Annotated in this window: 51 protein-coding genes, 1 rRNA gene and 1 riboswitch (2 of these 53 cut by a window edge); of the genes, 18 read left to right on the forward strand and 34 right to left on the reverse strand. The window is 31.9% G+C overall.

Annotated elements, in window-relative coordinates; genetic code table 11:
* Positions 1 to 373 (reverse strand): 16S ribosomal RNA (locus Ollyesu_RS02280) (it extends 1147 nt beyond the left edge of the window).
* A 602-nt stretch (positions 374 to 975) separates the two neighbouring features.
* Entirely contained in the window at positions 976 to 2946 is a 1971-nt protein-coding gene (locus Ollyesu_RS02285; RefSeq protein ID WP_279302186.1) for a putative porin, read from the reverse strand.
* Positions 2947 to 3091: 145 nt separating this feature from the next.
* On the opposite strand from Ollyesu_RS02285, the gene Ollyesu_RS02290 reads away from it, so the two are divergent.
* The 4 genes from Ollyesu_RS02290 to Ollyesu_RS02305 all read left to right on the forward strand — a co-directional run bounded on the left by Ollyesu_RS02290 (position 3092) and on the right by Ollyesu_RS02305 (position 9750).
* Positions 3092 to 3691, forward strand: a complete 600-nt coding sequence (locus Ollyesu_RS02290) for a ribonuclease HII (RefSeq protein ID WP_279302187.1) — start codon at positions 3092 to 3094, stop codon at positions 3689 to 3691.
* A 31-nt stretch (positions 3692 to 3722) separates the two neighbouring features.
* The gene (locus tag Ollyesu_RS02295; RefSeq protein ID WP_279302188.1) at positions 3723 to 6149 is read left to right on the forward strand and encodes a DUF3352 domain-containing protein; all 2427 of its coding nucleotides are present in this window, start codon (positions 3723 to 3725) and stop codon (positions 6147 to 6149) included.
* Between the two features lie 156 nt (positions 6150 to 6305).
* Positions 6306 to 6920 carry a hypothetical protein gene (locus tag Ollyesu_RS02300; RefSeq protein ID WP_279302189.1) on the forward strand — a complete coding sequence of 205 codons (615 nt, stop codon included), beginning with the start codon at positions 6306 to 6308 and terminating at the stop codon, positions 6918 to 6920.
* Positions 6921 to 7212: 292 nt separating this feature from the next.
* Positions 7213 to 9750, forward strand: a complete 2538-nt coding sequence (locus Ollyesu_RS02305; RefSeq protein WP_279302190.1) for a CHAT domain-containing protein — start codon at positions 7213 to 7215, stop codon at positions 9748 to 9750.
* Here the strand turns inward: Ollyesu_RS02305 and Ollyesu_RS02310 are convergent.
* A complete protein-coding gene (locus Ollyesu_RS02310) occupies positions 9747 to 10466 on the reverse strand; it encodes a hypothetical protein (RefSeq protein ID WP_279302191.1) in 720 nt (239 codons plus the stop codon). The genes Ollyesu_RS02305 and Ollyesu_RS02310 overlap by 4 nt on opposite strands.
* 1 nt (position 10467) lies before the next feature.
* Entirely contained in the window at positions 10468 to 11037 is a 570-nt protein-coding gene (locus Ollyesu_RS02315; RefSeq protein WP_279302192.1) for a sigma-70 family RNA polymerase sigma factor, read from the reverse strand.
* A gap of 90 nt (positions 11038 to 11127) precedes the next feature.
* On the opposite strand from Ollyesu_RS02315, the gene Ollyesu_RS02320 reads away from it, so the two are divergent.
* The 4 genes from Ollyesu_RS02320 (at position 11128) to Ollyesu_RS02335 (ending at position 14757) form a co-directional block, all read left to right on the forward strand.
* A complete protein-coding gene (locus tag Ollyesu_RS02320; RefSeq protein ID WP_279302193.1) occupies positions 11128 to 11982 on the forward strand; it encodes a DUF4412 domain-containing protein in 855 nt (284 codons plus the stop codon).
* Between the two features lie 186 nt (positions 11983 to 12168).
* Positions 12169 to 12828 carry a hypothetical protein gene (locus Ollyesu_RS02325; protein WP_279302194.1) on the forward strand — a complete coding sequence of 220 codons (660 nt, stop codon included), beginning with the start codon at positions 12169 to 12171 and terminating at the stop codon, positions 12826 to 12828.
* A 110-nt stretch (positions 12829 to 12938) separates the two neighbouring features.
* Complete coding sequence (locus Ollyesu_RS02330) at positions 12939 to 13988, forward strand: nucleoid-associated protein (RefSeq protein WP_279302195.1); 1050 nt, start codon at positions 12939 to 12941, stop codon at positions 13986 to 13988.
* Between the two features lie 133 nt (positions 13989 to 14121).
* Positions 14122 to 14757, forward strand: a complete 636-nt coding sequence (locus tag Ollyesu_RS02335; protein ID WP_279302196.1) for an SMI1/KNR4 family protein — start codon at positions 14122 to 14124, stop codon at positions 14755 to 14757.
* Positions 14758 to 14972: 215 nt separating this feature from the next.
* Here the strand turns inward: Ollyesu_RS02335 and Ollyesu_RS02340 are convergent, their stop codons facing one another.
* The 11 genes from Ollyesu_RS02340 to Ollyesu_RS02390 all read right to left on the reverse strand — a co-directional run bounded on the left by Ollyesu_RS02340 (position 14973) and on the right by Ollyesu_RS02390 (position 24429).
* Positions 14973 to 15314, reverse strand: coding sequence for a hypothetical protein (locus Ollyesu_RS02340; protein ID WP_279302197.1), 342 nt, complete (start codon positions 15312 to 15314; stop codon positions 14973 to 14975).
* Positions 15315 to 15476: 162 nt separating this feature from the next.
* The gene (locus Ollyesu_RS02345) at positions 15477 to 15797 is read right to left on the reverse strand and encodes a hypothetical protein (protein WP_279302198.1); all 321 of its coding nucleotides are present in this window, start codon (positions 15795 to 15797) and stop codon (positions 15477 to 15479) included.
* A gap of 10 nt (positions 15798 to 15807) precedes the next feature.
* Positions 15808 to 17343 carry a bifunctional GNAT family N-acetyltransferase/carbon-nitrogen hydrolase family protein gene (locus tag Ollyesu_RS02350; protein ID WP_279302199.1) on the reverse strand — a complete coding sequence of 512 codons (1536 nt, stop codon included), beginning with the start codon at positions 17341 to 17343 and terminating at the stop codon, positions 15808 to 15810.
* Positions 17343 to 18317 (reverse strand): deoxyhypusine synthase family protein, encoded by a 975-nt coding sequence (locus Ollyesu_RS02355; RefSeq protein WP_279302200.1) that lies wholly within the window; start codon positions 18315 to 18317, stop codon positions 17343 to 17345. Before Ollyesu_RS02355 ends, Ollyesu_RS02350 begins: the two co-directional genes overlap by 1 nt.
* The gene (gene speB / locus Ollyesu_RS02360; protein ID WP_279302201.1) at positions 18307 to 19245 is read right to left on the reverse strand and encodes an agmatinase; all 939 of its coding nucleotides are present in this window, start codon (positions 19243 to 19245) and stop codon (positions 18307 to 18309) included. Before speB ends, Ollyesu_RS02355 begins: the two co-directional genes overlap by 11 nt.
* Positions 19235 to 20632, reverse strand: coding sequence for an arginine decarboxylase (locus Ollyesu_RS02365; protein ID WP_279302202.1), 1398 nt, complete (start codon positions 20630 to 20632; stop codon positions 19235 to 19237). The genes speB and Ollyesu_RS02365 overlap by 11 nt, the downstream gene beginning before the upstream one ends.
* Before the next feature lie 430 nt (positions 20633 to 21062).
* The gene (locus tag Ollyesu_RS02370; RefSeq protein WP_279302203.1) at positions 21063 to 22109 is read right to left on the reverse strand and encodes a hypothetical protein; all 1047 of its coding nucleotides are present in this window, start codon (positions 22107 to 22109) and stop codon (positions 21063 to 21065) included.
* Positions 22110 to 22132: 23 nt separating this feature from the next.
* Entirely contained in the window at positions 22133 to 22663 is a 531-nt protein-coding gene (locus tag Ollyesu_RS02375) for a hypothetical protein (RefSeq protein WP_279302204.1), read from the reverse strand.
* The gene (locus Ollyesu_RS02380) at positions 22599 to 22826 is read right to left on the reverse strand and encodes a hypothetical protein (RefSeq protein WP_279302205.1); all 228 of its coding nucleotides are present in this window, start codon (positions 22824 to 22826) and stop codon (positions 22599 to 22601) included. The genes Ollyesu_RS02375 and Ollyesu_RS02380 overlap by 65 nt, the downstream gene beginning before the upstream one ends.
* On the reverse strand, positions 22813 to 23373 hold the full coding sequence (locus Ollyesu_RS02385; RefSeq protein WP_279302206.1) for an RNA polymerase sigma factor: 561 nt from the start codon (positions 23371 to 23373) through the stop codon (positions 22813 to 22815). Before Ollyesu_RS02385 ends, Ollyesu_RS02380 begins: the two co-directional genes overlap by 14 nt.
* Before the next feature lie 78 nt (positions 23374 to 23451).
* Positions 23452 to 24429, reverse strand: coding sequence for a polyprenyl synthetase family protein (locus Ollyesu_RS02390; protein ID WP_279302207.1), 978 nt, complete (start codon positions 24427 to 24429; stop codon positions 23452 to 23454).
* Positions 24430 to 24518: 89 nt separating this feature from the next.
* Between Ollyesu_RS02390 and Ollyesu_RS02395 the strand changes: the two genes are divergently transcribed.
* Together Ollyesu_RS02395 and Ollyesu_RS02400 are read left to right on the forward strand one after the other, a co-directional pair.
* Positions 24519 to 25796, forward strand: a complete 1278-nt coding sequence (locus Ollyesu_RS02395) for an aryl-sulfate sulfotransferase (protein ID WP_279302208.1) — start codon at positions 24519 to 24521, stop codon at positions 25794 to 25796.
* Between the two features lie 54 nt (positions 25797 to 25850).
* The gene (locus Ollyesu_RS02400) at positions 25851 to 27194 is read left to right on the forward strand and encodes a T9SS type A sorting domain-containing protein (RefSeq protein WP_279302209.1); all 1344 of its coding nucleotides are present in this window, start codon (positions 25851 to 25853) and stop codon (positions 27192 to 27194) included.
* A gap of 75 nt (positions 27195 to 27269) precedes the next feature.
* Here the strand turns inward: Ollyesu_RS02400 and rlmN are convergent, their stop codons facing one another.
* The 13 genes from rlmN to Ollyesu_RS02465 form a co-directional block, all read right to left on the reverse strand.
* Positions 27270 to 28310 (reverse strand): 23S rRNA (adenine(2503)-C(2))-methyltransferase RlmN, encoded by a 1041-nt coding sequence (gene rlmN / locus Ollyesu_RS02405; protein ID WP_279302210.1) that lies wholly within the window; start codon positions 28308 to 28310, stop codon positions 27270 to 27272.
* Positions 28311 to 28639: 329 nt separating this feature from the next.
* Positions 28640 to 29689, reverse strand: coding sequence for a tRNA preQ1(34) S-adenosylmethionine ribosyltransferase-isomerase QueA (queA, locus tag Ollyesu_RS02410; RefSeq protein WP_279302211.1), 1050 nt, complete (start codon positions 29687 to 29689; stop codon positions 28640 to 28642).
* Positions 29690 to 29774: 85 nt separating this feature from the next.
* Positions 29775 to 31010, reverse strand: a complete 1236-nt coding sequence (locus tag Ollyesu_RS02415) for a 3-phosphoshikimate 1-carboxyvinyltransferase (RefSeq protein ID WP_279302212.1) — start codon at positions 31008 to 31010, stop codon at positions 29775 to 29777.
* A 40-nt stretch (positions 31011 to 31050) separates the two neighbouring features.
* The gene (locus Ollyesu_RS02420) at positions 31051 to 31377 is read right to left on the reverse strand and encodes a nucleotide pyrophosphohydrolase (RefSeq protein ID WP_279302213.1); all 327 of its coding nucleotides are present in this window, start codon (positions 31375 to 31377) and stop codon (positions 31051 to 31053) included.
* A 3-nt stretch (positions 31378 to 31380) separates the two neighbouring features.
* Entirely contained in the window at positions 31381 to 33429 is a 2049-nt protein-coding gene (locus Ollyesu_RS02425) for a DUF3857 domain-containing protein (RefSeq protein WP_279302214.1), read from the reverse strand.
* Positions 33430 to 33433: 4 nt separating this feature from the next.
* Positions 33434 to 35338 carry a DUF3857 domain-containing protein gene (locus Ollyesu_RS02430; RefSeq protein ID WP_279302215.1) on the reverse strand — a complete coding sequence of 635 codons (1905 nt, stop codon included), beginning with the start codon at positions 35336 to 35338 and terminating at the stop codon, positions 33434 to 33436.
* A gap of 70 nt (positions 35339 to 35408) precedes the next feature.
* Entirely contained in the window at positions 35409 to 35861 is a 453-nt protein-coding gene (gene dtd / locus Ollyesu_RS02435; protein ID WP_279302216.1) for a D-aminoacyl-tRNA deacylase, read from the reverse strand.
* The gene (gene rsgA / locus Ollyesu_RS02440; protein ID WP_279302217.1) at positions 35862 to 36812 is read right to left on the reverse strand and encodes a ribosome small subunit-dependent GTPase A; all 951 of its coding nucleotides are present in this window, start codon (positions 36810 to 36812) and stop codon (positions 35862 to 35864) included.
* 45 nt (positions 36813 to 36857) lie between these two features.
* Positions 36858 to 37487, reverse strand: a complete 630-nt coding sequence (locus Ollyesu_RS02445) for a carboxypeptidase-like regulatory domain-containing protein (RefSeq protein WP_279302218.1) — start codon at positions 37485 to 37487, stop codon at positions 36858 to 36860.
* A gap of 133 nt (positions 37488 to 37620) precedes the next feature.
* On the reverse strand, positions 37621 to 38703 hold the full coding sequence (locus Ollyesu_RS02450; protein ID WP_279302219.1) for a bifunctional 3-deoxy-7-phosphoheptulonate synthase/chorismate mutase type II: 1083 nt from the start codon (positions 38701 to 38703) through the stop codon (positions 37621 to 37623).
* Positions 38704 to 38825: 122 nt separating this feature from the next.
* Positions 38826 to 39680: a prephenate dehydrogenase gene (locus tag Ollyesu_RS02455; protein WP_279302220.1), complete on the reverse strand. Its 855-nt coding sequence runs from the start codon at positions 39678 to 39680 to the stop codon at positions 38826 to 38828.
* Positions 39677 to 40819, reverse strand: coding sequence for an aminotransferase class I/II-fold pyridoxal phosphate-dependent enzyme (locus Ollyesu_RS02460; RefSeq protein ID WP_279303052.1), 1143 nt, complete (start codon positions 40817 to 40819; stop codon positions 39677 to 39679). Before Ollyesu_RS02460 ends, Ollyesu_RS02455 begins: the two co-directional genes overlap by 4 nt.
* A complete protein-coding gene (locus tag Ollyesu_RS02465; protein WP_279302221.1) occupies positions 40816 to 41643 on the reverse strand; it encodes a prephenate dehydratase in 828 nt (275 codons plus the stop codon). Before Ollyesu_RS02465 ends, Ollyesu_RS02460 begins: the two co-directional genes overlap by 4 nt.
* A 302-nt stretch (positions 41644 to 41945) precedes the next feature.
* Here Ollyesu_RS02465 and gldA point away from each other — a divergent pair, with 302 nt between their 5' ends.
* The 4 genes from gldA to Ollyesu_RS02485 all read left to right on the forward strand — a co-directional run bounded on the left by gldA (position 41946) and on the right by Ollyesu_RS02485 (position 44862).
* Positions 41946 to 42839 carry a gliding motility-associated ABC transporter ATP-binding subunit GldA gene (gene gldA, locus Ollyesu_RS02470; RefSeq protein ID WP_279302222.1) on the forward strand — a complete coding sequence of 298 codons (894 nt, stop codon included), beginning with the start codon at positions 41946 to 41948 and terminating at the stop codon, positions 42837 to 42839.
* 145 nt (positions 42840 to 42984) lie between these two features.
* Positions 42985 to 43521, forward strand: a complete 537-nt coding sequence (locus Ollyesu_RS02475) for an HD domain-containing protein (RefSeq protein ID WP_279302223.1) — start codon at positions 42985 to 42987, stop codon at positions 43519 to 43521.
* 153 nt (positions 43522 to 43674) lie between these two features.
* Positions 43675 to 44235 carry a hypothetical protein gene (locus Ollyesu_RS02480; protein ID WP_279302224.1) on the forward strand — a complete coding sequence of 187 codons (561 nt, stop codon included), beginning with the start codon at positions 43675 to 43677 and terminating at the stop codon, positions 44233 to 44235.
* 150 nt (positions 44236 to 44385) lie between these two features.
* Positions 44386 to 44862: a hypothetical protein gene (locus Ollyesu_RS02485; protein WP_279302225.1), complete on the forward strand. Its 477-nt coding sequence runs from the start codon at positions 44386 to 44388 to the stop codon at positions 44860 to 44862.
* A gap of 61 nt (positions 44863 to 44923) precedes the next feature.
* On the opposite strand, the gene Ollyesu_RS02490 is transcribed toward Ollyesu_RS02485, so the two are convergent.
* The 5 genes from Ollyesu_RS02490 to Ollyesu_RS02510 form a co-directional block, all read right to left on the reverse strand.
* The gene (locus Ollyesu_RS02490; protein WP_279302226.1) at positions 44924 to 45667 is read right to left on the reverse strand and encodes a DUF2807 domain-containing protein; all 744 of its coding nucleotides are present in this window, start codon (positions 45665 to 45667) and stop codon (positions 44924 to 44926) included.
* 52 nt (positions 45668 to 45719) lie between these two features.
* Positions 45720 to 46811, reverse strand: coding sequence for an acyloxyacyl hydrolase (locus tag Ollyesu_RS02495; protein ID WP_279302227.1), 1092 nt, complete (start codon positions 46809 to 46811; stop codon positions 45720 to 45722).
* Between the two features lie 34 nt (positions 46812 to 46845).
* Complete coding sequence (locus Ollyesu_RS02500; RefSeq protein ID WP_279302228.1) at positions 46846 to 47865, reverse strand: alpha/beta fold hydrolase; 1020 nt, start codon at positions 47863 to 47865, stop codon at positions 46846 to 46848.
* A gap of 80 nt (positions 47866 to 47945) precedes the next feature.
* Positions 47946 to 49238: an O-acetylhomoserine aminocarboxypropyltransferase/cysteine synthase gene (locus Ollyesu_RS02505; RefSeq protein ID WP_279302229.1), complete on the reverse strand. Its 1293-nt coding sequence runs from the start codon at positions 49236 to 49238 to the stop codon at positions 47946 to 47948.
* Between the two features lie 118 nt (positions 49239 to 49356).
* Positions 49357 to 49481: riboswitch (SAM riboswitch) on the reverse strand.
* Between the two features lie 189 nt (positions 49482 to 49670).
* Positions 49671 to 52250 carry a phosphoenolpyruvate carboxylase gene (locus Ollyesu_RS02510; RefSeq protein ID WP_279302230.1) on the reverse strand — a complete coding sequence of 860 codons (2580 nt, stop codon included), beginning with the start codon at positions 52248 to 52250 and terminating at the stop codon, positions 49671 to 49673.
* Between the two features lie 372 nt (positions 52251 to 52622).
* Between Ollyesu_RS02510 and metK the strand changes: the two genes are divergently transcribed.
* Entirely contained in the window at positions 52623 to 53876 is a 1254-nt protein-coding gene (metK, locus tag Ollyesu_RS02515) for a methionine adenosyltransferase (RefSeq protein ID WP_279302231.1), read from the forward strand.
* 56 nt (positions 53877 to 53932) lie between these two features.
* Here the strand turns inward: metK and rsmG are convergent, their stop codons facing one another.
* On the reverse strand, positions 53933 to 54562 hold the full coding sequence (gene rsmG, locus Ollyesu_RS02520; protein WP_279302232.1) for a 16S rRNA (guanine(527)-N(7))-methyltransferase RsmG: 630 nt from the start codon (positions 54560 to 54562) through the stop codon (positions 53933 to 53935).
* Positions 54563 to 54697: 135 nt separating this feature from the next.
* On the opposite strand from rsmG, the gene Ollyesu_RS02525 reads away from it, so the two are divergent.
* From Ollyesu_RS02525 to Ollyesu_RS02535, 3 genes are all read left to right on the forward strand, one after another.
* Positions 54698 to 55801 (forward strand): acyl-CoA desaturase, encoded by a 1104-nt coding sequence (locus Ollyesu_RS02525; RefSeq protein WP_279302233.1) that lies wholly within the window; start codon positions 54698 to 54700, stop codon positions 55799 to 55801.
* 4 nt (positions 55802 to 55805) lie between these two features.
* Positions 55806 to 56996, forward strand: a complete 1191-nt coding sequence (locus Ollyesu_RS02530; RefSeq protein ID WP_279302234.1) for a pyridoxal phosphate-dependent aminotransferase — start codon at positions 55806 to 55808, stop codon at positions 56994 to 56996.
* A 530-nt stretch (positions 56997 to 57526) separates the two neighbouring features.
* A protein-coding gene (locus Ollyesu_RS02535; protein ID WP_279302235.1) for a T9SS type B sorting domain-containing protein crosses the window boundary here: on the forward strand, positions 57527 to 57671 show its beginning. The gene runs 2507 nt beyond the window's last position; the window shows 145 of its 2652 coding nt (coding positions 1–145); the start codon lies at positions 57527 to 57529; its stop codon lies beyond the right edge, outside the window.

Raw genomic sequence — 57671 nt, forward strand, 5'->3', positions numbered from 1 at the left:
CATTGTCCAATATTCCTCACTGCTGCCTCCCGTAGGAGTCTGGTCCGTGTCTCAGTACCAGTGTGGGGGATCCCCCTCTCAGGGCCCCTACCTATCGTCGCCATGGTGTGCCGTTACCACACCATCTAGCTAATAGGACGCATAGTCATCTCTTACCGTTACCTTTAATGTTATCTTGATGCCAAGTTAACATACCATAAGGTATTAATCCAAATTTCTCTGGGCTATCCCTTAGTAAGAGGCAGATTCTATACGCGTTACGCACCCGTTCGCCGGTCGTCAGCAAGTGCAAGCACCTCTGTTACCCCTCGACTTGCATGTGTTAAGCCTGCCGCTAGCGTTCATCCTGAGCCAGGATCAAACTCTTCATCGTTAAATTTTTAGTCTTGCGACTGTATCTTAACAATTAAAAATCTAAAATACTCAAAATGGTTTATTCTTTTGTTTGAAAATAATCGTTTCCAATTATTCTCTTACGCTGTCAATTCAATATGTTTATGAACTTTTTTATCGTGTACTTAAGTCGTTTATCTCTTAAGCGGGTGCAAATATAATTCGCTTTTTTTTATCCCACAACTCTTTTTGAAAAAATATTTATATTTTTTTTTCGCTGTTGCTTTTCAATAAAATCCCTGTACATTTTTACCTATAACTCCATAACTTACATTACGTCGTTTTCGGGGTGCAAATATAAAACCCTTTTTTATTCCTACAACCCTTTTTTGAATCTTTTTTTACTTTATTTTTTTTTAACCCTTCAACACCATTATTATCAATACTTTATAACCACCATTTTTTTGCCTCTCATCTTATCTTAAGACTGCATTTAACCTCAAATAGTCCATATACAAACTAATCATCTGCATTAGGATTAAAACCGCGTTAGGGATTGGAATGACATCCTTTTTTTTGCTGACATATATGGCAAAAAAAAAGATATAATGGAAAGCCCGACCCCTTGGGGAAACGCTATTGTTATAAAAAGAAATTCCAGACTAATCCAAAGCGGACTGTAAAATCACGAAAGGGATGGTTTGGTGCTGAATAATAATTACGCCCAGTGAAGGCTGCGTTAAAATGCTCTGCCTTAAGAAATATTCTTGTTTGTCTGATTTTGGCATTAACAAAGAAATCTAGTCTTGGAAAACCACCTAATTCTTGTTGATTTTGTGTGTAAAATTCTGACAGAAGTGGATCGTAATCATCCATGTTATAGGTTGTAAAATAATTAAATATAATACCAGTTTGCAAAAACATAGCTTTTTTAAACACATGGTTGGAATAATATAACGTATTTCGAGTAACTAATTGAGGTACATTAAGTGTATTAGAATTATCTTGAACAGTTTGGTATAATATTGTATTATCCAATCTAAAGTTATTATATCGGATTTCTTTTTGAAGTTTTATTTTTAAGTAGGTAATAACATCATTATTTTGAAATGCTTTTACTGCTTCATTTTGATCTTTCGCAAAATACACATAGTCATTTACGGTACTTAAGTCCAATGTTAGGTTTGCATATTTATTAGATTGTAGTTTAAATATTAATTGTTGTGTCTTTATATTATTGAACTGATTACGCCAATTATAGTTTTTATAATCACTTTGGTATAGTAAGGTGTTAAAGTCTGGCGCTGTAGAACTATGATTAATATTAGCTAAAACTGCTAGGTCTTTATTTAATTGATAGGATGCTGATCCGGAAATATAATTGCCTTCAAATTCTCCAGAAACGTTTAATCCTACTTCTCCGTTTAGATTAAACCCTTTATAGTTTTTGTTGTATTTTCCTCCTACAGATAATATATCTCCTTTTAATCTGTTTGGGATTACGGTTTGATTTATTAAGACTATCCTATTATAACCATAATTATAATTATTATGAGTTGCATTAAATTGAAGATTACCAATTGTGGCATTACTATAATTTAATTGTAATTGGTTAGTAAATTGTTCTAACTCTGTTCTATCATTTATGTTTGAAGATTGAAAGGCTTCTCCAAAAAACTCTTTATTTGCAGATGTTTGATCATAGGTGTAAATTTTATCCTCTAACATCATTACATGTGCTAATTGTATTTTATTCGAGCTTATTGAGTCTTTAGGCCTAACTACATCATAACTTTGGTTTAAGTAAAACCGTTTTCCTAGCAATAGGTTTTCTGCATCTTCGAAATTAACCTCAAGCACACCTCTTTCTTTAAAATCATCATCTCCAGATTCAAAAAAGGGTATATTACTATCGACTAGTCCACCATTTTCTTGATTAAATATATCCTGAGAGGTAAAATGTGTATTTACTATATACCTCCTATCTTTTGTCTTGTAACTTGCTCTAATCCTTAAATTTCCCGTACTAGTCAATGAGTTTTGATAAAACCCTAAAGATCTCATTCCTTTGTAACCAATTGATGCATTTAACTGTTTAGACGTGTTAGTTGTAAAAAATGCATCTAATTGTTGACCTTGAGTAAATGCGGTCTTAAAGTACAACTCTGTTAGAGGTGTTGGAACATGAAAAGAATTAATATCATCTGCATCCATATAATTAAAATGCTTAGCTTTTGCACCAAATCCAGGAATTAGATTAGAGTTTTCAAAATTATAAGTCAGGCTATTATAACTTTGACCAACATTAGCAAATGGCATTAAACCAAAATTATCACGCCTTAAATAATTAAACTTATACTCTTTATTAATAGTTAAGGTTGTATCTAAATACGTCGTATCTCTTTGTTTTGTAATAATTAAATAGTCTGTGATTTTTGCGTCTAAATTTTTAACCCCTTTACTTTTCAGAGTTCTTCCTTGACTTAAACTATCTTGCAAAACTTGGTCAGATTTATTTAAACTTGAAGTGGATTTTGATAATTTTCTGGGTGTTTGTGCAAAAGCTACACCTGCAAAAGTTATTAAAAGAAGAGTGAAAATTATTTTTTTCATTAAATGGTAACTATTTTTAGACCTTTAATTTTAAGCTGAATCATTTATTTTGCCAAAAATAGCAAATATCTTTATGGTTTTAAGTTTTCTGTTAAGAAAGGCATAATTTTGAAATACAATAACGTAAAAGCTTCTAATATATTTAATGCTTAAACTAAAACATTCTAATTATAATTTTGAATGCGGTACAGACGAAGCTGGTCGTGGTTGTCTTGCTGGACCTGTGACTGCTGCTGCAGTAATATTAAAACCGAATTTTAAAAACGAATTTTTAAACGACTCAAAACTAATTAGCAAAAAAAAGCGTGATTTATTAAGACCAATTATTGAAGACGAAGCCTTATGCTTTGGGTTTGCACATGTGTTTCAAGAGGATATTGATAAGATTAACATTTTAAATGCCTCTATTTTAGCCATGCATAAATCTATTGAAACGCTAAGCAAAATTCCGGAGTTTATTATTGTTGATGGCAATAAGTTTAAACCCTATAGTAACATTCCTTATGAAACCATTATTAAAGGTGATGGCAAATACTTAAGTATAGCTGCTGCTTCTGTTTTAGCAAAAACTTACAGAGATGCGTATATGAATAAAATACATGAGGAATTCCCGATGTATAATTGGAAACAAAATAAAGGCTATCCTACTAAAGAACATCGTGAAGCCATAAAAAAATACGGAATTACAAAATACCACAGAAAAAGCTTTAGACTATTACCTGAACAATTGACATTAGAACTCTAACTTATTATATTTGCATAAACCCTCAGCCTTTATGAAACACTTTTGGTATAGTTTCCTTTTTGTTTTATTTCTATTGTCTTGTAATTCTTCCTCTAAAAAAAATAACATAGACGATTTTATTTTTAGTGATTCGGATTTTGTTTTAAGCATTAACAATCTTGAAAACTTTAAAAGCAACACCACCAACAATCACTTTATAACACAATTGGCAAAAACTAATACTTTTAAAAATATCACCAAAAAACTACAGTTTTTAAATCACTTAAAAAGTAATGAACGTATCTACATCAACCTTTTTAAAGATGAAAAGGATAGTATTCAATTTAGTTTTGTAACACAAATTAAAGATTCAATATTTACTTTAGACAGTTTAAAACTGGATAGAGAAACCGTAAAATTAAAAGGGTTTACTACTGAGAAGATTACCGATAATAATCAACCCTTGTTTATCACAAAAATAGGACGCATTATTGTTGGCGCCAGTAATAGCAAACATTTAGAACAATTAATTAATTCTAAAAACAAAAGTACATTAGCAAAAACATTAATTGCAACGCAACAACAAGAGGCTTCCTTTTCTGTTTTAATCAACTCTAAAAGTCCTTTTAAACAGTTATTTGATAATGAAGCATTAAATTATAAATCATTTACAGAATCTTTAACATTTGATGTTGAATTAACCCAAAACCAACTCATTTTAAATGGAATAACCAAAGCAGCCGATAGTTTTAACAGCTTAATTAATGTGTTTAAAAATACGCGTCCGCAAGACAATCAATTAGCACAAATTGCACCTTCTAATAGTAACGGTTTTTTAAGTATAACGTTTAATAATTTTAGCATTTTTAAAACTAATTTAGATCAGTTTAGTAAAATAGATAGTACAGTAACACTAAACCCTCTGTTTGATAATATTAAAGAATTTGGAGAAATCTACTTTAATAATAGCAACGCCATTATTTTAAATAGTTTAGATATTTATGCAACCAAAGAGTCTTTAATTAGCGAGCAGGAAAATGCTGAAACCTTTAGAGAGGTTTCTATCTATAATTTTTCAAATCCGACACTATTTGAAACATATTTATCACCTTTCATTCATTTGGATGAGGCTTCAAAATATTGCATTTTAGACAATTTTTTAGTGTTTTCTAATAGCACAGAAACTTTAGAAAACATTATTGTTAACTTTCAAAACCAAACCACTTTTGCGCATCGCGACTATTATCAAAACTTACAAACTAATTTAAGCGACCAAGCGTCTATATTACAAGTTTTAAATCCTGAAAAACTTCAAGATTTAGTAAAAACCAACTTAGACAGTAGCGCTAATTTTCAATTTAAAGATTACAAAACCAATGCGTTGCAGTTTGTTTACGATTCTAATTTTGCACATTTTAATGCAGTAATTCAGCAAAGCAAACAATCTAATAATGACAATTCAATTACAGAATTGTTTAATATTAAGCTTGATTATGATTTGTTAAACAATCCTCAGTTTGTGAAAAATCATCGGACTAAACAACAAGATATTGCGGTACAGGATATAAGAAATACGTTATATATGATTTCTAATACAGGGAAAATATTATGGAAAAAACAACTTCATGGTCCTATTTTGGGTAATATAGAGCAAATTGACATGTATAAAAATGGACGTCTGCAATTGGCTTTTGCTACTCCAAAACGCGTGTATGTCTTAGACCGAAACGGAAACGATGTCAAACCCTTCCCAATGTCGTTTAATGATGAGATTACTCAACCACTTTCGGTTTTTGATTACGATAAAAAACGAAATTACCGTTTATTTGTAACACAAGGTAAAAACGTCTTATTATATGATGCTAAAGGAAAAACAGTTAAAGGGTTTAATTTTAAAGCTGCAAACGACGCACTAAACACACCACCAAAACATATTAGAATTGGAAGAAAAGATTATTTAGTTTTTAAAACCGATAATAAAATTTACATATTGGACAGACGTGGTAAACCTAGAGTAAGACCAAAAACAAACGTTGATTTTTCTAAACAACCTGTGTTTGAATACAATAATGGTTTTGCAACTACGACTAAAGATGGTGATTTAGTCCAAATAGATCAAAATGGTAATGCATCAATAACTAACATCAATCTTACAGACAACCACACTATTGTATCTACAACCAAAACTATGGTTACGCAAAGTGATAATGTTTTTGATATAAAAGACAATACATTAGAATTAGATTTTGGAAACTACACACCTGTACAATTGTTTTTATTAAATAATAAAATTTACGTTGCTACAACCGACTTACAAACGCAGAAAGTTATGTTATTTGATAGTAATGCCAAACCAATTGACAAATTTCCAGTGTATGGCACATCAACTATTGATTTAGGCAATATTGACAAAGACCTAAACTTAGAGTTTGTAACTAAAGGTGAGAATAATTCCATTTTAGTTTATAAAATAAATTAACCTAAAAGTTAACCTTTATTATTTTTTGACATTAATAATAAAATACAGTTTAACCAACCAACTGTACATTATTATTAACTAGTTATACAAATTATGTTTTCCATGTCTTAAAAAACTATTAGATTACATAGTTAAATAGCTATAAATCAAAAAATTATGAAATTAAAACCAACTTTTATCATTGCATTTTGCTTACTTCTAACTGCATGTGCATGCGATAATGACGAAGACAACATTAAAACGGTTGCATTAACTGAAACTAACTATGTGTATGAAGGTGATTTATACATTTATGCGTTAGAAACAGAAAGACAAAATTTATTTGATTATCTAGAAAACCCTAATGACCCAAACTATAACGAAGAACAAGCAGCAATAGCAGAGCAGCGTATTGGTGAAATAAATGAAATTATTGAAAGCTCTACAACTGGAGCTATGATAGGTTTTCCAATAATTCCTCCTCCTCCATTACCTCCTGTACCATGTATATGTTTTAGTGTATGGAATCAACTAGAGTTTTTAGTTTTAGATGATAGTATACTTGCAATTGAAGCTACAATTACAGACCAAAATCAAGAGGTACTTTTTTATGCAAACTCTCAAAGTGAGATGCTTAACGTATTAGAATTTCAAGACGGTTTTAAAGCTTTTAGATTTGAAGCACAGCAAGAAGGATATTTTGGTCCAGCAACTTTAACCATAAACAAGGTAGATCAATCAGAAACGCCAATTAGTTATTCGGTACCATTATTAATTGGTGACGCACAATAAAAAATTTAAATTTTATTTTTAACTTTAAGCCTAGATAAACAATTATTTAGGCTTAATTTTTTGTTTTATGGTTTTACTTTCTAAAAGATATTTGCCTTTTATTTTTTTATTTACAACTTGTATCCATTCGCATTTATTATCCCAAAACAAATCCTCTGTTCTAGATTCCTATTTTAACAATCTTTACACTCATATGTATAGAAATGAGGATTCTACCCAATTTTACAAAAATAAGATTATTAAGGAGGCTACAGAGAAACAAGAATACGAATATCTTTTTTACGCTTATCTAATGAGCAATAAATCTGCTGCTGTTTTTAATAATTTAAAAGAGTTAGAAAATAATTTTAAAACACTGGATAGTCTATTTGACAGTAATACTGACGCATTTAAAAATATCGCATCAATTACTCAAATAAAAAACTCTTATTTATACGACAAAGCAACCTATTTGTATAAGCTTAATAATTATGAAGAGGCTAAAAAAAAATTAAACCTGTTAATTGACAACACAGAACATATAGCAGATTCTTTATTAATAAAAAATGATATTGATCTTGTGTATGGTGCGTATAGCTTTTTAGCTAAAATACTTAGTAATACTGGTGAATTGGATGTAGCAAATCAATATTATGATAAAAACATCCGATTTATAAACAAAATTAATGATGCAAAAAAAGATGAAAGATTAAGTTCTGTATACAGACTAAAAGGTGAAGTTTATAAAAAACTTAAAAAATATAAAGCTTCTAATTTATATCTAAAAAAAGCATTTAATTACAGTGTTAGTAGCAATCTAAGTCAAAATGATATTATTAATGAAGCAAATACCATCGCAGAAAATTTTATTGCTTTAAAACAATATGATAGTGCGTTTTATTACCTAGAGCAGATTAAGTCTTACGCAGACACTAATGCACCTTATGGTTTTTTGTATTACAATACCAAAGCGAAACTAGACGAAGCGATGGGCAACACCAATACCGTTAAAGCCAATTATATAAACGCGCTTGACTTATTAAACAAAAAATGGAAAGGATTAAAGCACGTCGAAATAGCAAACACTTTACAATCCTACTCTAACTATCTGACTAACACTGGAAAATTTCAAGACGCATTAAAGCAAAACACTTTAGCTATACAGCAAGTGCAAGGTAGAGATGTTGTAAACTCTTCTATTAACCAAATAACTTTATTTAAATTATTAGAACAAAAAGGAAAAATTCAATTACGATTAAACTTGGTTGACTCTGTAATTAGCACCACCAAGCAAGCTGCAAAATTGTTAGATACTTTAAAACCTACATTTAAAAATAAATCTGACAAACTATTACTTATAGAAAATGCATATACACTATTTGAAAATGGATTGGACGCTACCTACAGCAAATACAAATTAGATAAAAAACAGGCGATAGAGGATGCCTTTTTCTTTTTAGAAAAAAGTAAAAGCACCTTACTTCTAGAATCTTTATTAGGTGTTAAAGCTGAACATTTTAGTAATATCCCAAAAGATATTCTTGCTAGAGAACAAATCTATAAAATCAAAATAACCAATCTAGAAAAGCAAATAAACAGACAACAAAATGATGCCATAAAAGATCAATTATTTGCTACAAAAACCAATTACAGACAATTTTTGGACACGCTTGAGACTAGTTATAAGGATTATTATAATTTAAAGTATGATACTTCTATACAAACATTAAGCGCCTTGCAAAATCAATTGCATAAAACAGAAGCGGTAGTCTCTTATTTTTATGGCAACCAAACTATATATACTTTAACAATTACTAACAATACTGTTCATTTTAATAAAATAGATGTGACCAAATCTTTGGATCAACTCATTAAAACTTTTCAAAGACAATTAAGTAATCCAAAGTCAGACCTCAAGCAACTACAGCTAAATGCTAATCAACTATATTCAATTCTTTTAGAACCAGGATTAAAAAACACACTATTAGACAGACTAACTATTTTACCAGATGGTCTTCTAAACTATATTCCGTTTGAAGCTTTAATAAAAGATACTAATTATCTGGTAGAGGATTACAGTATTTCTTACATCAATTCTGCTACTTTATTAAAAGAAATACAAACAAAAAAAGGACATAAAAATAATTTATTAGCATTTGCACCAGAGTTTGAAGGTAATGAGTTAAATTCTGACCTTAGAGCCAGTTTACAACCCTTACCACATAGTAAAACTGAAATACAAAACATCAATCAATACTATAACGGAACGCTTTACACAAATCAACAAGCTTCCCTTGATAACTTTAAAACCAATGCTTCTAATTATGGAATAATCCACTTAGCAACACATGCTATTTTCGACGATACCAATCCTGAGTTTTCTTATCTAGCATTTGGAAATCAAGAATCCGATTTACTTTACGTAGCCGACTTGTACAATCTTAACCTCAACGCTAATTTGGTAACACTCTCTGCATGCGAAAGTGGTATTGGCAATCTCAAACGTGGTGAAGGTTTACTGAGTTTAGCTAGAGGGTTTTATTTTAGTGGTGCACAAAGTATATCAAGCACGCTTTGGAAAATTAATGATGCGTCCTCTGCATCGTTAATGTCCAATTTTTATGAAAACCTATCTAAAGGACATACTAAATCTAAAGCTTTGCAAGAAGCAAAAGTCAATTTTGTAAAATCTAATAAAGACAATGCTTTATCACATCCTTACTACTGGTCTGGTTTTATTATTTCTGGACATACTGAAGCCTTAACAACAACTAATTATTGGCTTTGGATAGGTATAAGCTTGATTGGTGTATTGCTACTTTGGTTACTGTTTAGAAAGAAAACCTCTTAATTTAAATGGTTAAGTAAGGCTTTAGCGTCTTCTTTTTTGAAGTTATATTTTGTAATTAAAGTTTTTAGATGTTTAATTGCTTCTGTTTCGTTTTCTTGCTTTAAGTTAATTAATGCAAGATACCAATGTGCTTCAGCTATGAAGGTTTTTTCATTATCAATTTCAGCTTTAAACAAGATTTTGGCTTCATCTAGTTGATCCAACCCTAAATGCGCTTGTGCTTTGTAAAAGTTAAAGTAAGGTTGCTCCTCTTCAATCGTATTAAATGTCTCTAAAGCTGTTTTATAATCTTGCGTTTCATAAGCCACAAAAGCATCACGCTCTTGACTGGTTGTATCTTCACCACGTGTTATGGTGTAGACTGTATTTGGATAATTAGTGAAGTTTTCATCATATAAAGCATTATAATTCACTCCAAAAAGCGCATCATAACCAAACCATCCAGCACCTAAAAACAACACAACAGACGCAGCAATACGCCAATTAAACCAACTAGAGCTGGTCTGTTCAGAATCTGCTATATTAACTTCAAAATCTTGTAATTTGGCTTTAAGAGCTTCAGATTTCTCTGCTTTTATGACTTGCTTTAAGTTATTCTCAAATTCAAATTGTGCTTTAAATTCAGCATCACTTTTTAATAATTCATTAAATAACTCTTCCTGACTTGGTGTCAAGCTATTAGAAAAATATAGGTATAATAATTCGTCTTTATTCATGCTATAAGGGATTGCTATTAATACGTTGTTTTAGGGTTTTTAAACATCTAGACTTGGTGCTTTTTATAACATTTTCGCTGTTATAATTACCATATTCTAAAATATCTTTAATGGTAAATCCTCTGTAATAAAATAAAGATAGTAACTCTTGACATTGCTTACCTAAGCCTGCAAAATGTTGTCTTAACAACTGCTGCTCATGCGTTAGGCTTGGCTCATCAACCTCTAAAGTTTCGACTAAATTATCATTATCCTTTACTAAGGACAAATCAAATTGACCACTTACTTTTTTATTGTTTTTCTTCATCTTATCAAAGATTAAGTACTTACCAATACTAAACAAATAAGTAGAAATACTGCTTGTAAACTGCTCTATCTTTCCGCTCATAACATTATTGTAAAACGCAATGTAAGCGTCTTGATAGACATCAATAACATCCTCTTGATCTAGATTGTAACGTCTAGCAAAATTTATAAACTTCTCTCTGTTGTCTTCATATACTTGTTGAAGCGCTTTGTCAGAGCCTTGTTTTAAATCTTGAAGCGATAGTTCTACTTGGTTGTTTGACATTTAATAGCTTTTGGATTAAAAGGTTAACATGCATTAGCTAATTTAACTTTTTTTTAAACAAAAGAGAACCAAAGTGTTAACCTTTTTAAAATGAAACTATTAATAGTAAACCATTTAAAATTATTTACAATGAAATCTATTAAAACACTTCTAATCCTTTTAAGTTTATGCTTTGCAACACAAGCAGATGCACAAATCTGGAAAAAACTAGGTAAAAAGGTTGAAAGAGCAGCCGAAAAAACCTTAGAGAAAAAAGTTGAAGAAAAAACCGAACGCGAAACCGAAAAAGCATTCGACTCTACCTTTAATAATTCTAAGAAAAACAAAAAAGCTAATCCGTTTAATGTATCTGGTTCAAAAGCAGAACCAGCTAGTAGTTATACATTCTCTCATAAATATGTTATGAAAATTGAAAGCGGTAAAAGAGCAGTCAATATCAATTACTACTTATCTGATTCTCAAGATTATTTTGGCACCAGTATGCCAGAACAAGATCAAATGATTTCTGTCATGGATTTTAAAAGAAAATCACTATTCATGTTTATGAATACAAATGGCAGCAAAATGCTAATGTCAACAAAATTGGATTTTGAAGATTTGACTGACGATGCTATAGAAGAAACAGACGTTAGCGTTACAGCAACCGGAAAGACTAAAACTATTTTAGGTTATACATGCGAAGAGTTTAAAGTAGTCGGTAAAGATATGACTGGAACGGTTTGGATAGCACCAAACGCAGGTGTCAGTTTTGCCAAATCCTTTTATAATGTTAAAGCCAAAAAAGGAGCTAGCCAATCTTGGATGAAAATGCTTAACGGTTTGACTATGGAAATGGATATGGTGGACACCTCAAAACGTAAACCACAACGCATCAAAATGACCTGTATTGCACTGGATAAAACCACAACCACTATCCAAACCAACGACTATAAAAAAATGTTGTAAATATCATACTTTCGTTATTATCATCTATTATCTCCCTATACATTAGTTAATGCATTTCATTTTTTAGGTTAGTTAGAAGAAGTCGAAACATAAGTTTTCGACTTTTTTTGTTTAGATGTTAACCTTTTCATTTTAAAACTATTAAAAATAAAAACAAATACTATTAATCATTTAAAAACAAAAACAATGAAATCTTTAATTTTAAAATCAAAATTCTATTTAGTTATCCTAACGTTATTAGCTTTTATGTCATGTAGTGATGATGATATGTCAGAGCCACAAGTACAAGCTCCATCGGTGTCGTATTCTGCAACTACATTGGATGCGATGTTCTTTACAGCTGGTAACTCTCCTGCTCCAACCTTAAACTGGAATGGTAATCAAGGTAGTTTTTATTTAGCCAATACAATTAACGGATTAAATATTAATAGCACTACAGGTGTTTTAAATTGGACTCATGGATTACCAGCAGGTACACATGACGTTCAAGTTATTGCTGTTAATAGTGCAGGACAAACAACAATAAACATGACCATTAATAATCCGCTTCAAGGTACATTTACTGGTACTTATGATAATACTTATTTCTTCGAAATAGAATTTATGGAAAACGGAACACTGTTATTAAGTGCAGACGATGTCGTAAACCCATATACAGCAACAGGAACTTGGGCTATTAATGGATCTAACATTCAAGTAGATTATACATATGATCTTGGTGGCGATTATTCATTATCTGGACCTTTAACTCTTGGTACAAATGCAGTTTACTCTGGTGATTGGTTTTATGACCATGGAACAATATCCGGAAATGAAGGTGGTATTTTTGAAATAACTTTAAATTAAACTTACCTAAATTAGTCTTTAAAAAACCGAAGCAAAGTCTTCGGTTTTTTTGTGCTTTTTTTCTTCTTTATTTACTAACATTGTAAGTGTAAATAAATTTTATTTTTAAGATGATTAATCGTAATAAAGCCTCTATTTTAAAATGTATTATCCACAAGGTTGGTAATAAACATAACGACACTAAAAATGCATTTTCTGAAAAAGAAATCCATTTTGACGAAGCCAGTTACGAGCTGATGCTACCCTTTTTACTAAGACCATTTACAAGTTTAGTACAAAGTCACCGATTTAGCCATCATGCCAATATTGAGCTAAACGAAATTAATGCCTATACCAACCAAATTTTTGGAGATGATGATACTTTTGTTGATGTCTCAAAAAATATTGTCAAACACTTATACGAGCAATCTACCTCTGCACAAATAAAAACAGGAGATGTGATTGTTGCCTATTTTGATGGTGTAGAGTATAATGAAATGGTGATTGATGCTATTGGTATTTTTAAAATTGAAAATAAGCTTAACTTTTTTCAAACCTATTTAGAAAATAACAGCTACGATGTGTTAGTCCAAAAAGGGATTAGTGCCAAAAAAGTAGATAAAGGCTGTTTAATTTTAAACACTGGAGATGCAGAAGGTAAAGTGGTACTAACGGTAGACAATAATAGTTACGATGCTGCCTATTGGACCGATAAGTTTTTAAATATTAAGTATGCAGACGACCACAATAGCCATACCCAAAACTACTTAGAGTTGTGTAAAGAGTTTTCTACAGAAGTCATTAAAACCACTTATGGTGCACAACAACGTGCCGATTTTTTAGCCAAAACCATAGATTTTTTTAAAGAGAACGAGGTAGTTAATATCGAGCGTTTTAAAGACGACATCTTTGAAGAAGACAAACATATAGACTTATTTGAAGCCTATAAAAAAGAGTTTGAAGCCGAACAAAACGTTTTAATTAGAAACCAGTTTGATGTATCTGACAGGGTGTTAAACAAAGAGAAAAAGAAAATTAAAACCGATATTAAACTAGACACCAACATCCAAATTAAATTAGATATTGATGCACCAGAAGCTGCCAGCGAGCATCTAGAACGTGGTTACGATGACGAGAAAAAAATGCACTACTATAAGGTGTTTTTTAATGTAGAAGGTTAGAACTATTTAAAGCGTTTTTGCAATTTGACTTTGTCGAAAAAATCTACTAACTTCGAATCTAGTAGAACTGCTGATATAAAACATTAAAACGATTTGATATCAACTTAACGTTGGCTAAAATTTTAACAACCGAATGAATATCAAAGAAAAAATTGAGTTTTTTAAAATTAATCTAAAAGATAAATATGATGTCTTACCAACTGCAAAAAAAGAAGACTTACATAACTTTGAAAAGCATTACCAACTTAAATTACCTGAATACTATAAGTTTTTTGTTACAAACGTTGCCAATGGAATTATTTGCAATAAAAAATATAATGGATATTGCGAAAATATAATCTCCGATTATGATTTCAAAGATCTTGATCAAATTGATGACACTTTTGAAAATCCATTTATAAAATTTCCACTTACCAATCCTACATACGAATTACATGAAACTCAATATGACTATTTTGATGTAACCAACGGAACAATTTTTTTGAAAGGTACTGGATGTGGAAATGGTATCAGGTTAATAATTAAAGGAAAATCTTTTGGGCAAGTTTGGATAGATGAAGTTATGTCGAACGATGAAATATTTCCTGCCTTTTTAAATTCCAATATTGAAAACAATTTTGAGAATTGGATTAACAATAGCTTGGATTACGACATAAACCAGAAATTGCGAGAAGCCAAAGAAAGGAAAGAGAGAATTGCAAATTATACTAAAATAGCTGTGTGTTTAATTGCAATAATAGTAGTAATTACACTAATTATTGTAAGATAAAAAAGTAGCCAACAACCTGTATAGATAATTGCTTGTTCTTTGTGTACTCGAAAAATCCTACGGATTTTCCTCTGGTTCGTTTCCTTTTGCTAACTTAGTTCTCACCAACGCAACAAACCATACACGAAGACGTTCTACTAGGTTCGAAACTGTAAAAAATTAAAAAAAAAAGCGATTTGAAGGTTCAAATCGCTTTTTTAATATCATCATAGAAACTAGTCTGTTATCAGCTTTAGTTTAGTAATGGTTAAGTACTCAACTTCTTCTTCATCACCTTCTTCGTTTTCGCCTATTTCTAAAGAGGCTTCATAAGTGATTGTAAAAGTTTTACCAATGTTTTCCTCAGCGTCTAAATCGAAGTTTTCAAATACGTCTTCACCTAAGTAATTAAATGCCATTTTTTCTTTACCGTCTTTAGTATTTACGGTAAAAATATAATTGGTATCTACAACACCTTCATACACACCTGTTACAGTAGTTTGTGTTGGATTAGTTGTAAATGAGCTTAACGTTACACTTACTAGTGCTATTGCTAGTATTATTAGTTTTGATTTCATAATCGTAAAGGTTTTAAAATAAATAGATTTTTGTGGTGTTTCCGGAAGTTTACCACCTCAAGTCCGAAACTGCTTTTAGTGTTGTAACGGTTACAACAACGCGTGGTCAAATCTGTTTAATATACGTTTACTTTATGGGTTTAGGTGTCGTCATCTTAGGTGTTAAAAATCGTCGTCTTGCTCTTCAGACGGTTCTATTGGGTCTTGTACTGCTTCTGGATCGTCATCGTCAAAATCTTCATAATCGTCTTCGTCATAGTTTTCCATAGTTTTTACCAATTTAGTACTAACTTTTACTAAATACTTGGTGTCTTCTGTAGTCACTTCTACTGCTTCGATTAATTCGTTTTTAGCATTTCTAAACTCGATGATGTGGTCTTCATCATAACCATCAGGATATTTATCGACTAATAGTTTTAAAATTTCTGGTGTTAATTTTTTAAAATCAACAATGACGCGTTTTAAGTTGTCAGGTTTTTTCATTTTCAATAGTTTATTTTTTATTTACTCTAATAACATCGTAAAAATCTTTTCTTCGGTCTTTTAAGTTTTTAACTGCTCCAAATGTATGTAACTCGCGTAATAAACTTAAATCTACGTCTGCTACTAAAATCATTTCGGTATTTGTGGTCGCTTCTGCTTTTATTCCATTACTTGGAAACGAAAAATCGCAAGGTGTAAACACAGCAGATTGTGCGTATTGGATGTCCATATTATTTACGTTTGGTAAGTTACCAACGCTTCCTGCAATAGCCACATAACATTCGTTTTCTATAGCTCTAGCTTGTGCACATAAACGCACACGAGAGTAGCCATTTTGTGTGTCTGTTAAAAATGGAACAAACAGGATGTCCATCCCTTCGTCTGATAATAAACGAGAGAGTTCTGGAAACTCGGAATCATAACAGATTAAAATCCCTATTTTACCTGCATCTGTTTGGAAGGTTTGTAGTTTATTACCTTTTTGCATACCCCAAACTTTAGCTTCGTCTGGAGTAACATGGATTTTTTCATAACGCTCTAAACTACCATCTCTGCGACATAAATAGCCAACATTATACAACTTATTATCAATGACTTCTGGCATACTTCCAGTAATAATATTAATGTTGTATGATATGGATAATTGTTGCATTTTTTCGACAATCTCCTTGGTATAATTTGCTAATTCCCTAATCGCATCTGGCTCATGCAAATGGTTAAACTTAGCCATTAGAGGCGCATTAAAAAACTCTGGAAACAACGCAAAGTCTGAACGATAGGCAGCAACACTATCTACAAAATACTCGACCTGTTGCATTAACTCTTCTAAGCTATGATACGTTCGCATTTGCCACTGTATAAGACCTAAGCGCACTACTGTTTTTACAGTGCTTGCTTTTTTACTTTGCTTAGTATAATAAATATTATCCCATTCCATTAACACAGCATACTCGTTAGACGCTGTATCACCTTCCAAATAGCCTTTTATAACTCTTAAAGGGTGAAAGTCGTTAGAGATTTGAAAATTTAATACAGGATCATGGATTTCTTTGCGCTTAACTTTTTCTATGTATTCTTTAGGCGATAATTGGTCTTGATATTTATGAAAATTTGGCATTCTACCACCAAAAACAATACCTTTTAAGTTTAATTCTTCGCAAACTTCTTTTCTGTAATCATAAAGACGTCTACCCAATCTTAATCCTCTGTATTCTGGTTTGATAAACACATCTATACCATATAACACATCACCATTAGGATCGTGATTTTTAAAATCGTCACCTTCTATAATATCTGCATAAGTATGATTATCTTCTATCTTGTCGTAATTGACGATTAAAGACAAGGCGCATCCTGCGATATTACCATCAATTTTAATCACCACTTGACCTTTTGGGAAAATAGAGGTTAAACGCTCTATGTGATGCTTTTTCCAATACGTATTAAGCACACCACCATAAGACTCTAAAGTTGCCGATTTTAGCTCTTCATAATCACTTACGGTTAAGTATTTTAATTCGATATTTTCAATTTTCTGGTCTTCCATTACAAACCTAAGATATAAGCAAAAATTAATGGTGCCACAATAGTTGCGTCACTTTCTACAATAAACTTTGGTGTATCAATATCTAGTTTTCCCCAAGTAATTTTTTCGTTTGGAACTGCTCCAGAATACGACCCATAACTAGTAGTTGAATCACTAATTTGACAGAAATAACTCCAAAATGGTGTGTCTGTACGTTCCATATCTTGGTATAGCATTGGCACAACACAAATTGGGAAGTCTCCTGCAATACCACCTCCAATTTGAAAGAATCCAATACCTTTTGCTGAATTTTCGGTATACCAATCTGCTAAAAAGGTCATGTATTCTATACCAGATTTCATGGTACTTGCTTTAAGTTCGCCTTTTAAAACATAACTCGCAAAAATATTTCCCATCGTGCTATCTTCCCAACCAGGACACACTATTGGTAGGTTTTTTTCTGCAGCAGCATACATCCATGAGTCTTTTAAGTCTATTTCGTAATATTGCTCTAATACGCCTGACAACAACATTTTGTACATATACTCATGTGGTAAATAGCGTTCGCCTTTAGCTTCTGCATCTTTCCAGATTTTCTCGATATGTTGTTGTAAACGTCTAAACGCTTCCTCTTCTGGAATACACGTATCTGTCACACGATTTAGTCCTTTTTCTAATAAGTCCCATTCTTCTTGAGGTGTTAAATCACGATAGTTTGGTACACGCTTGTAGTGCGAATGCGCCACTAAATTCATGATATCTTCCTCTAAGTTTGCTCCAGTACACGAAATAATATGTACTTTATCTTGTCGAATCATTTCTGCAAAACTTTTACCAAGTTCCGCAGTACTCATAGCACCTGCAAGTGACACTAACATTTTAGCACCTTTATCTAATTGCGCTTCATACCCTTTAGCTGCATCTACTAAAGCTGCTGCATTAAAGTGTAAATAATGATGTTGTATAAATTGAGAAATTGGGCCTTTAGTACTCATCGTCTTCGTTAAATTTAGAACTGTTATTTTTTTGTTTTGTGCTATCGTAAGTATTGTCGTAATCGTCTTCTGCTACTTCATTTAAAAACTTATAACTTAGCATTTTATAGTATAATTTAGCAGCTAAAAAGTCTGAAGATTTATCAATTTTATTTGGACATAGCTCTACAATATCAAAACCAACGACGTTTTTTTCCTCAAAAACTTGTTTTAAAAACTCTAAGGTTTCGTACCATAATAATCCACCAGGTTCTGGTGTTCCTGTACTTGGCATGATAGATGGATCAAAAGCATCTAAATCTATAGTTATAAATACATTATCTGTCATTTGGTCTACTGCGCTATCCATCCAAGTATCATCCATTGCCATCTCATGAGCGAAGTATGTTTTTTCTTCGTCCATAACTGTTTTTTCTATAGCATCCATAGAGCGGATTCCCACTTGGATCAAATTGGTAGTCTGACTCGCTTCATATAACGCACACGCGTGATTGCAAATAGAACCTTCATACGTTTTACGCAAATCGGCATGTGCATCTAACTGTAAAACCGTTAGACTAGGAAACATCTCGTTAAATGCACGAATAGTACCTATAGATACAGAATGTTCACCTCCAAAAATAGTGACAAACTTATTTTTTTTGATATACTTTTTTGTGGCTTGGTGCACAGCATCAACCATTGCTTCTGGTGAAGTGTTTTCTGAAACAGCATCTGCTAAAAACACACCTTGTTTGTACACTTCGGTATCTGTTTCGATATCATACAACTCCATATTTGCAGACGCATCTAAAAAGGCTTCAGGACCTTTATCTGCACCTTTTTGCCATGTACTTGTACCATCATATGGCACTGGAATTAAAACTACTTTTGCTTGTTCTAATTTTGCTAATTCTTCTGGAATCCCAGCATATGTTTTAGTTTGCATAACCTAAAATTTTAAGTAAGTCTTCACTTTTTTGTTGTTCTTTAAATACTGTTTTTGTGATGTTGCCATCTTGGTCTTTATCTATTAATATATGTTTTGGACTAGGTATTAAACAGTGTTGCAACCCTCCAAATCCACCTATAGTTTCTTGATAAGCTCCTGTGTTAAAAAAGCCTATATACAATGGTTTATCTTTGTTATATTTTGGTAAATAAATCGCGTTCATGTGTTGCTCGCTATTATAATAATCGTCGCTATCACAAGTTAAACCACCTAATAAAACACGCTCATAACTATCGTTCCATCTGTTAATTGCTAACATGATAAAACGCTTGTTGATTGCCCAAGTATCTGGAAGTGTTGTTATAAAAGATGAGTTTATCATGTTCCATTTTTCACGATCGTTTTGTTGTTTTTGGTATAAGACCTCGTAAATTGCTCCTCCACTTTCGCCTACCGTAAAACTTCCAAATTCAGTAAAAATGTTTGGGACGTCCACGTCCTCTTCGTCACAAGTTTGTTTGATTTGGTTGATGATTTCGTCTATCATATACTCGTAATCAAACTCAAAAGCTAACGAGTTTTTTATAGGAAATCCACCACCGATATTTAAACTGTCTAAACTTGGACAAATCTTTTTTAAGCTAGTGTACACTTTCAAACATTTTAACAACTCATTCCAATAGTAAGCATTATCTCTAATTCCTGTATTGATAAAAAAGTGAAGCATTTTAAGCTCTACTTTTGGGTTGTCTTTAATTTGATTTTTATAAAAAGGGACAATATTTTTATACCCAATGCCTAATCTTGAGGTATAAAACTCAAATTTTGGTTCTTCTTCTGAAGCTATTCTGATACCTACTTTAAATTTACCATCAATCTGATTTGAAAGTAAATCTATTTCTTCATAGTTATCTATTATAGGAATACAGTTTTTTTGTCCATTATTAATAAGCCTAGCAATGTTGGTTATGTACTGCTCACGTTTAAACCCATTACTAATAACAAAAGTCTCATTAGTTATTTTGCCTTCTTTTTTTAGGTTTTCTACTATATCTATATCAAAAGCAGAAGACGTTTCTATATGGATATCGTTTTTTAAAGCTTCATTTAAAACATGTTTAAAATGTGAGCTTTTTGTGCAATAACAATAATTGTATTTTCCATTGTAATCATGCTTTTTTATAGCGTCATTAAACCATGTTTTTGCACGTTGAATGTTATTTGATATTTGTGGTAAGTAGGTAAATTTTAAAGGCGCTCCATACGCTTCCACCAACTCCATTAAATCTATGTCATGAAACTGTAGTGTTTTATCCTCAAGCTTGAATTCTGGTTGAGGAAAATCAAAGGTTTGACTGATTAAGTCTATGTATTTTGTGTTCATTATTATTTTTAAAAATGTTGAAATTTAAATAAGAAACAGCATGAAATAAGCTGCTAAAAACAAATAATAATGTATTAATCAAATCTGGATTTTAAGGTCACAAGTAGGCACAAAGCCATACTGATGCTGACTAGCATATATTGAAGTAAAAGCGGAAGTTAGCTTTAAAATTCGGTCGCTTAATCTGTAAGCTGCTTTTGAATATGACTTCCTAATTTTCAAAAGCCCGAACGTAGAAACAGAGTTCAAAGTGTTCAGCTAAATACATTACAAATGAACTACTTTTTTTTGAATTCCAAACTTTTTTTTAAAAAAATTTAATGTTTTTGAAAAAAAATTTCAATCGCCTAATTGTCAAGTGTTTAAAATGAAAAAAAGCGTCTCTATTTACAAATAAATACAAACGCTTTAAAGACAACTAAATGATTGACTAATCCATATCAAGTCTAATTCCCAATGATATATTGTTTTGTTCTACAGCTTGGTTTTTAAATATTGGTGATAAATCATATTTAGCGTATAGACTTAAATCTCCTACTCCAATATAGGCACTTAAACCATAAACAAAAGTGTTGGTGTTGTATCCACTCTTTATTTTTTGCTTAACACGCTCTCCATCGTCTTCATACACTAACTTTTGTTGAGATCTTAATGCAACTCCAGCGTAACCGCCTATTCCTATTTTGAATTTATCATGATTAAAGTAACGTACTCGTCCATCTTTATATTCTTTTTTGTTCCATGGACCAAATTCAAAATGAATAGGCACGACCAAATTTGTAGTTCTAAATTTAGCTTTTTTTAAGTCGGTTGGAAACGTTTCTAATGTGGTGCTATTATTATTTTGCTGAAAAAACTGATTATCTTTAATATCTAATTTATTCCATTGAAATGAAAATCCGTATTTAAAACGTAGTGCATTAGAATTTTCAAACACTCTAGTATTCCATAACCAACCTAGCTCTACAAAACCAGATCCACCTAATTTATAAGGTGAGTCGTCCAAGCTAACACCATCAATAATAGCGTTATTAAAACCCATTGCAAAAACTAATTGATTTCCTGTTCTTACATCTTGTTTTGGAGGATTACCACTAGTTTTCACACCTAAAATCTCTCTATCTCCTTCGCCAATTTTAATGGACACCACATTTTTTGAGTCTTCACCAAACTCATCCTTGTTTCGCTTCATAAACTCCATTCTATTAGCTGCAATTGCAATCCGGTTTTCGATATTTAATGCTCGTTTTTCTGCAGCGTTTTGTTTTAATTGTTCGGCTTCGTCAAATGTAATTTTATCATCTTCTAATCTATCGTTAATCGCTTCAATTTCTAACTTTAAAGCATCACGTTCATCTGTTTTAATTTGTTCTTTAATGACTTCTAACTCTGTATTAGTGTTGTTTTCTTGTGCACTGACTTGAGATACTACAATTAAAAAAATTAAATACGCTAAATGTTTTGTAATGGTTTGCATAACTGTTTGTTTTTTAATGATTATTAATAATTACGCTCGGCTACTGTAGATTTTAAAGTTTCATAGCCTGATTTTACAGCATGAAACAATCTGTTTTTTAGAGATTTTTCGGATTTTATCTCGACTTCTTCCAGCAACGCATTGGCGTCTATTTTTTCTACTTGATATTGATTATTATTAGCTTTAACCTCTGAGTAAGCTTCCTCTAACAGTAAAGTAGCTTCTTTAGTAGTTATGTTTTGGTCTGCAACTGTAGTGTTAGTTACTTCTTCTTTTAGAGGAATCACAACCTTTTTATTTTGAATACTTGAAGTTTCTTTTATAGAAGGGTTTATATTCTGATTTGATTGCTCTACCACTTTTGTAGTTGCTAATAAAGGTGTCTTTTTTACAATTGTTTTTGCCTCTTCTATTTGCTCTTCATTTTTTATTTCAACAATCGGCTTATTTTCAATTGTATTTGAATTATTAGGTATTAAAGTATCCTGTTTAACCTCGTTTACTATGGATTGGATTACTATTATTTTTAGATATGTAAATAGCCAAACACACACCTAAAAAAGTAGCAGCAATCCCTAACCACCAGAAAGTGTATTTTGATTTAGTTTGTTGTGTTTGCAATGCTGTATCTAATTGGCTCCAAGCCTTTTGGCTGGGTGCAATTGTACGACCCTCTAAGGTATCTTTTAATTGCTTTTCAAATTTATTTGGTGCCATATTCTTTAGTATTAATTTTTTTAATATTGTCTTGCAAAAGCTTTCTAGCTTTAAATAACTGCGATTTTGATGTCCCTTCACTAATGTTTAAAAGTGTAGCAATTTCTGCATGCTTATAACCTTCTATCGCATACATAACAAACACCATTTTATAACCTTCAGGTAAATTATCTATTAACTCTTGTAATTGAGCAACATCATACTGTTGAGAGGTCTCGTCTTGGATATCTACATGTTCATACTCTTCATAAACAAATTGAACACTTTTTTTCTGTCTTAAAAAAGAAATAGCTTCTCTAACCATAATACGTCTTATCCATCCTTCAAAACTACCTTCCTGTCTGTAACTTTTTAAATTAGTAAACACCTTTAAAAAACCGTTTAACATAGCTTCTTCTGCGTGATGTATATCTTTTATATAATAACGACAAACACTTAGCATCTTAGGTGCGTGCAATTCAAATAATACGTGTTGAGCCTCACGATTATTTTGAGTTGCTTTTTTTATAAGCTTAGTTTCGTTATTAAATAAAGTAACAACTTTCACAATGTTGGTGTTTAGTTTGGTGTTCTATTTATAAAGACGTAAAAGTTTTACAAAAGGTTGCCTTAAGATGAAAAAAAGTTATTTTTTTCTTTCAATGACGTAATTAACCATTAACTCTAAAGACGTTTTATAATCAGATTCTGGGTAGTGTTTAAGTAGTTGAAGTGCTTCTTTTTGGAAACTTTTCATTTTTGAAACTGCGTAATCCAAGCCTCCATTTTGCTTTACAAAATCAATGACTTGATTAACTCTTTTTTTGTCTTTGTTATGATTTTTAATAGAGTTGATTATCCAGTTTTTATCTTTTTTGGAGCTGTTATTAAGGACGTAAATTAGAGGTAGTGTCATTTTTTGCTCTTTAATATCAATACCAGTTGGTTTACCAATACGTTGGGTACCGTAATCAAATAAATCGTCTTTAATTTGAAACGCCATTCCTATTAATTCTCCAAACTTACGCATACTTTCTACCTCAACCGAGTTGGGTTTGACAGATGCAGCACCTAAGCTACAACACGCAGCAATTAGTGTTGCTGTTTTTTGGCGGATGATATCATAATACACGTCTTCTGTAATATCTAATTTACGTGCTTTTTCTATTTGAAGCAACTCGCCTTCGCTCATTTCTCTTACAGCTATCGAGATTATTTTAAGTAAGTCAAAATCGTTATTATCTATAGATAACAGCAAACCTTTAGAGAGTAAAAAATCACCAATTAAAACCGCTATTTTATTTTTCCATAAAGCGTTTATTGAGAAAAAACCACGACGTTTATTACTATCGTCAACCACATCATCATGGACTAAGGTAGCAGTATGAATTAGCTCTATGACAGATGCACCTCTGTAAGTACGCTCACTGACCTCGCCATTAGATACCATTTTAGCCACCAAAAACACAAACATAGGTCGCATTTGTTTTCCTTTACGGTTAACAATATAGTAGGTAATTCTATTTAAAAGAGCAACTTTAGAAGACATAGAAAGTCTAAACTTTTGTTCAAAAAGTTCCATTTCAAAAGCTATTGGCTGTTTTATTTGTTCGGTTATTTTCAAAAAAGTGCTTTTAACAAACCTAATAAAAAATAAGAAACTTTATTGTCAAGATTACAATAATTACTAATTTTATTACAAAAGCTATAAAAATGAAAAACTACATCTACTTACTCTTAATTTGCTCTTTATTTAATTGTAGCAAAGAGGAAGAACCACAAAACTTTATACTCCCTCAACCTTCAGTTTCTTTAACTTCTAACATTGAAGTGTATAATGAAAATCTGTTGGAAAATAGTTTGGTTTTAGCAGTAGAAAATGGAGGAAACACTTCTTATTTACTTAATAAAGAAGGAGAACGTGTTTTTGAATGGAATTTTGACACAAGGCTTGGTAATGATTTAGAAATTATTGAAGGTGGTAAACTTTTAGGTATGTTTAAAGTAAATGCACCAGAAATTAGTTTTGGAGGTGCTGGTGGTACAATTAAAATTTTAAACCCTAATTCCTCTGTAGATTGGCAATATACTTACGCTTCAGAAAACTACATAGCACATCATGATGTAGAGCTACTACCTAACGGAAATCTATTATTTATGGCTTGGGAAAAAGTTGAACCATTAACAGCACAATCAAATGGCGTAAATGTAACTGAAGCTATATATCCAGAAACCTTAATTGAAATTAATCCCGATAGCAATCAAATTGTTTGGAAATGGAATAGTTTTGATCATATCGTACAAGATTTAGACTCAACAAAACTTAATTATGGAGTAATCAATGATAACCCAAATCTTATAGATATAAATTATAATAGTGTAGCCCAAGGAGGAGACATCATGCATGCAAATGGTATAGATTATGACGAAACCGAAGATATTATCTACCTAAGCGTAAATGATTATAGTGAAATTTGGGTGATAGATCACAGTACTACAACACTTGAAGCAGCTTCCAATACTGGAGGCAACTATAATAAAGGAGGCGATTTAATATACAGATTTGGTAACCCAGAAGCCTATAATAATGTTGGTGATAGATTATTTTATAATAATCATTTTCCTAATTTAATAGAAAAAGAAGTCCCTGGTAAAGATAACATGTTAGTCTTTGTTAATAGAGACAATAATCAAACACAATCTGCAGTGTATGAATTAGAGCTACCAGCCACCTTTAATTTGATTCCAAATACGAATAACGAACCTAACATAGTCTGGCAATTTACAGATACAGAAATGTATTCTAAAATCATTTCTGGAGCAGTAAGATTGCCAAATGGAAATACTCTTATCTGTGAAGGTGATTATGGTTTTTGGGAAATTACAGCAGGTGGAGAGATTGCTTGGAAATATAACGGTATGGGAGTTTCGCTTTGGAGGTGTTATAATTACAACACTGAAGATGAGTTGCTTGACGACTTAATGCTGTGATTTTAAAAAAAAAATTGTATATTAATTCGCTATTAATTTTAATCCACCCTCAATATGAAAAAAATTACTTTTTTAATTATCTTTTGTTTGACCGCAACCACATGGATGTATAGTCAATGTACTACTATTACTGGTGGTAACTACGGTAATCTCGTTGTTGCTAACGATGGAAGTGCAGAACAAATTGCTATTGATAACTGGCCAAATGCAGAATATTCAGCAATTGAAGGTTTAATACCAGGAAATACGTATACAGTTACAGGTACTAACACAACTAGTATATATATTACAATCGCAGAAATTGACTGGGCAAATCCAATGCTTGGTGGTACAGTATTAGTACATGGCCCATCGTCTGTATCGTTTACTGCAACTACTACCGATGTAATAATACATTGGCATTTAGATGCTCTTTGTTCTACTCAAGCTAGTGACAACACTTTAACAACAATACAATGTACTAGTGCTACTTGTAGCTGTACAGCAACTTCATCTCCTGGTGCTCCAACCGGACCAACTCCAGGAAATATGGCTATTGATATTCCAATAGATGCCACAGATCCAGCAAACTTACTTATTACTCCTTTTTCATGGGTAGATGGAGCTGGTGATCCTGCAACTAGCTATACTTTAAGTTTAGGTGTAACTCCAACAGGAGACGATATAGGATCAATTAGTGGTGCAACTAATGGTAATGGAATTAATTATACTTGGGATTACAATACTACTTATTATTGGAAAGTTAATGCTATAAATTGCTTTGGTTCTGATGAGAGTGCTGTATGGAGTTTTACAACAACTTCATGTACTGCTACTGCTGCACCAGATGCGGTAACAACACCTACTCCTTCTGATGGAGCAATTGATGTTCCAATTGACGCAACGGATCCAGCTAATTTATTAATAACACCTTTTTCTTGGGTGGATGCAGCAACAGGTGATCCAGCAACTTCTTACACCTTAAGTCTTGGAACAACTCCAACAGGAGACGATATTGGCACAATCGATCCAGCAACTAATGGTAACGGTATTGTATATACTTGGGCTTACAGTACAACCTACTATTGGTACGTTACTGGTGTGAATTGTGTAGGTAGTGCTCCAGGTGCTATTTATAGTTTTACAACTGAAGCTGATCCCGCTCTATCTATAGATGAGTTTGATGCTAACACATTTAGTATTTATCCTAATCCTGCCAAAAATGAAATTAGTATAAAAACTGATATAAGTTTTGATTCGGTTGCGATATACAATCAATTGGGACAACGTGTATTACAATTAAATAGTGATAAATTAATAGATAATACTATTAATATTAGCGACTTAAATAGTGGTATCTTTTTCATGAAGATTAAGTCTAATGATAAAGAACAAACCATTAAATTTATTAAAGAGTAACCAACATTATTAAAACCAAAAAGCGACTTCTAAAATTTTTTAAAAGTCGCTTTTTTTATTAAATTATTTAAATATTTATCCTTTATTCGCTAACTGTCCACAAGCTGCATCTATATCTTTTCCTCGACTACGTCTAACGGTTACAGTAATGTTATTAGCTTCTAACACTTGTTGATACATATCAATTGCTTCAGATTTAGCTTGTTGAAACTGTCCATCGTCAATAGGATTATATTCAATAAGATTGACCTTACTAGGTGCAAATTTGCAAAACTGCACTAAAGCATCAACATCTTTACGTTTGTCATTAATACCTTCCCAAACAACATACTCGTAAGTTATTCTATTTTTAGTTTTTTCGTACCAATAGACTAATGCTTCTCGCAATGATGCTAAAGGAAATGTTGCATTAAATGGCATGATGGACGTTCTAACCTCATCTATTGCAGAATGCAACGATACTGCTAGTTTAAACTTTACGTTATCATCTGCCATTTTTTTAATCATCTTTGGTACGCCTGAAGTAGAGACTACAATACGTCTTGGTGACATGCCTAACCCTTCTGGTGAGGTAATTTTGTCTATAGCTTTAAGTACGTTATTGTAATTCATAAGTGGTTCTCCCATACCCATAAACACAATATTACTTAGCGGTCTGTCAAAATATAGTCTGCTTTCTCTATCTATTGCAACAACTTGGTCGTAAATCTCATCTGGATTTAAATTACGCATGCGTTTTAATCGTGCTGTTGCACAAAATTTACAGTCTAAACTACAACCCACTTGACTAGACACACAAGCTGTTGTTCTGGTTTTGGTTGGAATTAAAACGGACTCGACAATTAAATCGTCATGTAATCGTACCGCATTTTTTACAGTACCATCACTACTACGTTGCATGACATCTACTTTAATGTGGTTTATCACAAAATTGTCCTCTAGCATTTGACGTGTCTCTTTAGAGATATTGGTCATATCATCAAAAGTATGCGCACCTTTATTCCACAACCATTCATAAACTTGATTGCCTCTAAAAGCTTTGTCACCTTCTTTTTCAAAAAAGTCTCTAAGTTGCTCTTTGGTTAATGCTCGTATGTCTTTTTTCTTAATGTCCATTAGGTGCAAAAATAGTGAAAAATCCTCCCTTAATCCCTCCAAAGGAGGGAAACTATTACTAATAAAATGGTTAAACTAAAACTATAATTTTAGCCAGAACCTTCGGTTAGTGCACTTTGAAAATCTAAGTATAACACATTAGCGATTGAGGTATTTGTCGAAGCTCTTTTAGTGTTGTTGCGTATATGCAACACAAAAAAGCGACTACCAAAATACTTGTATTCACGAATTCTTTAATTTAAAATATGCTCCATGAGTAAAGCGCGACCCTTGGGTAATGCCATAAAAAAAGCCTCTATAAAGAGGCTTAGTACTATATATTAATGTTATTAGATAATTAACATCGCGTCACCATAGCTGTAAAATTTGTACTTTTCTTTTACTGCTTCATCGTATGCTTTTTTAATAAAATCGTGACCTGCAAATGCTGAAACCATCATTAACAACGTAGATTTTGGTGTATGGAAGTTAGTAATCATAGCATTGGCAATACTAAAGTCATAAGGTGGGAAAATAAATTTATTAGTCCATCCTTCTACTTCGTTTAACGTTCCGCTAGAGGACACAGAACTTTCTATTGCACGCATTGCTGTAGTCCCGACAGCACATATACGACGCTTTTCTTTTTGAGCTTTGTTAATGGTTTCTACAGCTTTTGCTTCTATTTTAAGCTCTTCGCTATCCATTTTATGTTTTGATAAATCTTCTACTTCTACAGGGTTAAAAGTTCCTAATCCTACGTGAAGTGTCACTTCAGCAAAATCTACACCTTTAATTTCTAAACGCTTTAATAGGTGTTTAGAGAAGTGTAATCCTGCAGTTGGTGCTGCAACTGCACCTTCGTTTTTAGCATAGATAGTTTGGTAACGCTCTTCATCTTCTGGTTCTACCTCTCTTTTAATATATTTTGGTAAAGGTGTTTCTCCTAACTCTTGTAATTTAATTCTAAATTCTTGGTAAGAGCCATCATATAGAAAACGTAATGTACGTCCTCTAGAAGTTGTGTTATCAATAACTTCTGCAACTAAAGTTTCGTCTTCTCCAAAATATAATTTATTACCAATACGTATTTTACGCGCTGGATCTACTAACACATCCCAAAGACGTTGTTCTTGATTAAGCTCTCTTAATAAAAACACTTCTATTCTTGCTCCTGTTTTTTCTTTATTACCAAATAAACGTGCAGGAAATACTTTAGTATTATTTAGTATCATCACATCTTTTTCATCAAAATAATCGATGATGTCCTTAAACATTTTGTGTTCTATCGTTTGCTCTTTGCGGTTTAATACCATTAAACGAGACTCGTCTCTGTTTTCTGCTGGATATTCTGCTAAAAGCTCTTCTGGTAATTCAAAATTGAAGTGTGATAATTTCATTTATATAAAAACGTGTTTAATTAACAAAGTTGCAAATATACAATCTGGAGATAGGCGTTGTCAAGTAAATGGGCAATTATTATTTTTAAATACAAAATTTAAACCCTAATTGGTCCAAATCGTCCCAAAATGTTGGGTAGGATTTTGACACCACTTTATAATCTTGAATGATAATGGGCACTTTTAATGCTAATGGTGCAAACGCCATAGCCATTCTGTGGTCATTGTAAGTTTCTATAATCACATTTTGGTTTATATTATCTGAGGCTTCAAGAGTTAGACTATTATCTGTTATTGTTACTGTTCCTCCTAATTTTTCAATTTCGGTTTTAAGCGCGACTAAACGGTCTGTTTCTTTAATCTTTAAAGTATGTAAGCCTGTTAAATGACACTTTAAACCTAAAGCAAATGCAGTAACTGCAATAGTTTGTGCAATATCTGGTGCATTTGCTAAATCAAAATTGATTACAGTATTTGGAGATGTATTATTGTTTTTTTGAAGTAAAATCGTATCCATTTCAAAAGTTGTTGATACATCAAATGACTTATATAAATCAGCTAAAACAGAATCACCTTGTAGGCTATTGTTTTTGTAAGAGGACAACTTAATTTGTGTTCCAACTTCTGACAATGCAATTATACTATAAAAGTATGATGCAGAGGACCAGTCAGACTCTACTGTTAATTGCTGGCTGCTTGCTTTTAATGGTTTGTTGTTAGGTAAAACGGTTATAAGATTATTTTCAAATGTTGTTTTGACACCAATGTCTTCTAATAAGCTAAGCGTCATTTTTATGTAAGGCACAGATGTTATTTTACCTTCTAGTGTCAATTCTAAACCATTTTTAAGTTTTGAGGCTATTAATAGTAATGCCGAAATATATTGGCTACTCACATTAGCTTTTAGGGTAACTTTATGTTTAGTAAGTGTTTTTCCATTAATTAGTAATGGTGGAAACCCTTTGTGTTCTTTATAGGTAATATCTGCACCTAATTGATTTAAAGCATCAACTAGAATAGCTATTGGACGCTCTTTCATGCGTTGCGATCCTGTTAACTCAATAGATCTTCCTTCTTGTGTTGAAAAAAACGCAGTTAAAAACCGCATTGCGGTTCCTGCATGGTGAATGTCAATAACATCACTTGTAGATGTCAATGCTTTGGCCATTAACACAGAATCATCACTATTGGATAGGTTTTTAATGCTTATTTCTGGAAATAAAGCTTGCAGTAATAACAATCTGTTGGACTCGCTTTTAGATCCCGTTATTTGGATTGCAGATTGTTTATATATGGTTGATTTTTGGAGGTGTAGTTTCATTTAAAAGACGTTTCGACTGCGCTCAACGTGACATAAAGGGTTATTTAAGTTTTTGATTGTTTTGGTGTCTGTCGTGATCGCGTTTGGTTTTTATATCTAACTTTTTATCAAACGCGTCTTGTAGATCTATTCCTGTTTGATTAGCTAAACATAGCACAACAAACATAACATCTGCTAACTCTTCGCCTAAATCTTTGTTTTTGTCCGATTCTTTCTCGCTTTGCTCACCATAACGTCTTGCAATAATACGTGCTACTTCACCTACTTCTTCTGTAAGTTGTGCCATATTTGTTAGCTCGTTAAAATAACGTACACCATGGTTTTTTATCCAGTTATCAACGTCTAGTTGTGCGTTTTTAATGTCCATAATTTAAACTTTTTTAAGCACTATTTTTTCTGAATTTTTCTCTACCATCATTTGATAAAACTTTTTAAAGTTTTGATAATCTGCTGGCATAATTATAGTGTTATTAATGTTTAAATTTACTATTAATTGAATATTATTTCCTGTTTGTTTAATTAAATATGAAAAGCTGGCAGATCCGCTATTAAAATCCAAAGCAGTATTTTCTGGAATAGTTTCTACTTGATAACCTTCAGGAATTGCAATAACAATGGTATGCTTATCTGATATTGGACAAATAAAATCTATTGGATAGTTTCTGGATTCTTGCGTAAATGGATTTTCTTCTTGACCCAAAAAGATTAATGGAGAAATATAGATGTTATCACCTATTTTTTCGGCTGCAGTCTCAAAAATATAATCATAAGATTGTGACACTGGCTTAGTTGCTAGTTTAGCATTTTTTACTTCTAAGTTACTTACGGTAAGTCCAGGATTGTCATTCTCTAAATTAAGAACTAAATTATCATTGGATTTATTGGCATTACTATTTCTGTATCTGTATGCTTGATAATTAGTTAATACCCTTCTGGCTTTGCCTTCTGCAGATAGGTCTTCATTTAATTTTACATTAGCAAATACAATCTCTTTTGACACAATATTAGGATTAAGGTTGACCCAAGTAGAGCTACCATCTTCACGTATTAAACGTCCTTGCCAATTGATTGCAGTAATAGGTAATACATCAGGTTTTGAAAACTGCTGTGTAGCATCCAATAACATTAATTTACCCTCTTGTTCTACTGCACAGATTACGTAATTAAATCCTGATCGTGTTGGAAAAAACGGAACACCATTATCTCTTGTGCTAATTAAAACTGGATTAGCATTAATATTAGCATGTCTTAACATTGCTGTTAGCATTAAATTTATATCACCAACATTACCTACGCCTTCATTGTATGCCTTTTTAACACCATTTTCTGAAGTAAAACCTACATAATCATTCCATTTAACTTTATTTTTAACATGATCAAAAATGAGCTGTATTTTTTCTGAATGACTTTTAGCATTGGATACCAATGCATCAACATCTTCTTCGAAATAACTCTTATTATCTAGTTGTCCACCAAAATCATCACTTTTATATATAGTCTCAGTCACCTTATCCCAAGTTGTTGAAAAATCTTTAACATTATTATCTGGACCTTTATAAAAAGCATACTCAAAAGCTACTGTTGCTCTGTAGTTATCTATATTACCTGTAAAGGGTTCGTCTAATAAAGCAGGTACATTATTTTCTAATATTGTTACTATATTTTCAGAAAAAGAAAATTTAGAAGTATTAATATATTTAGTATTCTTAGTTCCACCTCCTGTTAAGCTTCCTGAATTTTGTGTGCTATTTGAACCTCTATTCCTTGAGGATATCTCTTCTGTTCTGTTTTTTTTAGACTCGCTAATATTAGGTATAAATGAAGATCTTGGATTGACCACTTTATTGTAATTAAAATACTCTGGTGTTACAATCTCAACTTCTAAAATATTGATAGGTATATCATATTGTAACACTACATCATCTATTGATAAAAAAGGCGATTTTATAGTATATTCAAACTCTACAATGCATCCTTCTGCTAATGATGGCATAGTAAACGTAGCTCTTTTCCAGTATTTATTAGTATCCTCATCATACACCTTGTCTTTATCAAGTTTAAATTTTTGAATCTTACCGTTAACTAAAGTATAAGTGTAACCTTTTAGGTTTGTTATCTTTTCTCGTTTAGAGTTATTTTCGTTGTACAATTTTATTCTTTTAGTTGCCCAATCATAACCTTCTTTATTGTAAATTTTTATACGTTCGTGTACATTAATTTCTTGCGTAAAGCCTTCTTTTTGATAAAAAGGAAACGTTGTGCGTTGTTTTTTGAATAAAACAACTGCGTTAACCTCTGGGCTTTCTGGATGTACTTTTTCTTCTAATTCTTTCTTACTAACCTTTCCAAACTTAAAATCTTGAGCATTGGAAACAATAGTAATAAGTAATAGTGATAGTAGTAATAGTGATTTTTTCATAAAATTAATTGGTTATTTGTAATACGATTTTTGACTTGTCATGTTTAACTACATCTAGTCTAAATTTTCTAAAATCTATATAGTCTTCTTTTAAAAACTGTCCTTTATTGATTATTATTTTTCGGTAAAACTCTAAAGTGTTGTCGTCTATTTTTTTTATCAAAAAGTGGTATTCTCCAAATTTGTTTTTAATAACTACATCGTCTTGTAGTGCTTCTACCTTAACGTTGTCTGGAAGTATGATTTTGTATTGGTCTATATCAATAAATCCTCTATCAATTTCAAATGGTAATTTTCTATTAGGATATCTTGGTGGTGCTTTAGTGAATTTATTAAACACATTTGGCTGAAATAACAGTCTCTTACCTGCTTTAGTCGCATATCTGTCTGACTGCAATTTTAATTGTTCTTCAAAAACAATTTCCTCTTTGTCATTAACAAAGCTCATATTATTGATTTTAAGACTATTTATATCAGAAAAATAGTCTTTGTAGTATAGCTTGTTTTCTTTTTCTGTTTGAGTTTCAAATCTACTGTACTTGCCATATTGCGTGCCTTTCGATTTGATATTTAATTGAGCGGTAAAGCCTCCTGAAGCGTTTAAATGTATTGTGGCTTCACTGTTTTGGGTATTTTCTTCTTTGGTGTATATTTTGGTGTGAACAATTTCTCCACCAGTTGGTGTTACAATTAGCACGTCTCTATCATCCGTGAAATTAGCATTATAACCAAAAGGTGTGGTTTGATTAGTACATTCTAGTGTGATATAGTTTTCATTATCTGGAATAGTCAAAATAGCATGATTACCTTGTAATGAAGAGAAAGTTGCATCAATATTCTTTATATCAGAACCTCCATATACAATAGTATAGTAAGACTTTACACCAACCTCATCTAATAACGCTTTGGTATAATTAGACAACCCTTTACAGTCTCCATATCCTAATCTATCTACATCACTTGCTAACATTGGCTTCCAACCACCAATTCCGACTTGTACGCTTATATAACGTGTTTTGTTTTGCATAAAATTATAGATAATTTTTGCCTTTTCTAAGTCTGTTTTAGCGTCACTAGTTAATGCTTTAATCTCTGTTTTTACAGTTTCTGGAAGTGCTTGGGTACCATCAATTAGTTTATCACTCATCCATTTACCAAAAGTATTCCAGTCGGCATTCTCTCCTTCTACACCTAACATATTAAATTGCTTAAGTGCAAATTTTACAGATGGTGCAAAATTTGGGAAAGACGGACTGTAAGCTTCTCTTTTTATAGCTTTTAAATTATGAGCTTTAAATTGAAAATCTGTAGGGTCTTTAATATTGTATTCTTCTAAATTATTAGCCTTATAAACTAATTCTATGTCTGTTAGATTTTGAATATGGTATGAAGCATCTTCTACACTTACATAATAATTATCTATAGGGTACCATTGTGGAATAAAAGCTGTATTTGTAGATATGGTTTCTAAATTAAAAACAACAGTATAAGGATAAGAATTTGGTGTATGGTCTAGATACTTAGCTCTGTTATCATTAAAAATAGAGAAGCCATCAGCTACACTAACGTCTAAAAAATCTCTTTTTTTGTAGGTTTTTATTTCTTTTCCAAAAGCATTGTAAACAATTGCTTCAAGTGTTTTTATGGATTTTGAATCATCATAATATACTACTGCTCCTATGTGTCTTTGACCAGACTCATTAAAAACAGTAACCACTCGTTTTTCTTTAAAAATTAATTGGTCTTTAGCTTCTATTATGACATCTATTTTGCTCGATCTTATAACAGCATTAGCATTGTCTTTTAAATCTGAATCAATTAAGATGGATTGAAAATTGTCCTGAGCAAGTAGGTTTGGCGATAGAAAAAGTATAAGAATGATACTTTTTAAAAGTATTTTTATTGACATTAAATTTAATTAAAATCTAATATATAAAAATTGTAGGAAAAGTAAAAAGTGTTTCTTTAATTATTGTTATTTACTCTTTATTTTTAGAATCTATTATAATGGTTACAGGTCCATCATTTAACAACTCCACTTTCATATCTGCACCAAATTTTCCTGTTTGTATTGGTTTATCTAAAGTGGTTTCAAACTGCGATACAAATTGATTGTACAATGGGATAGCCACATTGGGTTTGGCAGCTTTTATGTAACTAGGTCTGTTTCCTTTTTTTGTACTTGCATGTAACGTAAATTGACTTACTACAATAACGTCTCCGTTAATATCTAATAACGACTTATTCATCACTTCATTGTCATCATTAAAAATGCGACAATTAGTTATTTTATTGACTAGCCAATTAATATCTTCTGTGGTGTCCTCTTCAACAATCCCTAATAAAACTAATAACCCGTTTTTGATATTAGCGACTACTTTTTGATCAATAGTTACACTAGCTTTTGATACTCTTTGGATAACTGCTTTCATTTACTCTTGATTCCAGTTATCTGTTCTGTAATGCTCTTCGTCTCCTTCAATAATTTGCACATAGCTTCTGTATCTTGAAGCAGCTACCTCATCATTTTCTAGTGCTTCTTTAACTGCACATTTAGGCTCTTCTATATGTAAGCAATTGTTAAATTTACAATCTTGTTTTAGCTTAAAAAACTCTGGAAAATAATCGCTTATTTCTTCTTTTTCCATATCTACTACACCAAATCCTTTTATTCCTGGTGTATCTATAATCTTTGCATCAAAACTTAAGTCAAACATCTCAGCAAATGTTGTAGTATGTTGTCCTTGCATATGCTGCATAGAAATTTCTTTAGTTTTTAAATCTAAACTTGGCTCTATCGCATTAACTAAAGTTGATTTTCCAACACCAGAATGTCCAGTAAACATGCTTACTTTACCTTCCATTACCGATTTTACTTTATCAATATTTTTTCCTGTTATTGCAGAAATACCAATACACTCATAACCTATTTGACGATAAATGTGTGCTAAATACCTAACTTCATCCAGCATCTCTTGACTATAAGTATCAATTTTATTGAATAATAAAATCGCTTTTATGTCATAGGCTTCTGCAGTTACTAAAAACCGATCTATAAAACTGGTAAACGTTGGCGGATTATCTATAGTAACTAACAGAAATACTTGGTCTATATTAGACGCAATGATATGAGTTTGTTTAGACAGATTTACAGACTTGCGGACAATGTAATTTTGTCTGTCATGAATTTTATTAATCACACCAGTTTCTTGATCTGATTTGGTGTCTAGTTCAAACTCGACAAAATCGCCAACAGCAATAGGATTGGTGCTTTTAATATCTTTTAGTCTAAATTTTCCTTTTATTCTGCACTCGTAAGTTTGACCTAATTCGGTCTTTACGGTGTACCAGCTTCCTGTAGATTTATAAACGCGTCCTGTCATTAATTTAAATAAGCTACAAAATAACAATATTTAAATTAAAATAACTTAACCTCTAATTGCTTTTTTAGCTGGTAATACTTGATTATCTGCAATAATATTGATAATATAAATTCCTGAATTGAATGTTGATAAATCCAAACTCAATTTTTTATTTACATTTTGAAAGGAATTCGACATCAGTATTTGACCAGCTAAATTAGTTACCTGAATTTGTACAGTTTTATAATCTTTAAGTAGTTTAATATTGAAAACCCCTGAAGATGACGGGTTTGGGTAAACAGTAGAATATTTAATCTTTGATTCATAGATTATAGTAGATACTGCAACGCTATACGCACCACAACAAATTTTTCTACATAATCCATACCCAATTATTTCTACCTCATCTAAATGGTTATCAAATTCAAGCAAGACATCAATAGTCTTTTGATTTTCTACTTTTATTTCTTTAGTACCAAATCCTAAATAAGAAATTGCAAGGGTATCATTTGGTTTTACTTCTATTTCAAAATCCCCATTTAAGTCACTTACGGTTCCTTTTTTTGTGCCTTTAATGATAATATTTGCTTCACTTAGCACACCTAATTCATCTGAGACGTTTCCTGTGATTTTAGATTGTGCTTTTACTTGAATTGACAACAGTAATATCAATACAATAAGTAGTTGATGTTTCATTATTTTTAGTTTTTATGGTTATAACCCAAAACTAAACAACTAAAACAGAGCATAAAACCAATACTGAGTGAATGCTACTTTTGACTGAGTGAAAGCATAAAAAAAGCCACTTTTTTAAAGTGGCTTTTTTATATTAACTTTTTATAATTTTCTCTTGGTGGTTAATCGACTCTTGGTGAATAGCTTTAAACAGTTTTAAAATAAACTCTTCACTCAACCCTTTTTGCTCACCTTCTAAAACCATTTTGCCTAAAATCTCGTTCCAACGTTTGCTTTGTAAAACTGCTACGTTTTTTTGCTTTTTTAGTGCGCCAATTCCGTCTGCAACCTTCATACGTTTTCCTAATAACTCGATAACTTGATTATCTACCACATCTATTTGCGCTCTTAGATTAGCCAACTCGTTATTGTATTCTGCTTCAGGATCTGTTTCTTTTCTAATCTTTAAATCCTTCATCATTTGGATTAAAGTTGTAGGTGTCACTTGTTGCGCAGCATCACTCCATGCATTGTCTGGATCTGTATGTGTCTCAATCATTAATCCATCAAAGTTTAAGTCTAATGCAGTTTGTGATACATCAAATACCATATCGCGTTTACCTGTAATGTGAGATGGATCATTTATTAAAGGTAAGTCTGGAAATCTGTTTTGAAACTCGATTGCTAATTGCCACTCTGGTATGTTTCTGTATTTAGATTTTTCGTAAGTAGAAAATCCTCTGTGGATAGCTCCTAGGTTTTTAATTCCAGCAGTATATAAACGCTCTATACCACCTAACCATAATGCTAAATCTGGATTAACTGGGTTTTTAACTAGAACAATTTTATCTGTTCCTGCTAATGCATCTGCCAACTCTTGCATAATAAACGGACTAACCGTTGAGCGTGCTCCTATCCAAAGTAAATCCACATCGTTTTCTAATGCTAACTTAACATGTGCAGTATTTGCTACTTCCGTACAGGTTTTCATACCTGTTTCTTCTTTTACTTTTTTAAGCCATTTTAAACCTAAAGCACCAACACCTTCAAAATTTCCTGGTCTGGTACGTGGTTTCCATATTCCAGCTCTGTAATAACTAACGTCTGTATCTTTAAGCTCGTGAGCAATTTTTAATACTTGTTCTTCAGTCTCTGCACTACATGGTCCTGCAATTACCAATGGATGGTCCAACTTCATATCATCCAACCAGTTTCTCATTTCTTTTTTGTTTTCCATAATTTTTAATTTTTAGAAAAAAGAACCAAGAGTATAGAATCAAGACTTGTTAAAGTTTCAATTCTTATTTGATGTTACCCCTCATCATATTCTTTGCTTTGTATTCTCTTTTCTTTTTTTTGTTATTGTATTCCGTTTAATATTTGTTTAATGTAATTAGTGTCTTTCATTTCGTTATAAACGCCTTCAAAATCGTCGTTTTCTATAAGCGTTTTAAAATGAGTTAAATTGGCAATATAATCTTCTAAAGTATCTACTACATTGGCTTTATTTTGTTTAAAAATAGGAGTCCACATCGCTGGACTACTTTTTGCTAACCTTACTGTACTCTCAAAACCCGAACCAGCCATATCAAAAATATCACGTTCGTTTTTTTCTTTTTCGATGACTGTTTTTCCTAGCATAAATGCACTAATGTGTGATAAATGCGATACATATGCAATATGCTTGTCATGAGATTCTGGATTCATGTAACGCATACGCATACCCAAATCGTTAAACAGATTAACTGCTTTTTCCTGCAATTTGAATGCTGTTTTTTCTACTTCGCAAATAATATTTGTTTTATACTGAAACAAATCTTTGATTGCTGCTTTTGGTCCAGAAAACTCGGTTCCAGCAATAGGATGCATTGCTAAAAAATTACGACGTTTTGGATGATTCTCTACCGCTTTGCATATATCTGCTTTGGTTGATCCAACATCTGCTACTAAAGCAAAGTCTGTAATAGTGTCTAAAATTTTAGGTAACAATTGTACTGAAGCATCCACAGGAATTGCTAATATCACTAAATCTGCTTGATCTAAATCGTCTAATGTCGCTTTTTCATCAATGACACCTAACTCTAAAGCTTGATTTAAATGGTCTTCAGATTGGTCTATACCAAAAACTTTAACGCCTTGACGTTTATGCTTAATGTCTAAAGCTAAACTGCCACCAATTAATCCAACACCTATGATGTATATATTTTGTATCATACTCTTGCTATTGCTTCTTCAATATCTTCTTCGGATGCACATAATGAAAACCTTACATAACCTTCACCTTGTGTTCCAAATATAATTCCTGGTGTTATAAACACACTTTTTTCTATTAATAATGCATCTATAAAAGCTTCTGAAGTCTCTCCTTCAGGCACTTTTGCCCACACAAATAATCCTGATGCTTCTTTACTAAATGTACAATTTAGTTTCGTGGCTAATTGCCAAACCAGTTGTCTTCTTTTTTCATAAATACTATTAAGGCTAGAATACCATAGTTTAGAACATTTTAAAGCTTCAATAGCACCTTTTTGAATTCCGTAAAACATTCCAGAATCCATGTTACTTTTCACTTTTAAAATGGCTTGAATATGTTGACTACTTCCTAAAACCATTCCTACTCGCCAACCTGCCATGTTAAAAGTTTTGCTTAACGAATTAAGCTCTAAACAAACCTCTTTAGCTCCTTTTACGCTTAAAATACTTAAAGGCGTTTCATTTAAAATAAAGCTATACGGATTATCATTAACCAATAATATATCGTGCTTTTTAGCAAATGCAACCAACTGCTCAAAATCTGATCTTGTCGCTTTGGCACCTGTTGGCATATGCGGATAACTAATCCACATAAGTTTGACCTTGCTTAAATCTTGTTGTTCAAGCTCTGCTATATTTGGCAACCAATTATTACTACTATCTAAATTATAAGTTATAGGATTAGCTTGCACTAATTTAGTGACTGCTGCATAGGTTGGGTAGCCAGGATTTGGAATTAACACACCATCTCCTTGATTTAAAAAAGCTAAAGATATATGCATGATACCTTCCTTACTTCCCATTAAAGGTAACACCTCTGCATCAGGATTGATGTGTGTGTAATAGTGTTCTTTATAAAAATCTGCAATTGCTTGACGCAACTCTGGTAAGCCTTGATAGCTTTGGTATTTATGTGCTGTAGGATGTGTTATACTCTCAGTTAGTGCTTTAACCACCTGACTTGGTGGTTGCAAATCTGGACTACCTATCCCTAAGTTAATTATAGGTTTACCTGCTGCTTGTAAAGCATAGACTTCTTTTAACTTTTTAGAAAAGTAATATTCTTGTACGCTATGTAATCTGTCTGCTACCTCCATTATAGTTTAGCATTTTTATATTCTCCAATCACTTTAAAATGGGTTGCCATAATATCCATAATAGATTTCGCTTTTTTAAAATCCTGATAATTCTTAAACGTGACATCTACAAAAAAAGCGTATTTCCAAGGAGTTTCAATAATTGGCAAGGATTGTATCTTAGTTAGATTTAGCTTACAGTCACTCATTACATTTAATATGGTGGCTAAGCTTCCTCTTTTATGGTCTAATTCAAATTTTATTGAAGCTTTGTTAATGTCCTGTTCTGGTATTTCAGAATTTTTTTGTTTAACAACAACAAAACGTGTCTCGTTATGTTTAATGGTTTGTATGCTTTCCGCTAAAATAGTCAGCTCAAAAATCTCTGCTGCTAATGTACTAGCAATTGCTGCTACGTTTGGTAACTGGTTGTTTTTGATACGTTCTGCAACCTCAGCAGTATCTTTATCTTCAATTAATTTGATGTATGGATATTGCTTAAAAAAATCTTTGCATTGTAACAACGCCATAGGATGTGAGTAGACTTCTTTAATATCTTTTATACTCTGATTTGGCAACGCCATTAAATTGTGCTGAATATCTAAATAATACTCTCCGACGATATGTAAATTATTGTTATCAATTAGTGCATAATTGGGTATGATAGAACCTGCTATCGAGTTTTCTATAGCCACAATTGCTGCGTCAGATTGTTTAGACAAGACACTGTCTATGGTTTGGTCAAAGGACAAAAACGGAAACACCTTTATGTCTGTCTCAAAATAATGTTGAGACACAATGTGGTGAAACGACCCTTTAATACCTTGTATGGCTACTGATGTTATCAATGGTTTGCTTTAAAATTTTTATAAAAAAAAGTCTCGATAATTATCGAGACTTTTTAAATACATATCCTGTTAAATTACATACATAACGTCTCGTTCTTTTTGTTAAAAAAGAAATAGTACCAGTTATAATATGCTGTGTTTATTTTGCTCATGTTTGAAATACTGATGCTAAAGTAAATAATAAATTGACAAATCAAAATACTAAGTCTCTATTTTTGTAGTTTTTAAGAAAGATTTAAAGATTTACCATTAAACTATGGAATAAATTACAGAATGTCTATTTTTGAATACAAATTTTATCCATGTCAATTAAAGTTGAAAATATCACAAAAGTTTATGGTCAACAAAAGGCTTTAAACAATGTTTCTTTTAAAATCAATCGTCCAGAAATTGTTGGTTTTTTAGGTCCAAATGGTGCTGGAAAATCGACGATGATGAAAATTTTAACCACTTACATCCAACCTACAGAAGGACAAGCCCAAGTTAATGGACATGATATTATCACTCAAACCCAAAAGGTACAACAAAGTGTAGGGTATTTACCAGAGCACAACCCATTGTATTTAGAGCAATACGTTAGAGAATATTTAGTCTTTAATGCAAGTGTCTATAAAGTTGATAAAGCTAGAGTTGAAGAAGTGATTGCCTTAACAGGATTAACACCAGAAGCACATAAAACTATAGGTCAACTCTCCAAGGGTTATCGTCAACGTGTTGGGTTAGCCAATGCGTTATTGCATGATCCAGAAGTCTTGATTCTGGACGAGCCTACTACAGGTTTAGACCCAAACCAATTAATAGACATTAGACAGTTAATTAAAAACTTAGGCAAAGACAAAACCGTGTTTTTATCGACACACATCATGCAAGAGGTAGAAGCTATGTGCGATCGTGTTATTATTATTAATAAAGGCGAAATTGTTGCCAATAAAAAACTACAAGAATTACGCGATGGTCAGGAGCAAATTGTTGTTGTCGAGTTTGATTACCGAGTAGAAGATGCTTTTTTACTAAAGTTACCACACGTTAAAAGCGTTAAAAACACACATGATTTTATATACGAAATCACCTTTTCTACCACAGAAGACATGCGTAGTCATGTGTTTGATTTTGCACATGATAACGAGTTGAAAATCTTACAATTGAACCAGAAAAATGCGAGTTTAGAAAGTTTGTTTAGAGAATTGACTGCTTAATTATTATATTTAGTTACTGTAATTGATGCATCTATTAGTTATAGGATGTCAATAATTAAAATTACTATAACCTGAACTATTTACGGGATATGGTTAATAAAAGTTATTTTATAACGAGTTGTAGCCAATTAGAAAACTCACGCAAATGACACAAGAAATATATCAGAAAGCTATAAAGTTTGCTGGAGAAAAACATAAAAATCAAAAAGTACCTGGAACAGATGCGAACTATTTGTTACATATTTCAAATGTTGCAATGGAAATCATTTTAGCTCACAAAGAAAATGAAGATTTTGATATAAATTATGCAATACAATTAGCTCTTCTTCACGATACTTTAGAAGATACCAAAACTGAATTTAAAGAACTAAAGGAACAATTTGGAGAAAAAGTAGCTTTGGGAATTCAAGCTTTGACCAAAAACGACAATCTGACTTCTAAAAAAGAGAAAATGACAGATAGTTTAAACCGAATTAATGAATTAGAAAATGAAGTTGGAATGGTTAAACTAGCGGACAGAATTACTAACCTTCAAGAACCACCAAAGTTTTGGGGAAAAGAAAAAATTTTGAATTACCTGAATGAAGCCAAATTGATTAACGAGATGCTAAAAAATAAAAATGAATATCTGAATACAAGATTACAAGCTAAAATAGTTGAATACAAAAAATACACTGAATAAATAACTGGCAACAACAACGTGTATAATGCATAGCTTGTACTGTGATTATTCGGAAAAAGTATCTACTCCTCCTCTGTTCTAGTTTCTTTTACTAAATTTAACCTAACCAACGCAACGACATTATACACAAACACGTTGTAGCCAATTTAAGAAATGACCGAACTAATAAACAATTTAATTAATCATCATTTTTGTATAAGAGGGAAAACTAAAGAAGAAATTTTAGAATGCCTGAATATTGAATTTCAAGAGCAGATAATTTTTGACGCTGACTTTGACTGGGAATTTCTATCTGCCGAAAATGTTGAAAATAAAAAAAGATTTATCTTATTTGACTCAATAAATGATTGGGCTTATTTGAGATGGAATATATGGGACTTTGAAGTAACAAAAAAGTTAGTATCGAAAATTTCTAAAGAATTAAATACCGAAGTCAATTATTTTTTCATAGACCCATGGATTTTTACATTAAGATGGATTATTGCAAAGAACGGTAAAGTAACAAGAATTTATTACGAATATCAAGATGTAATAATTGAGCAATCGGGTGAACTTGAACTCGAGAAAGAAATCCGAAAAAAAATTAAAAAAAGAGATGGTGAAAATGAGTTTTGGGAAGATAAATATTGGGACTTGTACGAAAAAATGAATCCACCAATAACCATACTGAATGAAAAAACAGAAGTTAGCGCTGTTATTGGCGAATTGAAATAAAAACTGGCTACAACACTGTATATAATTTATTACTAGTTCTAGCCTACCTACGAAAATTTTCGCAGATTTTCTATTCGCTTTTTATTTGCTAATTTTAGTGCTTAAACACGCTACTAACCAATTCCAAACACGTTGTGCCTAATTTGAAAAATGAAAATATTTCCAACAAAAGAACTGAAATTTAAGCTTATCGATGACCAAGCAGAAACGTTGAATCGACTAAATCGGAGAACTGAAAAGTCTGAAAATCTGACTTCTTCGCAAACCGACAAATCTTTTCGTGGAATTATAAACGGAAATGAATTTAAGATTATATCTTCTGCAATTGGGAAAGGAGCATTTTGTGTAATGACTGGAACAATTGAATCTGACAAAGGAAACGTGAAAGTAGAAATCCATAAAGTTTTTCGGATTTTATTAAGCGTTATTCTTTGCTTTCCAATTATTGCAATTATAATAGCAATATTGACTGGAAAAGAAGAACCTAATCCTATTTTTATATTAGTAGCAATCGGACAAATTTTAATAATCAGATACGGATTTATTGGACTTGCTTTTAAGTTTCTATCAAAAGAAAGTCTGAATAGATTACGTGATGTAATTGACTTTGAATGGATAAAAAACTAGGCACAAAGTTTAGTATATAACAAATAAAATCTAATAAGATTCCTACCTACCAAGGAATAATTTACTCAAAAATTACACGTCCATCAAACTGCTCTGTAATATCAATACTTAACGGTGTATTAACAGCAATAACGTCTCCTGTACTTACTAAATTAGCAGTTAGGCTTAACTGTGGATTAACGATAATATCATTACTTCCACGATGAAAAATTGTAACATGTTGCGCGATAAGGTGTCTGCCTTCAAAACGTCCATCTCCAGATGCATGACTAATTTTTAAGTTGTCTACAATTCCAGAAATGGTGTTAGTGGTTAAATTGTTAATGACCACTAATAAATCTGTACAATTGACTTCGACATTAAAATTACCAACGTTATAAAAATCTCCAGAATCGTCTTCGGATAGTAGTCTTAAATTTTCAAAATTTAAAATACCTATACTGTGGATGTCTAAGGTACTACTGTTTCTAATTTCGGTAAGGTTTGGTGTAGTTACGTACACTTTGGTGATTCCGTAATCTCTGGTTAGGTTGCAGGTATTATTGTCTTTTAACAACAGTCTATCGTCTTCGACTATTATTTCTATATCATCCATTAAAAATTCGCCTGTTTCAACTACAACACTTTGTGTGACACCTTGAGTGACAAATAATTCGACATTTTTAAAACTAGTAATTTTAGTAAACTCAGGTACAACCACTTCCTGCTGAATAATATCTCCTGCATTTTGGAAGCAGTCTGGAGCGTTACTAGAATTGCATCCAAATAATAATATAAAAAATACTATGTAAATACTGTTTTTCATAATTTTTATATTGTGGATTCCTGCTTTCGCAGGAATGACAATGTTGTAATCTTTAAAGTCTTATTCCTAAACCTAATTCTACTGCTTCAGCTTTTGCACCATGAGATTTAAGGGTTAATGCGCCAAACCATTTGTTACTAAAATAACGTTTTAATCCAATTCTGTTATACACACGTCCTTCAAAATCAAACGGATAATACACGTAATATCCTAATTGTGTAATTAACGAAGTCTTACTAATAAATAATTCGTGACCAACAAATACACCAACACGTTTATAATCCTCGTCTCCAGACACATTATCTAACGGAAACGCTACCGATTTGTACCTAATATGTGTCTTTAAAAAATTAGAGAAAAACACATCTGTACCTAACTGTATAGCACTTTTATGGTTTAAACGTTTGTCTGCATAAGCTGACAGAATGTAAAACGCGTACTGACCAGAATCTATAATATCACTCTCGTTAACTCCTGTTCTAAAGGCTAGGTTATATTTGATGTTTTCGGTGAATTTGTCATCGACATGTGTGATATATTCTAGCGTGTGGTCTGCATCTAAATTATAAGTAACACCTAAATTAAACGTGATGCTGTTTATAGAACTATTAGGTGCTTTAACATTGGCATTGGAATAATGGATTAAAGACAATCCGGTTTGCAGTCCAAAACCATTAAACAGATTTTCCTTTTTATAATTAAGCATTAAGTAGGTACTACTTAATAATCTAGTCCCAAATGCATTGTTGCGGTAATTATCAACTTTATCGTATGGATTGGTATTATAGGCTAAACCTTGACCAATTCTAAACATAAGATTGCGTTTAAAAAAGTAGAAATTATAGTGTGCATACACACCTAAATTATCGCCTAAAAACTGGTTTTTTAAATCTTGATATATAAAAGAGACACCATAATCTGGATAATTATATCGGCTTTCCCAAGCTTGATTACCAAAGGTTTTTTGATTATAACTTACAATAAATCCTGTTGGATGACCAGTAATTAAATGAGAGATATCACTATTGTGCTCTGTGATATTACCATAGAAAACGTTAGCATCTAGAGTGTAAGATGTCTTTTCGTTTTGCGCTTGTACACACAATATGAAAAATAAAATACAGACTGTAATTATCGACCTCATTAAAATTAGTTAGGTCGCAAAAGTAATAGTTTTATCAAGAAACTTGACGCACTAGCGTATTAAAATCGTGCTTTTTTTCATAGCTTTCAATTTCAAAAATTGGGTGTAACAGTTTTGAAAGCTGATCATATTCTATTAAAAAAGCATCGTGACCATGGATGGATTTTATTTCGCCAATAGTCACGTTTTGCTTTACAGATTTTAAATCGATATAGGTTTCCCAGTTTTCTTCAGCTTTAAAAAATAAATCACTGTTAATGGTTATAATATGAATGGACGAATTTATTTTTGAAGCCACTTCTTTAAACGAGCCTCTACCCTTTGTAATATCAATGGTTCGTAACACTTGATTCATTACCTTATAAGCCGATAATTGAAAGCGATTACTTAATTGGTTGCCATGATAATTTAACCAACTTTCTACTTCAAACAACGTATCAGATTGTTGCGTTCTTTGAAACTTTCTAGTCAACGATTCTGGTGTACGATATAAGGTCATAGCATGCATCCTAGCATCTTCTAAAGGTTGGCTAGAATGATTTAAAATAGCATCTTGGATATGACAATTAGCAATTAACCAATCGGTTGCTTTCCAATCGGTTGCAATTGGAATGACATGTTGTATTAAATTTGGTTGTAAGACCGCTAATTCCCAAGCAATTCCGCCTCCAACAGAACCTCCAATAACTGCAAAAAGCTTATTGATTAATAGCTGATTTAATCCTTCTACAAAAATTTGGGCTATGCTACTAGCAGTAAAATCTTTATAGTTGTCAATCAAATGGTCCTCTGTATTATCAAATCCGTTTCCTGGAATATTAAATGCCAAAATAGTATAGTGTTGTGTATCTATACATTTATTATCTCCAATTAAATCAGACCACCAACCATCAGCTCCTACAACATTAGAATTTCCTGTCAAAGCATGATTAACTAAAACAATTGGTGCTGTATGTAATGGTTTACCAAATACTTGATAAGACAGTTTGATATCAACTGTCTTACCATTTTGGAGGTTGTAATTGGTAATGTTTATATATTTTAAATGTTGCATTTTAAAAATTTTGAAATAAGCTTCACATTAAAATGGCTTTTAAAATGTGAAGCTATTTCGGTTAAATAACTAAAATCAAATTATATTAAAACTGTTTTTTTAACAACTGCAAATGCGTCTTTTAAATCGGCTTTTAAATCGTCGACGTTCTCAATCCCAACAGACAACCTTATTAAGTCTTTGGTCACACCTGTAGTTTCTTGTGCGTCATCACTTAATTGTTGATGTGTTGTACTTGCAGGATGAATAATTAATGATTTTGTATCACCAATATTGGCTAACAATGAAAATAGCTTTGTTGTGTCTGCTATAGTTTTTGCAGATTCATAACCACCTTCTACACCAAAAGTGACGATTCCACTTTGTCCTTTTGGTAAGTATTTTTTAGCTAAATGGTTATACTTACTATTGTCTAAACCTGGATAATTCACCCAAGTCACTTCAGGTTGTTGTTGTAACCATTTTGCTAATTCTAAAGCATTTTGAGAATGTTTTAAAATTCGTAATTCTAAAGTTTCTAAACCTTGAATAATTTGAAATGCATTAAACGGACTTAAAGCACCACCATAATCACGTAAGCCTTCAATTCTTATTTTTGCAATAAAAGCTGCTGGACCAATAGCTTCGCTATATACCAAACCATGATAACCTGCTGATGGTTCTGTAAATTCTGGGAATTTGCCATTTGTCCAATCAAAAGTTCCTGCATCTACGATGATGCCTCCAAGTGAGGTTCCGTTACCATTAATATATTTTGTTAGTGAATGGATAACAATATTTGCTCCATACTCAATTGGATTTAACAGATATGGTGTCGCTACTGTATTGTCTACTATTAGTGGAACTTTGTGTGCTTTAGCTTCTTTTGAAATAGCTTCAATATCTAAAACATCTAATTTTGGATTCCCTAAAGATTCTACAAATATAGCACGTGTATTTTGTTGTGCAGCTTTACTAAAATTCTCCGGATTGGAAGGGTCAACAAACGTAGTTGTAATCCCATGTCTTGGAAGCGTAACGCTAAGTAAATTATATGTTCCTCCATATAAACTGCTAGATGCAACAATATGGTCACCTGCTTTTAACAATGTTAGTAAGGTCGTGCTAATAGCAGCTGTCCCAGAAGCTGTTGCTACTGCTGCAATACCACCTTCTAAAGCAGCAATACGTTGCTCTAAAATATCGTTAGTAGGATTGTTTAATCTAGTGTAAATAAATCCTGGAACCGACAAGTTAAAACGTCCAGCTGCATCATCTGAATCATCAAAAACGTATGCTGTAGATTGATAAATTGGCACTGCTCTAGTTCCTCCAGTTTGTGCTGTGTCGTGTCCTGCATGCAACGCTTGGGTTGCAAATTTTTGTGTACTCATTTTTCTAGTTTTTTGAGTTAATAAATTAAACCAAAAGCCAAAGAAGCCTCTTATGAAGCGTACTTAATAGAAAAATGTTATAAGAAATTAACCTAATTACAGATGAGTAATTACGTGTGAGTTATCTATCTGAATGCGCAAAAAATATCTTGCGTTTTCAAGTAGAATGTAGCACCTTCTTAGTATGTCTAAGGGTTGCTAAGGCTTCAAAGGGTCTAATCCCTCCACCTTTCTTGATAACATTTCAGTAAGTTTTTGAACTTTGTGAATACAAATATTGCAAAATATATTTTTTACAAACAAGTAAAACCAATTATTTTTCTGAATTTTTATGATAAAAGTAAATAAATAGAATAATAGTTGGATTTTGATAATTAAACAAAATAATTTTCGGAATTACTTGAATAAACTTTAGGTGTCATCATTTGTTTTTTATGCTGAATTTCGGCTTGCATTGATATTTCCGAATAAAGATCTTGTTACCAATTTTTCATACACTGCAATTAGGTCTGTATCCTTAGTTTCTTCCTTCTCTAATTCTTGAATCTGTTTTAAGGCATATTGCTGAATAGTTAATAATGGCAATACTATGGATTCCCTAACTCTAATAGATGCCTTTCCAGAGGGTTCTTCTTGCATTAACTCGTCATAACCAGTAAGCTTTAATATAAGACGCTTTGAAGTTTTATATTCATTATAAATAACATTCCAAAACTCACCATATTCTGGATCATCACTCATATATTTGGTTAAATCAAAAAACGATTTTGATAAGGACATCATACTGTTTTCAATCAAGGTTTTAAAGAAACTTGACGTTTTAAATAGTCTTTGAGCCTTTTCAAACTCGCCTGCATCTTCATAATATTTTAAGGCTGTGCCAACACCAAAAAACCCTGGTACATTTTGTTTTAATTGACTCCAAGATCCTACAAATGGAATAGCTCTCAGGTCTTCAAACACCAAACCTTCTGCTTTACCACGTTTAGATGGTCGACTTCCAATATTGGTTTTAGCATAATATTTTAACGTGCTCATATGCTCTAAATATGAAATAAACTTAGGATGACTTTTAAAATCTACATACGCTTGATAACTAAGCTTCGCTAAATTATCCATCACCACTCGGTTTTCTGGGACCATACGCAAATCTGCATCACTTAAACTATTATGGATACCAGAACTAATTAATTGTTCTAGGTTATATTGTGAGGAATCTAACGTCCCAAAATTAGAACTAATGGTTTGTCCTTGAATAGTCAACTGAACTTCTTTATCTTCAATTGTTGGACCTAAAGAGGCGTAAAAATTATGTGTTTTTCCTCCACCTCTTGCTGGTGGTCCACCACGTCCATCAAAGAAAATAACTGTGACGTCATATTTTCTAGAGATAGCAGTCAAGCGTTCTTTAGCCTTATAAATTGCCCAATTAGCCATTAAATATCCACCATCTTTTGTACCATCACTAAAGCCCAACATAATAGTTTGTCTGTTACCACGTTTTTTTAAATGCGCAGCATATGCTGGATTGGTATATAAGTCTTCCATGACTTTATGCGACACTTCAAGATCTGTAATAGTTTCAAATAATGGTCCAATATCAACTGTTAAATCATCTTGAAATGCAACCAATTTTAGCATTGCAAACAATTGCATAACATTTAGCGTTGTTTGATTATTACTAATGATGTATCTATTTGCAGCGCGTTCGCCATTTGTACTTTGAATAGTTTTTATGGCTTCCATAGTACGTAGAGCTTTTAAAGTTTCTTCGTCTTTTATTAATGACAAATCCACTTTTCCTTTTACTTTAGATAAGATGTCAACTTGCTCTTTTTCGTTTAAATCTTGATAATTTTTTGGAAAAATAGTACTTCCGCTATCAATCATTACATTAACCATATCCGTGAAAACTTTATGGTGTGCTCGACTATCTTGTCTGATATCTAATGTAGAAAAATGAAATCCAAAAAGATGAACTTTATTTATTAAGCTATTAATCTCAGTAACATATAATGATTGATGTTTATCGATAATAATTTTTTTGATATTTTCTAATTCTGAAACAAAACTGTCTAAAGTTAAATTTGAAGGTTCGTGTAAAACTATTTTATACAACTGCGTTTCTAGTGCAACTATCTTATCTTCTACATCAACAAAGGTTAGTTTTCTTCTTAAATTTCTAGCATCGCGATAATAGTTTTTTATAATTGTTTCTCTTAATCTTTTGGCAACTTTTAAAGTTATTTCAGGTGTTACAAAGGGGTTTCCATCTCTATCTCCTCCTGGCCAAAAGCCAATGTTGATAATATCATTATCTATATGTTGTCCTTCAAAAATGTTTTGTTGAATGTAATCATAAATCTTCCCAAAAGACTTATAAAACACATTCTCTAAATACCAGATTAAACTTACAGCTTCATCATAAGGTGTTGGCTTTTTGTGTTTAAAAAAAGGGGTTTTTCCTAGTTGAGCTAATAAATCGTTAATACGTAGTAAATCGTTTTCTTTAAGTGCTTCTGTCAAATCAGTAATAATGCCCAAAACTGAACCAGGATAAAATTGTGTTGGATGTGCAGTAAGCACAATTCTTACCTTAAACTCTTCTAAATACTGACGCAATTTATCGAGTTTTCCATCTGCAGTAGCGCTTTCTTTTAAACTACGAAGCGTACCAATACCATCCATATTATTAACAACTGGAAATGCAGCATCTTCAATAGCATCAAACAATACTACTTGTCTTTCTATATATTGAATAAAACGAAACAGTAAATCTATTTTACTTTTGTCAGATCGTCTGGCTTGATATTTTTTAAAGAAGGTATCTACAATAACTGTTGGATTATCTCCATTATCAAATCCTTTTTTACAAGTTTCATGAAACAAAGGAAGCAAGACACCTGTTTTTGTTATCGTATCAAAAGGAAGTGTCATAAAAATACCATTATAAATCTGGTATTTTGATAATACATTTTGATTAAAACGAGTTAGTTTAGGCTGTAAAGGCATAACAATTTATAGTTTATATAAGCTATAAAGTTAATGAACAATCTTTTAGTAAAAGTATGAAGCTAAAGATTTTACGAATTGTTATACTAAATCGTTTTCTTAATAAGAATTACATAATTTAAAAGTCAAATTTTGATTTTAATGAATCAAAAAAAATCTTATGATTTATACTTTTTACTTTTTTTAACTCAAAGTCGCTTTTATAACTACTTTATTTTCTTATTTTTGTCGCTCGAAAAATTAAGAGGACGGATTTGACTGATTGCAACCTCTGAAGCAGAAAACATCTAGCTGAAACAAAAATGCTAAAGGCAGTGCAAACTTCCTTAGACGTTGTCGTCAAATCTCAACATAACAATATAATTTAAAATAATGGCGTATTTATTTACATCAGAAAGTGTGTCTGAAGGACATCCAGACAAAGTTGCAGATCAAATTAGTGATGCACTAATCGATAATTTTTTAGCGTTTGACAAAGACAGTAAGGTAGCTTGTGAGACCCTTGTCACTACTGGACAGGTTGTTTTAGCTGGCGAAGTAAAATCTAACACCTATTTAGACGTTCAAAAAATTGCGAGAGATACCATAAACAAAATTGGTTATACAAAAAGCGAATATATGTTTGATGGAAATTCTTGTGGTGTATTCAGTGCTATTCATGAGCAGTCGGACGATATTAATCGTGGAGTAGACAGAGCCAGTAAAGAAGAACAAGGTGCAGGTGACCAAGGAATGATGTTTGGATATGCTACTAGAGAGACTGAAAACTTCATGCCACTTGCTTTAGATTTATCTCATAAAATCTTATTAGAATTAGCAGAATTACGTCGTGAGAATAAAGACATTACTTACCTTAGACCAGATTCTAAAAGTCAGGTTACTATAGAGTATAGTGATGATAATGTCCCACAACGTATTGATGCAATTGTAGTTTCTACTCAACATGACGATTTTGATGCAGAAGAAAACATGCTTGCAAAAATCAAAAAAGATATAGTAGAGATTTTGATACCAAGAGTGGTTGCTAAATTACCTGAAACTATTAAATCGTTATTTAACGATAATATCACTTACCATATTAACCCAACAGGAAAATTTGTTATTGGTGGACCACATGGTGATACTGGGTTGACTGGTCGTAAAATTATTGTAGATACTTATGGCGGAAAAGGTGCCCATGGTGGTGGTGCGTTTTCTGGAAAAGACCCAAGTAAAGTAGATAGAAGTGCTGCGTATGCTACTAGACATATTGCAAAAAATTTAGTTGCTGCAGGTGTTTGTGATGAAATACTAGTACAAGTCTCTTACGCAATTGGTGTGGTTGAACCTATGGGAATATTTGTAGATACTTATGGGACTTGCCCATTTAATATGACCGATGGTGAAATTGCAGAAAAAGTTTCTAAAGTCTTTGATATGCGACCAGCATCTATTGAAGCGCGTTTAAAATTACGCAATCCAATGTACAGCGAAACAGCTGCTTATGGACACATGGGACGTAAAAACGAAACAGTAACAAAAACGTTTTCTCAACCTAATGGTGAGGATGTAACACTAGACGTTGAGCTATTTACGTGGGAAAAATTAGACTACGTTGATAAAGTAAAAGCTGAATTTGGCTTATAACTTTCAATTATACTTACAAAAAACCCGAAACGTATAAGATTCGGGTTTTTTTTATATTATGATTTCCATTTAATAGGTAAATGGACTACTTTTTTTGTTTCAAAAAAATCTTCTTTGTAAAAATCAGATATATTATAGATGGTTGTGGTTTTATAATCTTGTAATTCTTCTGTTAAATCACCTCCTTTAAGATATAAAATACCATTTTTTAATTCGTTTTGCTGTTTTTTAGCCACTTTGCCTTTAATCCAATGTACAAAAGTTGGCATTGCTGCAACTGCACGACTAATAATAAAATCATAGGTTTCTTTAATCTCCTCTACGCGACTGTGTGTGACTTTTACGTTTTCTAAACCTAAACCAGCTACAACTTCTCGTACCACATTTAATTTTTTATTGATACTATCTACTAAATGAAAGTTACAATCTGGGAATAAAATAGCTAATGGTATTCCTGGAAAACCTCCACCAGTACCAACATCCATCATAGAGCTACCTGCTTTAAATTGGATAACTTTAGCAATTGCTAGAGAATGTAGGACGTGACGTAAATATAACTCGTCTATATCTTTTCTTGACACAACATTAATTTTCAAGTTCCAATCCTTGTACAAATTTTCTAGTTTTTTAAACTGTTCTATTTGTAAAGGTGTTAAATCAGGGAAATACTTTAAAATCAGCTCCATAGTTGATATTAATTTTCGGCAAAAATATACATTTTAACACAAAAAAGGGAGCTTCTGTTTTAGTTAATTAATTATCTTTACGCCACATATGAAATTTCGCTATTTTGCGTTATCATAACAAAATTAATAGTATCAATGACAAAGCAAACACTATCGTTTTCAAGAAAAGACTCTGCAAAATTCTTTAGAACATTAAATAAACGTGTAAACGATTACTTTAAAGATAACAACATAAAGCGTACAGGTGATTGGCGCATATGGTTAAAAACCATAATTATGTTCACTATATTTTTAGCACCTTACTTTTTAATCATGAGCCTTGATCTACCTGGTTGGGCACAATTACTTTTAACTGTAGTTATGGGAATTGGTATGGCAGGTGTCGGTATGAATGTGATGCATGATGGTAATCACGGTTCTTTTTCTAATAAAGAATGGATTAATCGTTTAATGGGAAGTAGTATATACATTTTAGCAGGAAATGCTTACAACTGGAAAGTTCAACACAATGTGTTACACCATACTTACACAAATATTCATGGACATGATGAAGATTTAGAAGCTGGAAGAATTTTACGTTTTTCTAAACATTCAGAATGGAAAAAACATCACAAATTCCAACATTACTATTCTGTGTTACTATACGGTTTACTAACAATAAATTGGGCCATTACAACAGATTTTCAGCAAATGAAACGTTATATGAAACGTAAATTAGCTTATGGTAAATTACCCAATCCAATAGTAAATTGGAGTAAGTTGGTAATTTCAAAGATTATCTATGTATCTATTTGGATAATAATTCCAATATTATTTTTTGACTTAGCATGGTGGAAAATTTTACTAGGCTTTTTTATTATGCATTACACTGCTGGTTTAATTTTAAGTGTTGTGTTTCAATTAGCACACGTTATGGATGAAGCTGAAATGCCATTACCAGAAAAAGATGGTACCATGAAAAATACTTGGGCCATTCACCAGTTAAAAACAACTGTAAATTTTGGTGCAAAAAGCAAAATTATTAATTGGTTTACTGGTGGATTAAACCATCAAGTAGAACATCATATTTTTCCGCATATTAGTCACATTCACTACGGAAAAATAGCAGAGATAGTAAAATCTACCGCTAAAGAATTTAATTTACCATACAACGAATATAAAACCACACGTAAAGCTATTGCTGCTCATTTTAAATATTTAAAAGAAATGGGAATGAAGCCAGCAACGCTACAAGCCTAATTACATGAGCCAACCACTTTCTGACCGTATTTTAAACATGTCTACTTCTGCGACTTTAGCTATGGCTGCCAAAGCTAGAGAGTTAAGAGGAGAAGGTAAAGACATTATTGGATTAAGCCTAGGAGAACCAGATTTTAACACTCCTGACTTTATAAAAGACGCAGCTATCCAAGCTATAAACGACAATTATAACTCGTACACACCTGTAGATGGATATGTCGAGTTAAAAGAGGCTATTATCACTAAATTTAAACGCGATAATAACTTAACATATACGCTTCCTCAAATTGTGGTTTCTACTGGAGCTAAACAAAGCCTAGCTAATGTTGCTGGTGTTTTGTTAAATAAAGGAGACGAGGTTATTTTACCTTGTCCATATTGGGTTAGTTACTCTGATATAGTAAAACTAAGTGAAGGAGTTCCTGTTGAAGTAAAAACGACTATTGAAACAGATTTTAAAATGACGCCTGCACAACTAGAAGCAGCCATCACACCTAAAACTAAAATGATTTGGTTTAGTTCACCTTGCAACCCAAGTGGTTCTTTATACAGTAAAGCAGAATTAGAAGGCTTGGCTAAAGTATTGGAAAATCACCCAGACATTTATGTGGTTTCAGATGAGATTTATGAGCACATTAACTACACAGGAAAACCACACGCAAGTATGGCTCAAATGCCTAGCATGTATGATCGTACCATTACAGTTAATGGTGTATCCAAAGCTTTTGCTATGACAGGTTGGCGAATTGGATATATTGGTGCTCCAGACTGGATTGCTCGTGCTTGTAACAAAATGCAAGGTCAAATTACAAGTGGTGCTAATTGTATTGCACAACGTGCTGTAATTACTGCTTTAAATGCTGATGCTAGTGTTGTAGACTATATGATTGACGAGTTTAAAGTACGTCGTGATTTAGTCCTCAAATTATTAAATGATGTAGACGGATTTAAAACCAACACACCTGAAGGTGCCTTTTATGTATTTCCAAATGTGACACACTTTTTTGGTAAAACCTTAAGAGGAAAAACTATTAATAATGCTACAGATTTCTCTTTATATTTATTAGAAGAAGCTTTAGTAGCAACAGTAACTGGTGATGCTTTTGGTAATCCTGATTGTATTAGAATAAGTTATGCAGCTTCTCAAGACAATATTATTGAAGCTATCAAGCGAATAAAAGAAGCTGTTAGCTAATAAACATCTTAATTAAATACAAAAAAAGTCTCAGTTTAAAATTGAGACTTTTTTAATTTAAGATATTATTTAACCAGATTAATAGACAAATAAATAAAATAATAAAGACTATAAATCTTTTATAAAAGCGCTGATTATTTTCTTTTTTTAGTCGTTTTCTTAAATTGTCTTGGTATTCTGTATTTAAGACCATATGATCATACTTCTCATTTGTAACTTTTTTAAATTTTCCTGAGATATGGACAAACTTCTTCCTTTTAGGATTTTTCAATAAATCTCTATTATTTTTAAGTACACCATGAGGAGAACCATACATAATTTAAAATATATTAAAGGTTAAACAAAAGCTTCTAAATATATGTAGTGCAATTATTAAAAATGTTACAAGAACACTATTTAACATTGTTCTAATATTAACTTTTAAAATACACAACCTAAATACAATATTCTTAATTTAGTAGACTAAAAAATGAAATTGTCTATTGAAATTGTTTAATCCTAAATACTATATACAAGTTATTGTTATAACTATGTTTTGTTTTGTTACTAAAGCACAAAATGAAACTAACCATTGGTATTTTGGTAATTATTCTGGAATCGATTTTAACAATGGGCAATTCACCACATTAAGTGATGGAAGCATGTCTACTCCTGCTGGTTGCGCAAGTATATCAG

Source organism: Olleya sp. YS (assembly GCF_029760915.1).
Taxonomy (GTDB): Bacteria; Bacteroidota; Bacteroidia; order Flavobacteriales; family Flavobacteriaceae; genus Olleya.

Bases quoted from the DNA above. Each gene is read 5' to 3' on its own strand.
- Ollyesu_RS02285 (WP_279302186.1), bottom strand. From the start codon at position 2,946: ATGAAAAAAATAATTTTCACTCTTCTTTTAATAACTTTTGCAGGTGTA.
- Ollyesu_RS02290 (WP_279302187.1), top strand. From the start codon at position 3,092: ATGCTTAAACTAAAACATTCTAATTATAATTTTGAATGCGGTACAGAC.
- Ollyesu_RS02295 (WP_279302188.1), top strand. From the start codon at position 3,723: ATGAAACACTTTTGGTATAGTTTCCTTTTTGTTTTATTTCTATTGTCT.
- Ollyesu_RS02300 (WP_279302189.1), top strand. From the start codon at position 6,306: ATGAAATTAAAACCAACTTTTATCATTGCATTTTGCTTACTTCTAACT.
- Ollyesu_RS02305 (WP_279302190.1), top strand. From the start codon at position 7,213: ATGAGCAATAAATCTGCTGCTGTTTTTAATAATTTAAAAGAGTTAGAA.
- Ollyesu_RS02310 (WP_279302191.1), bottom strand. From the start codon at position 10,466: ATGAATAAAGACGAATTATTATACCTATATTTTTCTAATAGCTTGACA.
- Ollyesu_RS02315 (WP_279302192.1), bottom strand. From the start codon at position 11,037: ATGTCAAACAACCAAGTAGAACTATCGCTTCAAGATTTAAAACAAGGC.
- Ollyesu_RS02320 (WP_279302193.1), top strand. From the start codon at position 11,128: ATGAAACTATTAATAGTAAACCATTTAAAATTATTTACAATGAAATCT.
- Ollyesu_RS02325 (WP_279302194.1), top strand. From the start codon at position 12,169: ATGAAATCTTTAATTTTAAAATCAAAATTCTATTTAGTTATCCTAACG.
- Ollyesu_RS02330 (WP_279302195.1), top strand. From the start codon at position 12,939: ATGATTAATCGTAATAAAGCCTCTATTTTAAAATGTATTATCCACAAG.
- Ollyesu_RS02335 (WP_279302196.1), top strand. From the start codon at position 14,122: ATGAATATCAAAGAAAAAATTGAGTTTTTTAAAATTAATCTAAAAGAT.
- Ollyesu_RS02340 (WP_279302197.1), bottom strand. From the start codon at position 15,314: ATGAAATCAAAACTAATAATACTAGCAATAGCACTAGTAAGTGTAACG.
- Ollyesu_RS02345 (WP_279302198.1), bottom strand. From the start codon at position 15,797: ATGAAAAAACCTGACAACTTAAAACGCGTCATTGTTGATTTTAAAAAA.
- Ollyesu_RS02350 (WP_279302199.1), bottom strand. From the start codon at position 17,343: ATGGAAGACCAGAAAATTGAAAATATCGAATTAAAATACTTAACCGTA.
- Ollyesu_RS02355 (WP_279302200.1), bottom strand. From the start codon at position 18,317: ATGAGTACTAAAGGCCCAATTTCTCAATTTATACAACATCATTATTTA.
- speB (WP_279302201.1), bottom strand. From the start codon at position 19,245: ATGCAAACTAAAACATATGCTGGGATTCCAGAAGAATTAGCAAAATTA.
- Ollyesu_RS02365 (WP_279302202.1), bottom strand. From the start codon at position 20,632: ATGAACACAAAATACATAGACTTAATCAGTCAAACCTTTGATTTTCCT.
- Ollyesu_RS02370 (WP_279302203.1), bottom strand. From the start codon at position 22,109: ATGCAAACCATTACAAAACATTTAGCGTATTTAATTTTTTTAATTGTA.
- Ollyesu_RS02380 (WP_279302205.1), bottom strand. From the start codon at position 22,826: ATGGCACCAAATAAATTTGAAAAGCAATTAAAAGATACCTTAGAGGGT.
- Ollyesu_RS02395 (WP_279302208.1), top strand. From the start codon at position 24,519: ATGAAAAACTACATCTACTTACTCTTAATTTGCTCTTTATTTAATTGT.
- Ollyesu_RS02400 (WP_279302209.1), top strand. From the start codon at position 25,851: ATGAAAAAAATTACTTTTTTAATTATCTTTTGTTTGACCGCAACCACA.
- rlmN (WP_279302210.1), bottom strand. From the start codon at position 28,310: ATGGACATTAAGAAAAAAGACATACGAGCATTAACCAAAGAGCAACTT.
- queA (WP_279302211.1), bottom strand. From the start codon at position 29,689: ATGAAATTATCACACTTCAATTTTGAATTACCAGAAGAGCTTTTAGCA.
- Ollyesu_RS02415 (WP_279302212.1), bottom strand. From the start codon at position 31,010: ATGAAACTACACCTCCAAAAATCAACCATATATAAACAATCTGCAATC.
- Ollyesu_RS02420 (WP_279302213.1), bottom strand. From the start codon at position 31,377: ATGGACATTAAAAACGCACAACTAGACGTTGATAACTGGATAAAAAAC.
- Ollyesu_RS02425 (WP_279302214.1), bottom strand. From the start codon at position 33,429: ATGAAAAAATCACTATTACTACTATCACTATTACTTATTACTATTGTT.
- Ollyesu_RS02430 (WP_279302215.1), bottom strand. From the start codon at position 35,338: ATGTCAATAAAAATACTTTTAAAAAGTATCATTCTTATACTTTTTCTA.
- dtd (WP_279302216.1), bottom strand. From the start codon at position 35,861: ATGAAAGCAGTTATCCAAAGAGTATCAAAAGCTAGTGTAACTATTGAT.
- rsgA (WP_279302217.1), bottom strand. From the start codon at position 36,812: ATGACAGGACGCGTTTATAAATCTACAGGAAGCTGGTACACCGTAAAG.
- Ollyesu_RS02445 (WP_279302218.1), bottom strand. From the start codon at position 37,487: ATGAAACATCAACTACTTATTGTATTGATATTACTGTTGTCAATTCAA.
- Ollyesu_RS02450 (WP_279302219.1), bottom strand. From the start codon at position 38,703: ATGGAAAACAAAAAAGAAATGAGAAACTGGTTGGATGATATGAAGTTG.
- Ollyesu_RS02455 (WP_279302220.1), bottom strand. From the start codon at position 39,680: ATGATACAAAATATATACATCATAGGTGTTGGATTAATTGGTGGCAGT.
- gldA (WP_279302222.1), top strand. From the start codon at position 41,946: ATGTCAATTAAAGTTGAAAATATCACAAAAGTTTATGGTCAACAAAAG.
- Ollyesu_RS02475 (WP_279302223.1), top strand. From the start codon at position 42,985: ATGACACAAGAAATATATCAGAAAGCTATAAAGTTTGCTGGAGAAAAA.
- Ollyesu_RS02480 (WP_279302224.1), top strand. From the start codon at position 43,675: ATGACCGAACTAATAAACAATTTAATTAATCATCATTTTTGTATAAGA.
- Ollyesu_RS02485 (WP_279302225.1), top strand. From the start codon at position 44,386: ATGAAAATATTTCCAACAAAAGAACTGAAATTTAAGCTTATCGATGAC.
- Ollyesu_RS02490 (WP_279302226.1), bottom strand. From the start codon at position 45,667: ATGAAAAACAGTATTTACATAGTATTTTTTATATTATTATTTGGATGC.
- Ollyesu_RS02495 (WP_279302227.1), bottom strand. From the start codon at position 46,811: ATGAGGTCGATAATTACAGTCTGTATTTTATTTTTCATATTGTGTGTA.
- Ollyesu_RS02500 (WP_279302228.1), bottom strand. From the start codon at position 47,865: ATGCAACATTTAAAATATATAAACATTACCAATTACAACCTCCAAAAT.
- Ollyesu_RS02505 (WP_279302229.1), bottom strand. From the start codon at position 49,238: ATGAGTACACAAAAATTTGCAACCCAAGCGTTGCATGCAGGACACGAC.
- Ollyesu_RS02510 (WP_279302230.1), bottom strand. From the start codon at position 52,250: ATGCCTTTACAGCCTAAACTAACTCGTTTTAATCAAAATGTATTATCA.
- metK (WP_279302231.1), top strand. From the start codon at position 52,623: ATGGCGTATTTATTTACATCAGAAAGTGTGTCTGAAGGACATCCAGAC.
- rsmG (WP_279302232.1), bottom strand. From the start codon at position 54,562: ATGGAGCTGATTTTAAAGTATTTCCCTGATTTAACACCTTTACAAATA.
- Ollyesu_RS02525 (WP_279302233.1), top strand. From the start codon at position 54,698: ATGACAAAGCAAACACTATCGTTTTCAAGAAAAGACTCTGCAAAATTC.
- Ollyesu_RS02530 (WP_279302234.1), top strand. From the start codon at position 55,806: ATGAGCCAACCACTTTCTGACCGTATTTTAAACATGTCTACTTCTGCG.